This is a genomic window from Serratia sp. 4542, assembly GCF_016805595.1.
GTDB classification, from domain to species: Bacteria; Pseudomonadota; Gammaproteobacteria; order Enterobacterales; family Enterobacteriaceae; genus Serratia; species Serratia nevei.
The window spans coordinates 737,849-795,519 of the sequence record NZ_RXKV01000010.1 but is presented as its reverse complement, the minus strand read 5'-3'; the positions used below and the strand labels follow the sequence as shown (position 1 = coordinate 795,519).

52 protein-coding genes (1 of these 52 cut by a window edge) are annotated in these 57,671 nt (G+C 59.8%); 41 read left to right on the top strand and 11 right to left on the bottom strand.

Features of this window, described 5'->3' with window-relative positions; all coding sequences use genetic code 11:
- From EKL15_RS16020 to EKL15_RS15985, 8 genes are all read left to right on the top strand, one after another.
- Nucleotides 1-800 carry the 3' portion of an ABC transporter ATP-binding protein gene (locus EKL15_RS16020; RefSeq protein ID WP_060418741.1) on the top strand. It extends 313 nt beyond the left edge of the window, so the window shows 800 of its 1,113 coding nt (coding positions 314-1,113); its start codon lies beyond the left edge, outside the window; its stop codon occupies nt 798-800.
- Nucleotides 797-1,567 carry an ABC transporter ATP-binding protein gene (locus tag EKL15_RS16015; RefSeq protein ID WP_060418738.1) on the top strand — a complete coding sequence of 257 codons (771 nt, stop codon included), beginning with the start codon at nt 797-799 and terminating at the stop codon, nt 1,565-1,567. The genes EKL15_RS16020 and EKL15_RS16015 overlap by 4 nt, the downstream gene beginning before the upstream one ends.
- A complete protein-coding gene (locus tag EKL15_RS16010; RefSeq protein ID WP_100395745.1) occupies nt 1,560-2,273 on the top strand; it encodes an ABC transporter ATP-binding protein in 714 nt (237 codons plus the stop codon). Before EKL15_RS16015 ends, EKL15_RS16010 begins: the two co-directional genes overlap by 8 nt.
- 82 nt (nt 2,274-2,355) lie before the next feature.
- Nucleotides 2,356-3,459 (top strand): branched-chain amino acid ABC transporter substrate-binding protein, encoded by a 1,104-nt coding sequence (locus tag EKL15_RS16005; protein ID WP_369803927.1) that lies wholly within the window; start codon nt 2,356-2,358, stop codon nt 3,457-3,459.
- An 18-nt stretch (nt 3,460-3,477) separates the two neighbouring features.
- The gene (locus tag EKL15_RS16000) at nt 3,478-3,969 is read left to right on the top strand and encodes an L-2-amino-thiazoline-4-carboxylic acid hydrolase (protein ID WP_100395744.1); all 492 of its coding nucleotides are present in this window, start codon (nt 3,478-3,480) and stop codon (nt 3,967-3,969) included.
- On the top strand, nt 3,966-5,192 hold the full coding sequence (locus tag EKL15_RS15995; RefSeq protein ID WP_100395743.1) for a Zn-dependent hydrolase: 1,227 nt from the start codon (nt 3,966-3,968) through the stop codon (nt 5,190-5,192). Before EKL15_RS16000 ends, EKL15_RS15995 begins: the two co-directional genes overlap by 4 nt.
- Before the next feature lie 82 nt (nt 5,193-5,274).
- Nucleotides 5,275-5,622, top strand: coding sequence for a helix-turn-helix transcriptional regulator (locus EKL15_RS15990; protein ID WP_004938187.1), 348 nt, complete (start codon nt 5,275-5,277; stop codon nt 5,620-5,622).
- Nucleotides 5,623-5,625: 3 nt separating this feature from the next.
- On the top strand, nt 5,626-6,159 hold the full coding sequence (locus EKL15_RS15985) for an SRPBCC family protein (RefSeq protein WP_060418727.1): 534 nt from the start codon (nt 5,626-5,628) through the stop codon (nt 6,157-6,159).
- Here EKL15_RS15985 and EKL15_RS15980 read toward each other — a convergent pair whose 3' ends face one another.
- Nucleotides 6,160-7,188, bottom strand: a complete 1,029-nt coding sequence (locus tag EKL15_RS15980; protein ID WP_060439873.1) for a transporter — start codon at nt 7,186-7,188, stop codon at nt 6,160-6,162.
- Between the two features lie 257 nt (nt 7,189-7,445).
- Between EKL15_RS15980 and EKL15_RS15975 the strand changes: the two genes are divergently transcribed.
- Nucleotides 7,446-8,198, top strand: a complete 753-nt coding sequence (locus EKL15_RS15975; RefSeq protein WP_100395742.1) for a hypothetical protein — start codon at nt 7,446-7,448, stop codon at nt 8,196-8,198.
- A 65-nt stretch (nt 8,199-8,263) separates the two neighbouring features.
- On the opposite strand, the gene EKL15_RS15970 is transcribed toward EKL15_RS15975, so the two are convergent.
- Complete coding sequence (locus EKL15_RS15970) at nt 8,264-9,694, bottom strand: SH3 domain-containing protein (protein WP_203089879.1); 1,431 nt, start codon at nt 9,692-9,694, stop codon at nt 8,264-8,266.
- Between the two features lie 229 nt (nt 9,695-9,923).
- Here EKL15_RS15970 and nudI point away from each other — a divergent pair, with 229 nt between their 5' ends.
- From nudI to EKL15_RS15955, 3 genes are all read left to right on the top strand, one after another.
- The gene (gene nudI, locus EKL15_RS15965) at nt 9,924-10,349 is read left to right on the top strand and encodes a nucleoside triphosphatase NudI (protein ID WP_100395740.1); all 426 of its coding nucleotides are present in this window, start codon (nt 9,924-9,926) and stop codon (nt 10,347-10,349) included.
- A 93-nt stretch (nt 10,350-10,442) separates the two neighbouring features.
- The gene (gene pbpG / locus EKL15_RS15960; protein ID WP_100395739.1) at nt 10,443-11,279 is read left to right on the top strand and encodes a D-alanyl-D-alanine endopeptidase; all 837 of its coding nucleotides are present in this window, start codon (nt 10,443-10,445) and stop codon (nt 11,277-11,279) included.
- 138 nt (nt 11,280-11,417) lie between these two features.
- A complete protein-coding gene (locus EKL15_RS15955; RefSeq protein ID WP_060418708.1) occupies nt 11,418-12,404 on the top strand; it encodes an MsnO8 family LLM class oxidoreductase in 987 nt (328 codons plus the stop codon).
- Here the strand turns inward: EKL15_RS15955 and EKL15_RS15950 are convergent.
- The gene (locus EKL15_RS15950) at nt 12,401-13,705 is read right to left on the bottom strand and encodes an aminotransferase class I/II-fold pyridoxal phosphate-dependent enzyme (protein ID WP_100395738.1); all 1,305 of its coding nucleotides are present in this window, start codon (nt 13,703-13,705) and stop codon (nt 12,401-12,403) included. The genes EKL15_RS15955 and EKL15_RS15950 overlap by 4 nt on opposite strands.
- A 66-nt stretch (nt 13,706-13,771) precedes the next feature.
- Here EKL15_RS15950 and EKL15_RS15945 point away from each other — a divergent pair, with 66 nt between their 5' ends.
- The 12 genes from EKL15_RS15945 to EKL15_RS15890 all read left to right on the top strand — a co-directional run bounded on the left by EKL15_RS15945 (nt 13,772) and on the right by EKL15_RS15890 (nt 30,505).
- On the top strand, nt 13,772-14,026 hold the full coding sequence (locus tag EKL15_RS15945) for a hypothetical protein (RefSeq protein WP_004938217.1): 255 nt from the start codon (nt 13,772-13,774) through the stop codon (nt 14,024-14,026).
- Nucleotides 14,023-14,739: a glutamine amidotransferase gene (locus EKL15_RS15940; protein ID WP_100395737.1), complete on the top strand. Its 717-nt coding sequence runs from the start codon at nt 14,023-14,025 to the stop codon at nt 14,737-14,739. The genes EKL15_RS15945 and EKL15_RS15940 overlap by 4 nt, the downstream gene beginning before the upstream one ends.
- 3 nt (nt 14,740-14,742) lie before the next feature.
- Nucleotides 14,743-15,582 (top strand): pyridoxal kinase, encoded by an 840-nt coding sequence (gene pdxY / locus EKL15_RS15935; RefSeq protein ID WP_055315530.1) that lies wholly within the window; start codon nt 14,743-14,745, stop codon nt 15,580-15,582.
- Nucleotides 15,583-16,034: 452 nt separating this feature from the next.
- Nucleotides 16,035-16,559, top strand: a complete 525-nt coding sequence (locus EKL15_RS15930) for a hypothetical protein (RefSeq protein WP_100395736.1) — start codon at nt 16,035-16,037, stop codon at nt 16,557-16,559.
- A 79-nt stretch (nt 16,560-16,638) separates the two neighbouring features.
- Nucleotides 16,639-18,246, top strand: a complete 1,608-nt coding sequence (locus EKL15_RS15925; protein ID WP_100395735.1) for a hypothetical protein — start codon at nt 16,639-16,641, stop codon at nt 18,244-18,246.
- 4 nt (nt 18,247-18,250) lie between these two features.
- Nucleotides 18,251-20,005: a hypothetical protein gene (locus EKL15_RS15920; RefSeq protein ID WP_100395857.1), complete on the top strand. Its 1,755-nt coding sequence runs from the start codon at nt 18,251-18,253 to the stop codon at nt 20,003-20,005.
- Complete coding sequence (locus EKL15_RS15915) at nt 20,002-21,432, top strand: hypothetical protein (protein WP_100395734.1); 1,431 nt, start codon at nt 20,002-20,004, stop codon at nt 21,430-21,432. The genes EKL15_RS15920 and EKL15_RS15915 overlap by 4 nt, the downstream gene beginning before the upstream one ends.
- A gap of 21 nt (nt 21,433-21,453) precedes the next feature.
- Entirely contained in the window at nt 21,454-23,610 is a 2,157-nt protein-coding gene (locus tag EKL15_RS15910) for a hypothetical protein (RefSeq protein WP_060418685.1), read from the top strand.
- A gap of 128 nt (nt 23,611-23,738) precedes the next feature.
- Nucleotides 23,739-25,505, top strand: a complete 1,767-nt coding sequence (locus EKL15_RS15905) for a hypothetical protein (protein WP_283439582.1) — start codon at nt 23,739-23,741, stop codon at nt 25,503-25,505.
- A 13-nt stretch (nt 25,506-25,518) separates the two neighbouring features.
- Nucleotides 25,519-27,177: a hypothetical protein gene (locus EKL15_RS15900; protein WP_060418681.1), complete on the top strand. Its 1,659-nt coding sequence runs from the start codon at nt 25,519-25,521 to the stop codon at nt 27,175-27,177.
- Nucleotides 27,178-27,186: 9 nt separating this feature from the next.
- The gene (locus tag EKL15_RS15895) at nt 27,187-29,097 is read left to right on the top strand and encodes a hypothetical protein (RefSeq protein ID WP_197808404.1); all 1,911 of its coding nucleotides are present in this window, start codon (nt 27,187-27,189) and stop codon (nt 29,095-29,097) included.
- Complete coding sequence (locus EKL15_RS15890; RefSeq protein WP_141959338.1) at nt 29,078-30,505, top strand: hypothetical protein; 1,428 nt, start codon at nt 29,078-29,080, stop codon at nt 30,503-30,505. The genes EKL15_RS15895 and EKL15_RS15890 overlap by 20 nt, the downstream gene beginning before the upstream one ends.
- 60 nt (nt 30,506-30,565) lie before the next feature.
- Here EKL15_RS15890 and EKL15_RS15885 read toward each other — a convergent pair whose 3' ends face one another.
- The 4 genes from EKL15_RS15885 to EKL15_RS15870 form a co-directional block, all read right to left on the bottom strand.
- The gene (locus tag EKL15_RS15885; RefSeq protein ID WP_049199733.1) at nt 30,566-31,279 is read right to left on the bottom strand and encodes a flagellar brake protein; all 714 of its coding nucleotides are present in this window, start codon (nt 31,277-31,279) and stop codon (nt 30,566-30,568) included.
- 76 nt (nt 31,280-31,355) lie between these two features.
- Nucleotides 31,356-32,138, bottom strand: coding sequence for an N-formylglutamate amidohydrolase (locus EKL15_RS15880; RefSeq protein WP_197808403.1), 783 nt, complete (start codon nt 32,136-32,138; stop codon nt 31,356-31,358).
- Between the two features lie 101 nt (nt 32,139-32,239).
- Nucleotides 32,240-33,961, bottom strand: a complete 1,722-nt coding sequence (gene olsF, locus EKL15_RS15875; RefSeq protein WP_049199741.1) for an ornithine lipid synthase OlsF — start codon at nt 33,959-33,961, stop codon at nt 32,240-32,242.
- A gap of 155 nt (nt 33,962-34,116) precedes the next feature.
- Complete coding sequence (locus EKL15_RS15870) at nt 34,117-35,787, bottom strand: DUF4091 domain-containing protein (protein ID WP_203089878.1); 1,671 nt, start codon at nt 35,785-35,787, stop codon at nt 34,117-34,119.
- Between the two features lie 465 nt (nt 35,788-36,252).
- Here EKL15_RS15870 and EKL15_RS15865 point away from each other — a divergent pair, with 465 nt between their 5' ends.
- The 11 genes from EKL15_RS15865 to ogt all read left to right on the top strand — a co-directional run bounded on the left by EKL15_RS15865 (nt 36,253) and on the right by ogt (nt 47,241).
- Nucleotides 36,253-37,506 carry a sugar ABC transporter substrate-binding protein gene (locus tag EKL15_RS15865; protein WP_087762749.1) on the top strand — a complete coding sequence of 418 codons (1,254 nt, stop codon included), beginning with the start codon at nt 36,253-36,255 and terminating at the stop codon, nt 37,504-37,506.
- A 78-nt stretch (nt 37,507-37,584) separates the two neighbouring features.
- Entirely contained in the window at nt 37,585-38,526 is a 942-nt protein-coding gene (locus EKL15_RS15860) for a carbohydrate ABC transporter permease (RefSeq protein WP_047730640.1), read from the top strand.
- Between the two features lie 10 nt (nt 38,527-38,536).
- Complete coding sequence (locus tag EKL15_RS15855) at nt 38,537-39,355, top strand: carbohydrate ABC transporter permease (RefSeq protein WP_102984614.1); 819 nt, start codon at nt 38,537-38,539, stop codon at nt 39,353-39,355.
- A gap of 21 nt (nt 39,356-39,376) precedes the next feature.
- Nucleotides 39,377-40,489, top strand: a complete 1,113-nt coding sequence (locus tag EKL15_RS15850) for an ABC transporter ATP-binding protein (RefSeq protein ID WP_203089877.1) — start codon at nt 39,377-39,379, stop codon at nt 40,487-40,489.
- Nucleotides 40,490-40,508: 19 nt separating this feature from the next.
- A complete protein-coding gene (locus EKL15_RS15845) occupies nt 40,509-41,792 on the top strand; it encodes a Gfo/Idh/MocA family protein (protein ID WP_060439857.1) in 1,284 nt (427 codons plus the stop codon).
- Between the two features lie 17 nt (nt 41,793-41,809).
- Nucleotides 41,810-42,715, top strand: coding sequence for an ROK family protein (locus EKL15_RS15840; protein ID WP_087762746.1), 906 nt, complete (start codon nt 41,810-41,812; stop codon nt 42,713-42,715).
- A 332-nt stretch (nt 42,716-43,047) separates the two neighbouring features.
- Nucleotides 43,048-43,818 carry a transcriptional repressor AgaR gene (gene agaR / locus EKL15_RS15835; protein ID WP_087762745.1) on the top strand — a complete coding sequence of 257 codons (771 nt, stop codon included), beginning with the start codon at nt 43,048-43,050 and terminating at the stop codon, nt 43,816-43,818.
- A 25-nt stretch (nt 43,819-43,843) separates the two neighbouring features.
- Nucleotides 43,844-45,010, top strand: coding sequence for an SIS domain-containing protein (locus EKL15_RS15830; RefSeq protein WP_084827743.1), 1,167 nt, complete (start codon nt 43,844-43,846; stop codon nt 45,008-45,010).
- 9 nt (nt 45,011-45,019) lie between these two features.
- Nucleotides 45,020-45,874: a tagatose bisphosphate family class II aldolase gene (locus EKL15_RS15825; protein WP_049199756.1), complete on the top strand. Its 855-nt coding sequence runs from the start codon at nt 45,020-45,022 to the stop codon at nt 45,872-45,874.
- A 305-nt stretch (nt 45,875-46,179) separates the two neighbouring features.
- Entirely contained in the window at nt 46,180-46,491 is a 312-nt protein-coding gene (locus EKL15_RS15820; RefSeq protein WP_049198300.1) for a hypothetical protein, read from the top strand.
- Nucleotides 46,492-46,710: 219 nt separating this feature from the next.
- Entirely contained in the window at nt 46,711-47,241 is a 531-nt protein-coding gene (gene ogt, locus EKL15_RS15815; RefSeq protein WP_060418648.1) for a methylated-DNA--[protein]-cysteine S-methyltransferase, read from the top strand.
- On the opposite strand, the gene EKL15_RS15810 is transcribed toward ogt, so the two are convergent.
- Entirely contained in the window at nt 47,238-47,765 is a 528-nt protein-coding gene (locus tag EKL15_RS15810; RefSeq protein WP_164113063.1) for a glycine zipper family protein, read from the bottom strand. The genes ogt and EKL15_RS15810 overlap by 4 nt on opposite strands.
- A 16-nt stretch (nt 47,766-47,781) precedes the next feature.
- Complete coding sequence (locus EKL15_RS15805; RefSeq protein WP_060418645.1) at nt 47,782-48,117, bottom strand: hypothetical protein; 336 nt, start codon at nt 48,115-48,117, stop codon at nt 47,782-47,784.
- Nucleotides 48,118-48,510: 393 nt separating this feature from the next.
- Between EKL15_RS15805 and EKL15_RS15800 the strand changes: the two genes are divergently transcribed.
- Both EKL15_RS15800 and uspE read left to right on the top strand, forming a co-directional pair.
- On the top strand, nt 48,511-49,275 hold the full coding sequence (locus EKL15_RS15800) for an FNR family transcription factor (RefSeq protein ID WP_004938278.1): 765 nt from the start codon (nt 48,511-48,513) through the stop codon (nt 49,273-49,275).
- A gap of 126 nt (nt 49,276-49,401) precedes the next feature.
- Nucleotides 49,402-50,364 (top strand): universal stress protein UspE, encoded by a 963-nt coding sequence (uspE, locus tag EKL15_RS15795; protein ID WP_004938281.1) that lies wholly within the window; start codon nt 49,402-49,404, stop codon nt 50,362-50,364.
- A 57-nt stretch (nt 50,365-50,421) separates the two neighbouring features.
- Here uspE and pntB read toward each other — a convergent pair whose 3' ends face one another.
- Both pntB and pntA read right to left on the bottom strand, forming a co-directional pair.
- A complete protein-coding gene (gene pntB / locus EKL15_RS15790) occupies nt 50,422-51,816 on the bottom strand; it encodes a Re/Si-specific NAD(P)(+) transhydrogenase subunit beta (RefSeq protein WP_049198296.1) in 1,395 nt (464 codons plus the stop codon).
- 10 nt (nt 51,817-51,826) lie between these two features.
- Nucleotides 51,827-53,356, bottom strand: a complete 1,530-nt coding sequence (gene pntA / locus EKL15_RS15785) for a Re/Si-specific NAD(P)(+) transhydrogenase subunit alpha (protein WP_197780143.1) — start codon at nt 53,354-53,356, stop codon at nt 51,827-51,829.
- 537 nt (nt 53,357-53,893) lie between these two features.
- On the opposite strand from pntA, the gene ydgH reads away from it, so the two are divergent.
- The 4 genes from ydgH (at nt 53,894) to EKL15_RS15765 (ending at nt 57,618) form a co-directional block, all read left to right on the top strand.
- The gene (gene ydgH / locus EKL15_RS15780; RefSeq protein ID WP_049198294.1) at nt 53,894-54,844 is read left to right on the top strand and encodes a DUF1471 family protein YdgH; all 951 of its coding nucleotides are present in this window, start codon (nt 53,894-53,896) and stop codon (nt 54,842-54,844) included.
- A 244-nt stretch (nt 54,845-55,088) separates the two neighbouring features.
- Nucleotides 55,089-56,480: an amino acid permease gene (locus EKL15_RS15775; RefSeq protein WP_047730635.1), complete on the top strand. Its 1,392-nt coding sequence runs from the start codon at nt 55,089-55,091 to the stop codon at nt 56,478-56,480.
- Between the two features lie 223 nt (nt 56,481-56,703).
- Nucleotides 56,704-57,189, top strand: a complete 486-nt coding sequence (locus tag EKL15_RS15770) for a hypothetical protein (RefSeq protein WP_060439851.1) — start codon at nt 56,704-56,706, stop codon at nt 57,187-57,189.
- Nucleotides 57,190-57,222: 33 nt separating this feature from the next.
- The gene (locus EKL15_RS15765; protein WP_060418640.1) at nt 57,223-57,618 is read left to right on the top strand and encodes a pyridoxamine 5'-phosphate oxidase family protein; all 396 of its coding nucleotides are present in this window, start codon (nt 57,223-57,225) and stop codon (nt 57,616-57,618) included.
- Nucleotides 57,619-57,671: the final 53 nt, after the last annotated feature.

The following is a 57,671-nucleotide window of genomic DNA, read 5'->3' as shown; positions in this document are numbered from 1 at the left end:
ATGGGCTGCACCTGTCGATGCTGTGGCTGATCCCGCTGGCGGCGCTGCTGGCGGCGGCGTGCGGCATTCTGCTCGGCGCGCCGACGCTGCGGCTGCGCGGCGACTACCTGGCGATCGTCACGCTCGGTTTCGGCGAGATCGTGCGTATTTTGATGCGCAATCTCGACCGCCCGGTCAACCTCACCAACGGCCCCAAAGGCATTTCCGGCATCGACCCGGTCAGCCTGTTCGGCCTGAAGTTTTCCGGCATGCATGAGTGGTTCGGCGTGCGTTTCTCCGGCCTGTACCTCTATTACTACCTGTTCGCCGCGCTGCTGCTGGCGATCCTGTTTATCAGCCTGCGGCTGCAAAACTCGCGCATTGGCCGCGCGTGGACGGCGATCCGCGAAGACGAGGACGCCGCGCGGGCGATGGGCATCAACACCCGCAACTTCAAGCTGCTGGCCTTTGCCATCGGCGCCACCTTCGGCGGCGTGGCCGGCGCGCTGTTCGCCGCGTTTCAGGGCTTCGTGTCGCCGGAATCGTTCACCCTGCAAGAGTCGATCGCCGTACTGGCGATGGTGGTGCTCGGCGGCATGGGGCACATCCCCGGCGTGATCCTGGGCGCGCTGCTGCTGGCCGCTCTGCCGGAGCTGCTGCGCAGCAGCATGGGGCCGCTGCAGCAGGCGCTGTTCGGCCAGGTGCTGATCGACCCGGAAATTATCCGCCAACTGTTTTACGGCCTGGCGCTGATCCTGGTGATGCTGTATCGCCCGGCGGGCCTGTGGCCGGCCCGCCACCTAAGAGGGAATGCCGCATGACGCCTTTGCTCGCTTTACACCACGTCAGCAAACGCTTCGGCGGCCTGACGGCGATGGATGACGTCAGCATGAGCATCCGCCAGGGGGAAATCTATGGCCTGATCGGGCCAAACGGCGCCGGTAAAACCACCTGCTTCAATCTGATCACCGGCCTGTACCGTGCCGACGAGGGCGAATTTCGCCTGCAGGGCCAGCGCTATAAGCCCCAGGCGATCGATAAAGTGGCGCAGGCCGGCATCGCCCGCACCTTCCAGAACCTGCGGCTGTTCAACGAAATGAGCGTGCTGGAAAACGTGATGGTCGGCTGCCACGTACGCACCCGCAACGGCCTGTGGGCGGCGATCGCCCGCCACCGCCGTGCCAGGGAGGAAGAACAGGCGGTACGCGATAAATCCCATGCGCTGCTGGAGTATGTCGGCATTGGCCAATTTGCCCATTACCGCGCCGGGGATCTCGCCTACGGGCACCAGCGCCGTCTGGAGATCGCCCGCGCGCTGGCGACCGAGCCCCGGCTGCTGGCGCTGGACGAACCGGCGGCCGGCATGAACGCCGGAGAAAAAGTGGCGCTGCGCGAGCTGCTGCTGCGCATTCGCGACAGCGGCAAAACGCTGCTGTTGATCGAACACGACGTCAAGCTGGTGATGGGTTTGTGCGATCGCCTGACGGTGCTGGATTACGGCAAAGCGATTGCCGAAGGCGAACCGGCGCAGGTTCGGCGTGAACCGGCGGTCATTCAGGCCTATCTGGGAGGCGGCGCGCATGTCTGAAGCCCTGCTGAGCGTTAAACGACTCAACGTGTCTTACGGCGGCATTCACGCGGTCAAAGGCATCGACTTTATGGTCAACGCCGGCGAACAGGTCACGCTGATCGGCGCCAATGGCGCGGGCAAGACCTCTAGCCTGCGGGCGCTGACCGGGCTGCAGCCGTTCGAGGGCGACATCCTGTTCGACGGCCGTTCGATTCGCGGCGTGCCGCCGCACCGCTTGCTGCAACAGGGGCTGGTGATGGTGCCGGAAGGTCGTGGCATTTTCACCCGCCTGACGGTGCGAGAAAACCTGCAGCTGGGCGCCTATGCGCGCCGTGACAAAGCGGCGGTGCGGCACGATTTCGAACGGGTATGCGCCACCTTCCCACGCCTGAACGAGCGCCTGCATCAACCGGCCGGGCTGCTTTCGGGCGGCGAGCAGCAGATGGTGGCGATGGGCCGCGCGCTGCTCAGCCGCCCGCGCCTGTTGATATTGGACGAACCGTCGATGGGGCTGGCGCCGATTGTGGTGGAGGCCATTTTTTCGGTCATCAAACAGTTGGCTCGTGACGGCGTCACGCTATTGCTGGTCGAGCAAAACGCCCGCCTGGCGCTGGAGTCTACCGACCGCGCCTATGTGTTGGACAGCGGCAGCCTGAGCCACAGCGGCCGCTCCGCCGCGATGCTGGACGATGAAAAAATCAAACAGATCTATTTGGGTGAATAACCGTTGTTACCTTTAACCGCACCAGGAGTATGACATGCAGCAGAACTTTCGCATCAAGCCGTTGGCGCTGGCCGCCGTAACGATGATCCTGAGCCTTCCGGCGCTGGCGGACGACACCGTGTTGATCGGCCTGGCCGGGCCGCTGACCGGCCCTTCCGCGCGCATCGGCAAAGATCTCGAAAACGGCGCGCGCCTCGCGATCGCCGACGCCAACGCGCAAAAGCCGACGCTGAACGGCAAACCGGTCACCTTCAAATTGCTGTCCGAGGACGATCAGTCCGATCCGCGCACCGCCGTGGCCGTCGCGCAGCGTTTGGTCGACGAGGGCGTCGCCGGCGTGGTCGGCCACTGGAATACCGGCACCAGCATCCCGGCGGCGCGTATCTACCACGACGCCGGCATCGCCCAGGTGGCACCGGTCGCCACCGGCCACGGCTACACGCAACAAGGCTTTGACACCAGCTTCCGCGTGATGGGCCACGACGACGACGGCGGCAACTATGCCGGGCAGTATGCGGTGAAAACGCTGAAAGCCCAGCGCATCGCGGTGATCGACGATCGCACCGCCTTCGGCCAGGGCCTAGCGGACGAGTTCATCAAATCGCTGCAGGCCCAGGGCGTGCAGCCGGTCACCCGCGAGTACGTCGACGACAAGACCGTCGATTTCAGCGCCGTGCTGACCACCGTGCGCAGCAAAAACGCCGATCTGATCTTCTTCGGCGGCGTGGACTCCCAGGCTGCGCCGCTGGCGCGCAAACTGAAACAGCTGGGCATGAACGCGCAGCTGATGGGCGCCGGCGGCTTTGTCAGCCAGACCTTCCTGACGCTGGCGCAGCGGGAAGGCGAAGGCGTGGTGGCACTGGAGCCCGGGCTGCCGCTGGAACAGATGCCGGGCGGCAAGGCGTTTGAACAAGCCTACCGCGATCGTTACCACACCCACATCGAACTGCATGCGCCCTTCGCCTACGACGCCACCCGGGTGCTGATCGCCGCCATCGAGCAGGCCGGCTCGGCCAATCCGGCCGATTACCTGCCGAAACTGCGCGCCATACATTACCAGGGCGTGACCGGCGCCATTGCCTTCGATGCGCAGGGCAACCTGCAACAGCCGAGCTTCACCCTGTACCGGGTAGTGGACGGCAAATGGCAGCCGCAAACCGTGTTGGGCGGCGCCAAACCACAATAAATCAAGAGGAGCAAGGCGATGAGCTGTGCAAACAACGAATTGGGCATTTTCGCCCGCAGAAAGATCGAAGCGGAGATCATCAAACCGATCTACCAGATTCTGGTGCGTGAAATCGGCAAGGTGCGCGCTCAGGCGGTGATCGGCGAAGCCATCGAGAATGCCGCCATCGCGGCAGGCAAGCAGTTCGCCGCACAGGAGCCGAACGGCGCGGATCTGCGCAGCTTCGCCGCCTTGCAGTACCTGTGGGAAAAAGACGATGCGCTGCGCGTCGAGGTGATCAATCAGGACGAACAGCACTTCGACTATAACGTCACCCGCTGCCGCTATGCCGAGATGTATCACGAGATGGGGCTGGGGGAAATCGGCCACCTGCTCTCCTGCGCGCGCGACAGCCAGTTTATCGTCGGCTATGCCCCGGAGGTCGAGCTGCAGCGCAGCCAAACCATCATGTCCGGCGCCCCCTGCTGCGATTTCCGCTACACCGCCAAAACACCGGGAGAAGAACAATGACGTATCGGGTCAACGGCGAGCGCCTGTGGCAAAGCCTGCACGCGATGGCGCAGTTCGGCGCCATCGCCGACAACGGCGTCACCCGCCTGGCGCTCAGCGAAGAGGACCGGCAGGCGCGCGACCAGCTGCATCTCTGGGCGCTGGAGGCCGGTTGCAGCGTGCGCGTCGATCGAATGGGCAACATGTTCCTGCGCCGTGAAGGTTCGCGGCCCGAGCTGGCGCCGGTGGTCACCGGTTCTCACGGCGACTCGCAGCCCCAGGGTGGCCGTTTCGACGGCATCTACGGCGTGCTGGCCGGGTTGGAGGTTATTCGCAGCCTTAACGATCGGCAGATCGTCACCGAACGCGCGATTGAAGTGATCAACTGGACCAACGAAGAAGGCGCGCGCTTCGCGCCGGCGATGATCGCCTCCGGGGTGTTCGCCGGGGTATTCGATCTCGAGTACGGCCTGTCGCGCCGCGACGAGCATGGCATCAGCCTCGGCGAGGCGCTGGAACGCATCGGCTACGCCGGCGAACACCCGGTGGGCGGCATGCCGATCCACGCCGCCTTCGAGCTGCACATCGAACAGGGGCCGATTCTGGAAGCGGAACACCTCGACATCGGCGTCGTGACCGCCGCACAAGGGCAGCGCTGGTACGAACTGGAAGTCGTCGGCTTCAGCGCCCATGCCGGCACCACGCCGATGGATCGCCGCCGCGACGCCCTGCTGGGCTTCACCGAGCTGGTGACGGCGGTCAACGGTATCGGCTGGGATTTCGCACCCGATGCGCGCGCCACGGTGGGCATGGCGCAAATCACCCCCAATTCACGCAACGTGGTGCCGGGCCGGGTCTTTTTCAGCGTCGAATTCCGTCATCCAGAGGAGGCAACCCTGGAGCAGATGGAGCAGCGCCTGCTGGCGGCGGTAAACCACGTCAACGGCGGCGGCCTGACCGCTCGCGCCGAGCGCATCTTTCAGTATCCTCCAATCGCTTTCGATCGGGGCTGCATCGACAGCGTACGCCACGCCGCACAAGCCTTGGGCTATCGCCATCGCGACATGATTTCCGGCGCCGGCCACGATGCCTGTTACCTTAATCGCGTCGCGCCGACCGCCATGATTTTCATCCCCTGCGTGGATGGCATCAGCCACAACGAACGGGAAGATATCACTCCCGCCTGGGCCGCCAAAGGTGCCGACGTCTTGCTGAACGCGCTGCTGGCGCACGCCGACGCCTGAACCTCGCCCCGGTTTTTCGCCGGGGCAAAAAATATTCAACAAAACGGTTGAATATTAGCCTGCCTGTTCTATATTCAACCATATGGTTGAATTATCTTCCTCACAGCTGGACGCCATTTTTCATGCGCTGGCCGATCCGACCCGCCGCTCGATGTTACGCGCGCTGGCCGGCGGTGAACGCAGCATCGGCGAACTGGCCGCGCCGCTGCAAATGTCGTTCGCCGGCGCCTCCAAGCACGTGAAAGCACTGGAACATGCGGGCCTGGTGCAACGCACCGTGCAAGGAAGAAACCATATCTGCCGGCTTGAACCCGAGCCTATGGCGCAGGCCATGCACTGGCTGCAAACCTATGAACATTTCTGGACTGAACGGCTGGATGCGCTCGAACAGGCGCTGCTGCAGCCCGAACAGCTTCCTCCCAAGGAGTGAACCATGAATGATTACGGCATGATTATCGAACCCGGCACGCTGCGCATCCAGCGGCTGCTGCCCGGCCCCATCGAGCGGGTGTGGGCTTACCTGACCGAATCCGACAAGCGCGCCACCTGGCTGGCGGCCGGCGCCATGAAGTTGGAAAACGGCGCGCCGCTGGAGCTGGAGTTTCGCAACTCCGATTTGGCGGGCGAGCACGAACCACCGCCGGCCAAGTACAAACAGCACGGCGGCTGCGTCAGCAACCGCGGCCACATCACCTGCCTGTTTCCGCCGCGCCTGCTGAGCTTTACCTGGGCCGAACAGGATCAGGGCCGTCCTTCCGAGGTGACTTTCGAACTGACGGAACAGGGAAGCGCCGTGCTGCTGACGGTCACCCACCGGCGCTTGGCCAACCGCGACGAGATGCTCAGCGTCGCCGGCGGCTGGCACACCCATCTGGATATCCTGTTAGATCGCCTGCACGATCGGGCGCCGCAGCCGTTCTGGAGCACCCATGCCCGGCTGGAAGAAGAGTACCGCGCCCGCCTGTAATTACGTCTCGTCCCTGCGCCTGAACGCCAGATAACCGGCGATCAGCGTAAAACTGCCGACCAGCAACACCAGTAGGATAAAACCGTGGTGATTGCTGGCCAGCGGGATACCCCCCACGTTCATGCCGAAGAAACCGGCGACGATATTGATCGGCAATGCCAGCACGGTAATCACCGTCAGCGTGTAGAGCGTGCGGTTGTTCTGCTCCATCAGCTTGGCGCCCAGCTCCTCCTGCAGCAGCCGGATGCGTTCGGTCAGGCTGGCGAGATCGTTCAATACCACGGTGAACTCTTCGGTAAACTGCCGCAGATCCTGTACCACCTCGCGACTGAGCCAGGTCGGCGGCCGGTTCAACAGGCGAAACAGCGCGGCCGGCTCCGGCGCCAGCAGGCGCTGAAAGCGCAATAACATGCGACGCATGCGCCCCAGCTCGGCGCGGTTGCGTTTGACACGGCGGGTCAACAAGCGGTCCTCAATGGTATCGACATACTGGTTGGCCTGCCGCACCACCTGTTCCAGCACGTCTTCCTGCTCTTCCAGCAGGTGCGCCAGCAGCTCGGTGGACGAGGCCAGCTGCAGCGCCGTCAGGCGGCCGAGCAGCCGTTCAATGAGTCGCACCGGTTTATGACGCACGGTGACCACCAGCCCACGGCAGCAATAGAGCCACAGCGTCGCCGTCTCCGGGTTACTGTCCTCGGGGTGGAAAATCACGTCGTTGAGCACCGCGAACAGATCGTCGCCCTGGCGCTCGATGCGCGTGGTGTGGGAGCCGTGGCGAATCTCGTGAAAGAAAAAATCGGAAATGGCGAAATGATTTTTCAGCCACTTCTCCGCCGCCGCGTGGTTGAGATTGAGGTGCAGCCAGATAAAACCGTCGCCGGGGGGCAACGCCTGGTAGGCCTGGCAAACCTGCTGTGAGTTCAGGCGCATCGGCGGTTCACCGGAACGAAACGCATGGCCGTAGATCAGCCCGGTCACTTCATCATCGAAATCAAGCTTGTGCATCTTTTCCGCCAACCGTTGCACCATAACGCCTTATCCTGCCTTTCGCCGTTAACCCAGATCGTCCCCGCTGTTATAGCAATCTTTATCTATCGGCGTTAATGATTTTCAGCGTTCCCGATGATTAATATTTTCGTCATAAAAACGTCATCGCCATTCAACATCGTTTTCATCCCTTGCCCGCTCAGCGACCGCACAATGGCAACATGAATATAGAGACTGGTACCCTCCATCACGCAAGACATATTTATTTAAGGAACACGACCAATAAGGAGATAACGACAATGAATACGTTTATTACAGGCGGATGGAGCCAGTCTCTGACTGGCCAACCTCTCAAAGAGTTCGATGTCATGATGTATGGCATGGTCACCAACCTTGATGGATTGACCACGGGCACATCAGCGCATCCAGGATGGAGCCCGGAAAAGCAAAACAAACCCGATACTCTCCCCGGTTTTAAAGGAAAGACGCTCTGGGTTTATGGCGGCGGCGGATGCTCCCCACAGCAAAAGCCGGCAAATGAGGATGAAGTGTTGAGGATCGTCGAAGCCACGGTAGACCGGGGCTGGGACGGCGTCGATTTTGATGACGAATGCAATATGAACACCGAACGGGTCATCGAAGCCATGAAACGGCTAAAAGAGGCCCGAAAAGAGACCAGCCTGGGTTTTATTGCCGGCTATTCCTACAATCATCCCAATACGGAAAATGGTAAAAAGCTCAACGAGAAAGTCAGAAAAATCATCCTGTCAGGCCAGTGCGATCGCTTTATTCATTACTGCTATGCCGCAGCGATGTGGAGCGATGACGATATTCTCGCCAATGTCATCCCGGCATTAAAACAATCGTTGGCCAACGGCGCCGAGAATAAAAAATGCATTCTGGCCCTGACGACCCGGGGATTGACCGACTGGAATTTAAATTACTTTATCGATCAGGTTCTGGATTTTAATCTTGGCGGATTGTTTATTTGGAATTACGCCAACCTGACGGATGAACATAATAAAATCATCAAAAACCGGCTAGGCAATTAACACTCCCCGCTTGCCCTCGCCTATCAAGAGACCGTCAAGGCGGCCACTTGATAGGCATTCAGACGTTACTCAATAAAACCCAGTTTGAACTGCGCCTTGCCCGCCAGCGAGGTCAGCTCAGGATCCTCCGGGTAGGTAGCCAGAAGCGGGAAAAAGACTGCGCCGCCGATAATGCTGCGGCTTTTTGAATCTGCCGGGCGCAGGCCCCAGATATTTTGGTACGTCATCGGGACACTCCGGCCGTTAATCGCCGCATTGCCGATATACAGCATGATATGGCCCGGAATGTAGACCAGCGTGGTGAACGGCTTGCCATGCTCCTTGAGATAGCGCAGCCGCTCATCCGTGTTCGCCTGACTGAGATCGACCACTCGGCTTGCCGCCTCTATCTGCGCGGCGGAATTCCTGGGAAGAAACACCCCGAAAGGCATCAACAGGCTGCGCAGTTCGGAAGAGCAGTCATTATTGAAGTTATCATTCCCCCAGCCGTAGGGCCTGCCGCTCATCGAACGCATCAGCGTGGCAAGATGGTCTGGCGTCATTCGCCACGGCATGGCGGCAAACTCCCCCTCCTTTAAATCGATCCGGCGAATTTGCGCGCGACCATCCTCCCGGCGTACCGGCACGGCAACCTTAAAAACACCCTGCCGGTGACGGTAAAATGGCAGAACCGTGCCATGACGCGCCGTAAAATAAAACAGCTCCCCCTCTTGTACCGACACCGGCTGCTGAATGAATGCCCCCAAATTTTTCCCTGCCAGCGCCAGCCATTCGCTGACAAACCGCCGATCCGCCGCCGCGATATCTTCGCTATGCACCCAGCCGATCACCGTAGGCGATATGACGTATTTCCAGCGTTTATCGCGACTTTCCGTCACAACGTATACCGGTGTACCGGGGTGGATAGAAGAGTCCTGCAAATTATCAAAGGGATAACCTTGCCCTGCCAGACGCGGATCGTCATAAGCCGGATCGTCTGTCGGCAACATCCTGACCAGCGTTTCCCTAATCGCAATACCTCTGGCCGAAGAATGATAAGCCTTGTCAATGCCGACAGACGCATTATTCCTGACCTGCTGTTTCCAGCGCTCAGCGTGAGTCCTGAAGTTTTCCCCCCAGGAAACGCTGTCATTTCCAAGATATTTATCCATTGCGGCATCACGGTGGCTTTCCGCTTCACGGCTCAAGACGGAAGCGATGTAATGCGGATTCCAGGGGGACTCCTCATTCGGCCCCATGCCAAAATAGTGGGATTTGAGGGCAGAGAAATGACGTTGCTGCGCAGCGTCATCCAGCACGGCGACCTGCCGCTGCGGGCCGGGAGGCAGCCATTTATCGACAGACTGCGAATAATTGTCCAACGGAAAAAGCGACTTGGTTGGATCGATAGGGGCAGACGCCGTAGCGTCGTGAGGTGGCGGTCTGACCGACGCGCTGTGGCAGGCCGACAGCAACAGCAAGAGAGTCAGGCACAGCGGTTTTATTCCATTAAGCATGCGTTATCCACTCCGTGACAGGTTAAAAAGCCCTCTTTATCCTGAAGAGAAATCATACTAATTGATACTTATTAACATCGGCGATTGATTTCCCGTTGAAGAAGACAAAGCCGGTGGTATAGCAAGCGCCAATCGGATTTCCCGCCGCCGCGTAGAACGCGACCTGTCTCGCTGCCCCGCGCCGCCAAACCTGCTACCCTGCGGGTTTGTTTTTTGACAGGAGTCTTCCATGCGCCAACGCATCATTGTCTGCCCGCTGATTGAAAACGATAACGCCTTCCTGCTGTGCAAGATGGCCGCCCACAAGGGCGTATTCCCCGGCCAGTGGGCACTGTCCGGCGGCGGCGTCGAGCCGGGTGAGCAGATTGAACAGGCGCTGCGGCGCGAAGTGCGCGAAGAGCTGGGCGCCGCGCTGATCCTCGACAGCATCACGCCCTGGACCTTCCGCGACGACGTGCGCATCAAAACCTACGCCGACGGCAACCGCGAGCAAATCTATATGATTTACCTGATTTTCGACTGCCATGCCGCCAACCGCGACGTGACGATCAACGACGAGTTTGACGACTACGCCTGGGTGCCGCGCGAGCGCTTGGCGGAGTACGATCTGAACGAGGCCACCCGCTTCACGCTGCGGCAACGCGGGCTGCTGTAACAGTTTGAGCGAATATCACCCTATTTCCTTCACATTTGCCGGGCAGACTCTTTTGATATTTTTTAATCACTTAGGGTCATTATTGCCGTCGTTATGCTTTTATCTCTCGCTTTTCTCCGTCTGCCCGTCCGGCGCTTCGGCGCCGCCCTCCTGTTCAGCCTGCTGTTCGTTTTGGCGCCCGTGCATGCCGCCACGCCGCCGCTGGTACTGAATGCCAAGTCGGTGCTGGTCGTCAATCAACGCACCGGAAAGACGCTCTATCAAAAGCAGCCGAACCGCGTGCTGCCGATCGCCTCGCTCACCAAACTGATGACCGCCATGGTCGCTCTGGACAGCAAACGCCCGATGAGCAGCCCGCTCAAGGTCACCGCCGCCGATCGCGATCTGCTGAAGAAAACCCACTCGCGCCTGACCATCGGCTCGGTGCTCAGCCGCCGCGACATGCTGCACATCGCCCTGATGTCTTCGGAGAACCGCGCCGCTGCGGCGCTGAGCCGCAGCTATCCCGGCGGGCGCAAAGCCTTCGTGGCGAAAATGAACCAGAAAGCGCGCGCCATCGGCATGAAACGCGCCCGCTTCTACGATCCGACCGGGCTGACGCCGCGCAATGTAGCGACCGCCAACGATCTGCTGAAGATGGTCAATCACGCCTATCGCTATCAGTCGATTCGCCGCTTCAGCACCGACAAGCAGCAGATCGTGCGCCCTGGCCGCGGCCAACTGGTCTACCGCAGCTCCAACGGCCTGATCAATAACCCGGCCTGGCAGATTCAGCTGCAGAAAACCGGCTTTACCGACGAGGCCGGCCACTGCCTGGTGATGCGCACCACCATCAAAGGACAACCGGTGGTGATGATCCTGCTCGGCGCGCAGCCGCGCTACGGCCACTACCGTGACGCCATTCGTCTGAAGGCCTGGCTCGAGGGATAACAACGCGGCGCTTTACCGTTCTGCGCATATCCAAATCCGTTTTGGATCAATGGAATATCCTATCGCCAATCAGTATTAAGGCGCGCGCCGCCCGCATGGTATTTGTCAGGCATATCTGATGAGGAAAGGAGCGGGAAAATGGCTTATGCCTTGAGCATATTGGAAAAGAGTCCGATCGCCGACGGGGAAAGCGCCGCCCAGGCGCTGGCGCGCACGCTGCATCTGGCGCAGCAGGCGGAACGCTGGGGTTATCGGCGTTTCTGGCTGGCGGAGCACCACAACACGCCGCAGCTCGCCTGCCCGTCGCCGGAAGTGCTGATCGGCTACCTGCTCGGCCAGACGTCGCGCATTCGCATCGGCTCCGGCGGCGTAATGCTGCAACACTACAGCGCCTACAAGGTAGCCGAAAACTTCAACCTGCTGGCGGCGCTGGCACCGGGGCGCGTCGATCTCGGGGTGGGCAAAGCGCCCGGCGGGCTGCCGCTCGCCACCCAGGCGCTGCAGGCCGCTCATGACCGCCAAAACAAACCGGCTTTCCCGCAGCAGCTGTCGCAGCTGACCGCCTATCTGAACGACGACGCCGAGCCGGGACTGAGCGCCACACCGCTGCCGCCGCACGCCGCCCAGCGCTTTCTGCTCGGTGCCAGCAAAGAGAGCGCGACGCTGGCGGCCGAATCCGGCTGGGCCTTCGTGTTCGCCGCGCATCTGAACGGCAATCCGCAGGATATCCGCGAGGCGCTGGCGCACTACACCGCACTGAGCGGTGGCCGCAAGGCGCTGCTGGCGGTGGCGGCGATCGCGGCGCCAAACGCGGAACAGGCCGCGGCGCTGGCGGCGGATATTCAGCAATACCGCGTGCACGTCGCCGGTGAGCAGAGCGTGACCGTCGGCAGCCTGGCCCAGGCGGAGAGTTTCGTGCAGCAGGCCGGCGCCACCGACTACCGCATCGAACCCCGAGAAAGTCATATCCTGCTCGGCACTGCGCCGCAGGTGCATCAGCAACTGGCGCAGCTGCAGCAGCGCTACGGCGTGGACGAGTTCATCATCGACACGCCGATCGGCGAACCGAGCGCCCGGCTCACCTCACTGCAGTTGCTGGCGGAGGAGAGCCTGACACCGGCCTAGTTGATCGCCGCGCTGGCCCGCATGGCGTCGGCCAGATCCTGCGCCAGCGGCGCCAGCTGCGCCGGCACGACGTTGGCCAGGCTGACGCGGATCGCAGGGTCACCCTTCAGGCGGAAAGGTTCGCCGCCCTGCACCAGCCACCCCCGCTGGGCCATCAGCTGCGCGGCGGCGGTTTCCGACCGCACCGGCAACCACAGATGCAGCCCTTCACCCACCGCCAGCGCCGTGTGATTCAGCGCGTTGAGACGCCGCACCAGCTCATCTCTTCTGGCTTGATACGCCTGTTGCGCCCGCTGCAGCTGCCCCTCCTGCAAGGCCTGCCCCCACAGTCTGGCGGCAATCTGCTGCAAGATATGGCTGACCCAGCGTTCGCTGATGTACTGATCGGCGCGCATCGCCTGCAGCAACGTCGGGTTACCGCAGGCTAGCGCGATGCGCAGATCCGGGCTGAGAAACTTGCTCAGCGACAGCACGTACAGGCCGCGATCGCCGTCGAACGGCAGATGCAGCGGCTGCTGCGACAGCGGCCCCCAGAAATCGTCGACGATCGCCAGACACTGCGGATTTTCGCTGAGAAAACGCCGCCACTGCTGCGCGCGTTGCGCAGAGAGCGAGGCGCCGGTCGGATTGTGGGCGCGCGGCGTCAGGATCACCGCGCCCGCCGCTCCGCTTTCCGGCAACCGGCATCCCTGCTCATCCATCGCCAGCGGCAGCGGCCGCAAACGCAGGTGGCGCAGCAGCGTCAATAGCGGCGGCCAGCAGGGGTCTTCCACCCACACCGCCGCGCCCGGCTGCATATGGCAGCGCAGTGCCTTTTCCATCGCGTCCAGCGCGCCAGAGAATACCGCAGGCTCCCCCAGGCTAACGCCCTGGCGGCCGAGCCACTCGCGCCCCAGGCCGGTCAGCACCGGGAGATCGCCGCTGATGTCATAGCCGTTTTGTTGCGGGAATCCCTCCGCCGCGCCCAGTGCCAACGCCGGCAACAGGGCGGCATCCAGATTGCCGCTGGCCAGATCGCACATTCCCGCCGGCACCTGGCGCGGCGTATAGGCCGCACTCACCGCCGCCAGCGGCGGTTCCAGCACCACCGTTCCCGCCCGCCCACGCGTCGCCACCAGACCGGCATCGCGCAATCGGCCGTATGCGCTGGCGACGGTATTCGCATTGACCTCCAGCTCCGCCGCCAGCTGGCGTACCGGTGGCAGCAGCTCACCCGGCCGCAGCGTGCCGCCTTTGATGCGTGCGGCGATCTGCTCGGCAATCTGGACAGCGCCGCCGCCTTTTGCATACAATGAAGTCATACATAAATCCTTTTGTACTAGTTCAAACAAGATTAGCAGCTTCCGCGGCCAAAAGTAAGGGGTTCCATGGATAAACATTACGTGCTCGACATTCAGTATGCAGGAAAAGCCTTTGCCCGCCTGGAGATGTTCACCCCCTGGGCCGCCGATCAGCTGGAGCAGGCCTGCGCGCTGTTCCCGGCTGCGCAGGGTTATCAGGTGCAGCTCAGCCAGGTCAGCGAACGCCGTATCGTCTACCAGAGCGGCGCGCAAGGCATCACCGTGCTGGGCGAGTCGCTGGCGCTGACGCCGTTCACCCACGCTCACGAGGTTAAACAATGAAAAAAGCCGTCGCCATTCGACACGTCAATTTTGAAAACCTGGGCATCCTCGGTTCCCTGCTCTCGCTGCGTGGCTATCAGATCGACTATTACGATGCCGGCCGCGATGATATTCGTGCTATCAATAATGAAGAGACCGATCTGTTGGTGGTGCTCGGCGGGCCGATCAGCGCTGCCCAGCACTTTTCCGGCGCGCTGCGCTATGATTTTCTCGACCATGAATTGGCGCTGGTCAAACAGCGCCTGGCGCAGCGGCGGCCGACCCTCGGGGTGTGTCTCGGCGCTCAGGTGATCGCCCAGGCGCTGGGCGCCGACGTGATCTCGCTCGGCGTCAAAGAGATCGGCTTCGCCCCGCTGACCACGCTAGCGGCGGAAGACGACTCGCCGCTGGCGCCGCTGGCCGATACGCCGGTGCTGCATTGGCACGGCGATATGTTCACGATCCCGGAGGGCGCCCGCTGCCTGGCCGGCACGGCGGTTTGTCCGCATCAGGCCTTCGACTATCAGGGGTTTGCGCTCGGCCTGCAGTTCCATCTGGAGGCGGATCATCGCGATATCGAACGCTGGCTGATTGGCCATGCCTGCGAGCTGGAACTGGCCGGCGTCGCGCCCCAAAACCTGCGCGAACAGGCGGCGCGCCACGGCACACAGCTGGAACAGCGTGCGCGGCAGGTGTTCGCCCGCTGGCTGGATAATAACGAACCAAGGATGTAACTCATGCAACAGACTTCACCCTTACGGTCACCGTCCATCGACGTGATCAGCATTCAATCTCAGGTGGTCTACGGCAGCGTCGGCAACGGTATCGCCTACCGCGCCCTGCTGAAAAAGGGGCTGGAAGCGCTGCAGGTGCCCAGCGTGCTGTTCGGCTGCCCACCCTATTACGGCAAACCGCACGGTGGCGTCATCTCCGGCGAGTGGTTCGGCGGCTTTCTCGACGATCTGATCGCCCGCGGCGTGATGAAACGCACCCGGGCGGTGATCGTCGGGTATCTGGGCGACGTGATGCAATGCCATATTCTGGCCAACTGGCTGCAGCGGGTGCGCGCCCTCAATCCGCAGATAAAGATCTATATCGATCCGGTGATGGGCGATTACGGCGAAGGGATCTACGTGGATGAGCGCATCGTCAACTGCTATCGCTCGCCGTTCCTGCGGCTGGCCAACGGCCTGACGCCGAACGGTTTCGAACTGGAGCAGCTGTGCGGCCGCTCTTTGAGCAGCCGGGAGCAGACGCAACACGCCGCGCAGGCGCTGTTGAACGACACCACCGAATGGGTGCTGGTCACCAGCGCGCCGGGCGTGGCACAGCACGAAGACGAAGTGGGTTTAATGCTGGTCACCCGGCAGGAAGCGCAGTGCTTTACCCATCCGAAGGTCAAATCGGCGGTCAAAGGCACCGGCGATCTGTTCACCGCACTGCTGGTGAGCCATCTGCTGCACGGCGCCGCGCTCGACGCAGCAGTGGTTGCCGCCGGCGGCGAAGTGTGCGACGTGCTGGCCGAAGCGGCGCATTTCGGTTGGGAAGAGATCGGCAGCCTGCGGGCGTTAACCTAAACCCTGACCTGGGGCAGCCTGCTGCCCCGCCTCATCCGTCTTGATTGCTCACCGTGGCAATCATTCCGCTGCGAATTTTATTTATTACTCCGTCAATGATGCGCACAGTAATGATAAATTAATTCACTATATATAAAAGATTAAACAACTAATGATTAGAGCCATTTAAAATCATAACCACACTCAACACATTGATTTATTAAAATTAAAGCCAATAAGAAAATAAAAACCGCAAAAAACATTCTGTTTTTTTGATTTCTTAAACTATTCCTCCTCTTTTACAACGCCGTGATTTTATTGATTATCTGTTATGCAAGAATAAACACTTAATTTATTTTTATGTATGTATTGCTTTTTCAAGCGCCATTGCTATTGTTGAATGTGAGTAAAACGCGGCGACAAAGCGATTCACCACCTCCTTTTTATACCATCCTGCGTATAAGGATCTGACTATGCCTATTAAAAAGTATGTCATTCTTGATAGCGCGCCCAAAGCTGTCGGCAATTCCGATTTTATTCTATTAGGGTTAAAGAACGAAGGTTTTGCCAGAGGTTGCCCGATGTTATTTGGCGGCACCGCCGATGCTAAAGATGGCCCGGTCGATGGAAAAAACTTTGCGTTGAATGTAATAAAAAGAGAAACCTGGGAAGAAACCAATCAAAATATCGGCGTGGAACAGGTGGTAAGATATCAGGTTTACCCCAATGACATCAGCGTTTATACCAGTAAAGACTTCACTTTCACCGGGAAAGTGGCCATTGGCGGTGAGTTTGCCTGGATTCGGAAAGTGAGCAAAGGCAAAATAAAAGCCTATTTTAAAAACAAACCCGCTGCCACTAAAGACATGTTTGCTCAAGAGCTTTATGCAATGACGCTGGATGTCGATATTGAACCCACCGATGCGGAATTCGAACAGTATTTATCTTCAGATTGCCTGAGCGCCATTTACGCTTACTGTAAAGAAACCTGCAAATAACGCCTGTTAAAAACGATGGGCACGCCATGATGATGGCGTGCATCTCTGGCAATGCCATTAATTTATTGGTGCCGATATTATGCTCGCAAAAGATTATACGTCAGATGAGAAACGCATCGTAAAAAACGTTATCGACCGATACGAGAACAGCGGCGTATTTCTTATCGAGCCAGGCGATCCGGTTTTAACCGAATTTTATGATATTCAATTAAAACTGGCCGGCGTCACCGCCGCCGCCGCACCGCAATTCACCCAGCTCTGGCAGCAGACGAAACGCGTCAAACGGGTCGCAGGCCGGATGAGCGAGGCCAACACCAGCGGCGCTCAGCCGGTGTACAGCATCGTCAGGCTGGATTCCACCGACGGTAAACGTTATCAAACCGACGCCATCGGCTCTCTGCCGGTTCAGGCGACCAATGTGACGCAAACCCTCGGCCTGTTCGACGGCGGCGCCGATAACGTCGGCAAGGTGGAATACAAAAGCGACTACGTTTACACGGCGGACTGCACCATCGGTGCCAGCGGTGACTATCCGCAAAGCCAGACCGGCGGCAGCTTTCCGGTTACGGTGATCTATACCTTCGCGCAAACGGTCGGCCAGCAAACCGTTTACGGCGCCGAAATCGTCACGACGCAAAGCTACCCGAAAGAAATGATCAACGATTCCCCGAGGAATCTGTATAACCAGCGCATGATCAAGATTTGCCTGACGCGTGACGATGGCGACTGTGATTATCGCACCGGCTACGATCAGGACGGCACGGTTAAAGTGCCGATAAAAGGCAACATCACCTATTTTGGCAATATTGATCTCAGCAATGGCAAGCCGGTCAACGCCAGCAATACCATTTATCTTATCCGTACCCGCGCCGGCGGCGATCCGATCACCCCTTACGGCGGCTATAATATTTTTAATTCTGCCGCAACCCGAATCAGCGGAAATAACATCACCTGGGATCTTGACTGGCTGAAATTCAACCGCGTCGATTTTGAATCCGGTGAGATGGTTTATTACGTTTTTAAAATTACGCTTGATGTCGAAGGCCGCAGCATCGCCGCCTTTATTACTAACGCGCCCAAAGAAAGCGATCCGGATCGCCGCCTGCTCAATACCGTACAAATCAAACCGATGCAGATTATTTATGGCTGCCTGGCAGAGGATACGTTGATTTTAATGCAGGATGGGACAGAAAAGCCGATAAATGCCCTCACGGCAGATGAATTCGTTATTTGCGGCAATAACCACCCCAGACGCATTGAGAATATCACCACGGGGCAGGAGCAGCATTACATTGATATTACCGCCCGCGACCAGGCGGCACGTGAATATCGCATAAAAGCCAGCCTGGGGCACCCTTTCGTCACCGCAAACGGTATTTGTCTCGCCCGTGAATTGACCTCAGGCATGCGTCTTAAAACTCGGCACGGTGAGTGCGAAATTACCGCCCTCTCTCTCCAGTCCGGTGAGTTAACCGTTTGTAACCTGCAACTCAGCGCTGACTCTCCGCTGCAAAAAACGCAATGCGCCCTCAGTACTTTTTATGCTAACGGCGTGCTGGTCGGTGACGCGCTGGTTCAACACCTCTATGAAGACGAATATCACCAACGCCCTAAAAACGTGCTGAAAACGCTGCCTGCCGAGTGGCACCAGGATTACCACAATATGATCAATGCAGCGGAAGAATAATATCATGTATGAAGGCTACCCCGACTTCCAGCGCATTATTATCTGCGATGATCAACGTTTCGTCGCCGCGTATCGGCAAAACGACGCCTATTATTTATATCCGCAGGCGCTCAGCATTCTGGCGGCCGACCCGTTGGCTTTCTCGCTGGATATCGTGCGCAGCTACAGTACCGAAAGCCTCTACGGCTGGCTGAATTTCACCACGCAATTGCAGTTCGCCGGTGAACAAAGCCTGCAGGTATTCAAGCAACAGTATCCGGATTGTGCGGTGAAGGCGCTGCCGGTCTTGCCGGGCAGCCTGGGATTCGACGTGCCCATCGACTACCACAGCGAACTGTACGGCCGGCACTACGACACCACCTGGTATTCGGCACAGTGCAGTCAATTCATCATTCTGCTCAATGCGGCAAGCACTCAGTTGATCGAGCGCACCCTGCTCGATGAGACGATAGGCTTCAACGCGCGTCTGGACGGTTTCGTCGAAGGCGTATCGCCGCGTCTGGCCTACCGGGTGGAATTTGATGCCCGTGCGCTGATCCTGGCCCTGGCCGCCGGCGTGGAAGGTGCCCATGCCGTGGGCGATACCGGGATTGTCTTTCCCTACGACGGGCTAACCCTCTACCTCAGCCGCAACCTCACCCACTTGCCGCTCGACATCGACCCACCGCCACCGGTTAACGATCCGGCCGGGGATCTGTTGCTCAGCCAGGCTTTGCTCGACCGGCTATACAACCTGTACGGTGCGCCGTCTGCCGGCCCCGCCGCCGGCAATGTGGCGCAGATCCTTCTGACGCCGCCCCCGCATACCGGCCGGACCCGGTGCGATTTGGCCAATGTCGCGCTGACTCAGCGGCCACTTTGCTTCACGTTGGATCCGTTCGCCGCCGCGCAGCAGATCGCCAAAGTTTCGCCCGATACCATTATCCATCGTACCACCGCACCGCCGCTGCCGGCGGGAGAGCGAGAGATCAACGTCTTTTACGCCTACCCGCTGGGGCTGCAATCCGGCGTTACGATCGATATTCAGCTGACCGTACCGCCCGGCAATATCTACCCGATCGAGCAAACGCAAACGCTGGCGCTGCGCCCCGACCGCACCTGGTTAACCTTCAAGTTTCACAACAGCGCGCTGGATGCACAGCCGTTTTTCTACCAGATCCGCGTGAATTACCCGCAAGACGGCGTTTACCGCACGTTGCCCGGCGAACAACGTCGCTGCGACGAGGATAACCTGGTACTGGATTACGCCGCGCTGCCTTGCCGCTTCCTGACCCTTTATCTCGACCCAACGTTCGCCCAGCAAAGCCGACTTGGCGGCCCCTATTACTCCGCCGACTGGCGCCAAACGTGGGCGCTCAGCGCATCGGCGCCCTATTTCAGCGCACCGATCCTGGGCGACCCGACTTTTGCCGAGGCGACCGCCTATTCGCTTTCCGGCGACGGCGCCGTCCCGTTACCCGCCCCGATCGTGCAAAACGCCACCATCGGCGCCTACAGTTTTCCGCAGTTCGGCGCACAGCAGGCGACGATCACCGTTCGGCTGCCGCCGCAGTCGCTCAGCGCCGTACTGAGTTTTCAGCCGCAGGACAGCGAGCGCACCAGCGAGCGCACTTTTACGCATTCGCAGCCGAGCTTCGTCTACAAATGGAACGTCACCTCCATTTTCGCCGCCGGCTTCCGCTACAAGACTCCCACTGGCCCCTGGTCGCCTTATGTCACCGGCGACCAAACGATCGATATCAAGGGTGATACACCATGACCGACGAATTGGATCCGCAACGTACGTTGCAAAACTTCTTTCTTCTTGACCGCGCGCTGGCGTTTCACGACCAAACGCGCCCCAGCGGCTGTTACACCTACGGCAGCTATACGCCGCAGGTGGTGCAGGAAACGCCGGCCGGCAAGATCAGCTCGCTGCATTTGCTGACCAGCCCCGGCGGCGGCCTGGCGACCTTCATTGCACCGAAGCTGCCGGTCGACAGGGCTGCGATCGAGGACTATATCCGCCGCCATTTCGTCCCCGCTCCGGAAACCATCACCCTGGAGCAGGAGGAGATCCAGCAATCGCTGTGGCTGCACTTCGCGCAGCGGCCGGCTGCTGCCGCCTACAGCGTCGAATTTGAACAGTCCAAAATGGCGTTGACCCATGAGGAGTCTGGCCGGCTGGCGGGCGCGATCCAGGGAACAAAAGACCAGGTCTATTTTCTCACCCGCAGCCGATTCAGCGTCGACAGCCGCGTCAATGCCCGTTTGCAGGCCGATTGGGTCGCGTTTGTCACCCTGGCCTTCAACGAGCAGGCGCGGCAACCGGAAGCGATCGCCAGGCTGCTGAACCAACAAATCGACGCCGGCGTCGTCATTGTGCAAGCGCAGTTCGACAATGCGCCTTCAGAACAGACGCAAGCTCGCGTTCGCCAGGCGTTGGTAAACACCGCCTCACTGCTGATCGCCAACACGCTACGCAATATCTCGTCGCCAGAACAAATCCCCAACAAGCTGAATTACCAGATCGAATACGACGACACCGTGCCCCAGCGCTATCTGCTGGAGCAGCAACGCGACATTGCCGAACTGCTGAATCGGCTGCCGGCCGACGGCATCATCTCCTTTACCGCTACGCCCCTGCCGGAACCCAGCAGGCCGGATAAGCCGATCGAGCCTCAACGCTGCACCGTCAGCCTGGGATTTGATCCGAAAGGCTTCAATATCATGGCGATAGAGCTGCGCTGGGCAGATCAACAGACGCCGATGGCATGGCCCAGCTTCCCGCCAGTGACGCTGGAAACGACAGCGGCGGTGAGCGATATCGCACTCAAGGTGACCTTCGCCGATTACACCAGTTTCGAGAGCCGGCTGGCGTGGCAGAACGCCATCGCGCTGACGCCGCAGGATGTGGGTTTCTATAGCCTGCTGTTCGACGCCGAGTCTCTGAAGTCCGAATTCAAAACGATCTCCGGCAGCGCCAGCTATCTCCCGGCGGGCCAGGGCAAGAAACAAAACTTCACCTTCGCCTTTTCCGCCGCGCAGTGGCAGGCCACCTGGTGGATCAACGCCCATGCCGCCGGCCTCAACGGCCGGGTGGACTATCGCTGGCAAGGGAAAACGGCGGCGTTATTCCCCAAAAACTACGACTCCGGCCCCCTGCAGGCCACCACCGGCCCCATCAAACTGCAATACCACAAGTGACATAAACAAGAGGACCGCCCTATGTTAACCACCGCTTTGCAGCAATCGATAAAAATCGACGTCACCGAGTATTTGGGCGTCAAGGAATACGCGTATACCTGCTACGGCGACAGCGACAGCAAAGATATCTTCTATGTGGTGCCGGAGATCCCGGTGTTTGCCAAACGGGATACCAATACGCCGAGCTTCATGTTTTACAAATACCGCAGCGAAGATACGCAAGGCGGCTACGCGCAATTCACCGTGCAGCTGCCGCAGCCGAATGCGGAAATGAAAGACCGCATCCGCCTGCAGCTGTATAACGGCCTTGGCAGAAAAGACGGCCCGCTGGATAAAAAATCCAAGCTCATTGTCGACTACATCAAGGCAAAACAGGCCTATGAAGCGGACCCGGAAAACAACACCAAGAAGACCGCGATGGACCAGGCGCAGAAGAATACCGGCCTGAGCGATGAACAGCTCAACCGGTTTGTCGCGCTCTACGACGGCAACAAGGGCGACGATCAATTCCTCAGCGAACTGATGCCGGCGGACGCTGCAAAAATCGAACTGATGCAGCCGCGCTACACCTCGGCGCAGGCCATGCTGATCCTCGACGGCAACGATAAGTTCTATCGCCAGATCCCAACGCCGCTGTCCCCCTCCGGCCTCGGCGACAACAATACCGTGTTCAGCCTGTCGCTGACCGGGGAAGGCGCCACGCTGTTTGAACAGGTGCTGAAAGGCACCGATAAAAACGCCAGTGTCGGCGTGCGCTTCGACCTCTCCCTGGATGCCTCCATGTCGGCGGCCAAAGTGATCGTCACCTACAACAGCGAGCAGGCCAAGTCCGTAGCGCAAACCATCAACTACCACACCTGGTCGGCCGACGAGAAAAAGATCGAGCAGGAGTTTTACGCCAAGGAAGCGATCAAGGTGGACGTGCGGATCGGGTTGACGGCGCAAGAGATGGGCATGGAACCTGCCGCCTATGATAAATGGAAGGAAAGTCTGCGGAACTGGGGACAACAGCAGGTCGAGCAGATCCTGAGCAGCCAAACCGGCATCGACATGAGTCTCAATTTGCTGAATGACGCCGGCAGCTTCGAAAAATTCCAGTCCAAAATCTCGCAAACTCTGAGCTTCACCCGCGAATATGAAGAGAACGCCGTGGTGTCCTCCACCATTTACCCGCAAACTCAGCTGCCGTCGATACGCTCAATCGTCGGCGAAGCCGATTTGGATCAGTACTTCAAAGAGTACGATCTCCACGATCCGTTCTATCAGTACATCCAGCCGGAGTTCTTCGTCACCGAAGACATGGCCAAGTATGACATCGCCAATATCGTGGTCACCGCGATATACGACGACGATCTCAAGAGCACGCTGACCTTTACGCCGAAGGATCCGGGGCCGAAGAAAACCGACAAGTGGTTTATCAAACCCGAGCTCGGCCGCGCCTACCGTTATCATTACACCGTCAACTTCACCGGCATGCAGGCCAGGCCTTACCTGTCTGGGGACATCCAGGTCAAAGACGATCTGGTGGTCACCATCAACGCGGCGCAAAGCGGCATCGTCTACGCAGATATCTCCACCCTGCTCAACCCGCTGGGCTGGGAGGTCTTCAGCCAGGTCGTGGTCAAGACCCAGTACGAAGACAAAGAGCACAGCGTGCCGCTCAAGCAATACACCCAGGTGATCAGCGACAAGAACCCGCCGGTGCCGTTTATTTATCCGATCGGCACCAACGTGGAAAAGCCGCTTTATTATTCGGCCGACTACTATGCGCTGGACGGCGACAGCCTGACCTACCTCCCGCCGGGCGTGGAAAGCAACCCGCAGCTGCCCGGCTATGGCGAAACGCGCGGCAATCAGATCCTGATCGCCAACGCCCTGCCGAAGCAGCAGAAATACACCATCATCTTCAAACCGTCGCAAAAAGACGTTTCGCTGATCACCTTCGAGATGACGGTGAACTACCCGAAATGGGACTTCTCGCAAACGCAGCCCATTGCGTTAACCGAGTTCGACACCAAGTCACTCACGCAGTACCTGACATTCAACCTGATGCAGCAAGAGAAAGGCAACGAGCCGCAGATCAGCTACACCGCCACGGTCTATTACGGCGATAACCAGGAGAAAACCGTCACCAAGCCGATCACGGGCACCAGCACCATCGTGGTCGTGACCTTCTGACGGCCGGTCTCCGCCGGAGCAAGCACGCCTTGCTCCGGCTCCCTCTCCGATGACGTGAGGTTGCCGCTATGCGCGATCAGGTAATCATGCAAGACATCTGTTTTATTCGAGCGGACCCGGATCGGCCCGTGTATTACTACTGTGCCGCCGCGCCGAGCGTGCAGGTCACCGCAGGCAATCAACCCGATGTCCAACTGCAAATTTTCAGAAACCTCAACCAACCGGACGATCTTTACTACGCCACGCTGTCGTTGCAGACCCAGTTGGCCAGTTCGCCCGACGCGGCGCAACGCGCCGCCGACGCCAGCCCGGATATACCGCGCGATGCGATCTTATTGCCGCTACAGGCGATCGCCTGCAGCGCGACGCTGAATATCCCCGATCTTATCCCCGGGCAGACCAGCAAAACCTCGCTGAGCGACCAGCAATATTGCTACCTGTCCGCCAAACTGGACGACGACGACGATATCCTGCTGCTGGCAAGCCTGATGCGCACGCCGGCCTCGACGCCGATCGCCGTCAGTTACAAAATCGACTACCTGCAGCAACTGCCGCCGGCCACCTTCGAGCTGGAAGCCAACTGGGACCAGGTTTACCGTTACCTGCAGCGCTCGATAGGCTTTAACCTGCTGATCTTTAGCGTCGGTATCGAGCAGACATCCGCCCAGTTGATCAGCGAGAAAATCGTCACCGTCAAAGTCAGGGACACCGATCCCGACGGCCATATGGCGCAGGCGGCCGCCGAACTGACGCAGATCCTCACCAGCCAGTTCTTCACGCCGGTTATCGCCAACGAACCGCAGCAGACAAGCCCCAAAGCCGGCTTTTATCTACAACAGGTCTCGGTTGAAAACATCGATCAACGCCGCCTGAGCGGCAAGATCAGCGAAACCACCGTCGTGCAGCGTTCGCTCTATCCGCAGGCCCTGTTCGCCCAGTTGGTCAACGGCACGGACTATCAGGCCGATCGCGCGATCGTCAAACGCGATCTGCAGGATGACTTTTTCGCCTATCGCGAGGTGCGGGTCAGCCTGCTGTCGGATGCGCTTGACGCCAATATCCTGCTGGTGACGGCCCGGTTGCGCTATGGCTCAAACAGCCGACAGCTGAAATTTACCCGCGACGACTTCGGGCCCAAACCGTTTAAGGAACCCAGTCTGATCGACCCGAAAACGGGAAAAATGCTGTGGCCGGTCGAGTATGACTTCACCGTGTACTTCAACCAGTCGATAGGTGGCGTGACTTCGGTCAGCTCCGGCAGCCTGCAAACGGAGATGAGCGAGGTCTTTCTGGACGTCGAGTCGCTCTACGGCCGCTATGATTTCGCGATCGAAGCAGCGCAACAGTTTGACTGGCAGCGCTATCAATCCGTGCTGGTCACGCTGCGCTATCGCCACCGGCAACAGCCGAACAGCAGCGTGTCGCGCAGCTTCCAACTTGACCAGACCAGCCCGCGAGCCCACTACCCGGTCATGCTGCCGGAGCCGGACGAATACCAATTCGACGTCGACAAAACCTACAGCGCCGCCGTCAACTCACCGCATATCTCCGCCGAGCTGCAAGAACCGACCGGTCAGGACGTCTACCTGTTCTCGACCCTGTATCGCCAGCGCGTGCTGACGCTGTCGGCCGACATGGACTGGCGCCGGGTGGAAATGGTCATCGTTTCCGCCAGCTACGCCTGCACGCCGGCGGAAACGCTGCAGCAGGTGTTTCAATTTACCGAATCCGATGCCGCCCCGCGCTGTTTCAGCGCCGATCAGCTTGATCCGGAGCAGATGATCGTCTGTCTGGATATCTGGTTTACCTATCAACCCGGCGAAGGCGGCGATCGGCCCGAAAACGTGCAGTGCTCGACCGACGCCAACGCTCTCGATCTCGCCACCCTCAGTTAACTAAGGAAACGCCATGTTATTACTCAGAGCCAAAACCGCCACCATCAACAACATCACCTTCTTCGCCGACGATTCAGACGATAACCAGTTCTGGTATCTGCCCGGTGATATCCACATTGCGCAGAAGTCGGGCGAACCGGTGTTTTCGCTGATCAAATACACCGGCGACGCCAGCGATCCGCAAGGGGGATACATCAACTTCGAGGTCAATACGGCGATCGACGAAGCGGTGTTGAACCGTGCCTTCAACGACTATCTGCGCAAACTGAACGTTGATCCCAAGAATGCCCGCAAGGCCCAGGTGCCGTATGATAAAGGCACGGTGAACTTCTTCGTGCTCGACGCGGGTGCCACCAACGGTGAGCTGATCAGCGCCCCTTGCCCCAGCCTGTTCGGCAACAACAGCGCCATTTTCAGTGCCAAGCTGACGCCGTCCCAGGCGGTGATCCTCGAAGCCGCGTTCACCCAGGCCAAGGCGCCGGCCGCCGTCGCCTATAACCTCAGCTTCACCGGCATCACGCCGGCGCTGAAGGTCGAAGTGACCGCACAGTTCGAAAGCATCTACAAAGAATTCGATCTGAAATTCGGCGCCAACATTCCCATTCCGGTTGAGACGCCGGCCAGCTTCTGGCTGGGCTTCGACAGCGTCATCAAAAAACTGCAGCAGGATCAGAAACTGGTGATCAAGGTCACCGAAAGCATGCCGGGCGACGAAGAGGCCAAAGAGAAAGAGTGGGCACTGCAGTTCGTCAAGGAAGAGATCCTGAAAAGCTTTTTCAGCGCCACGCTCAAACCTAACGACGACAGCAACCCGCAGGCGAAATCCGCCAGCGACGCCATTCTGGATTCGCTGATCGCCAGCGACAAGAAAGAAGGCGAAGAAGCCGGCAAAGGCGGCCTGTTCCCCAGCGCTTCGCTGGAGATCAAGCTGGTGCGGATCGAGGAAACCAAAAGCCTGAACTTCAACTACACCTCGTCGAAAGCCCTCAGCCAGTCCGCCGTGCCGCAAAACTTCATCGGCAGCGATATCCTGCACGCCCAAAAAACCGCGCCCTACTTTATTCAGGTCAACGTCAACGATCCGTTCTTCCAACAGCTGGATTTGACCGTGCTCGGGCCGGACAGCTTCGAGGAGTACGGTATCAAGGCCGCCACCTTCAACATCCGTTACAACAACCAGGTTTATACCGGCGCGCCTTTCACCAACGATGACGGGACATGGACCAAACGCATTGCCCGCAGCAGCGATAAGAACGAGCTGTTCCATATCACCAGCGAATTCGCGTTCAAATCCGCAGCCTCCTCGGGCTGGGAAGGCAGCAGCAGCTATCAGCCGCAGTCCAAATCGGCCTCGACCCTGCTGAACATGGATCCCGGCTCGGTGCTGTCTTTCAACGAGATCAGTATCTTCCTCGACCGCAAATTCTCGTGGGAAAACTGTAACCAGGTCATGGTGGAGCTGAGCTATCAGGACGACAAAGGAAGCCGCAAGACCAAGAAATATACCTTTACGCAAGGCGCGCACGAGAGCCAAACGTTCAAATACCGCTGTCTGACGGAGAAGCCCTGGGCGGTCAATTACACACTGATCTACTTCCTGGTTGGCGGGGAAACCGTCGAACGCAGCGGCAGCGAAAACCCGCCGGCGATCGTCATCCCCAACCTGGTTTAGGTGAGCACCATGATCGATCGCAACGCAGTGTTACCCGCGGCATGGAACGCCCTGGTCAACGCCCTGTGCAAGGAAGCGCCCCATTTGCAAAACACGCTGGCCCCGGACGTCGCCCGCTTCAGCCGGACGAAGGCGACGCCCGGCGGTTTGTCCGCCGCGTTTACCACCAGCCTGCTCGGTTATAACGGCAGCCCGCTGGAGTTCACCGTGTCGTCGGCCAAACCGCAGGGGCTCGCCTGCACGCTGGATCCCTTTTTACCGCGCTATGCGCAGCGCCGCAGCGCCGGCGCCTTTGCCCGACACTGTGAGGCGATCACCGCGGCCCCGCTCGCCGATCCCGCCAACAGCCTGGAGGCGGTGCGACGTATGCAATGTGCAAGCGTTCAGCCGCTGCGCTTCGGCGCCTGGCTGGGGCGAAAATACGCCCCGGACGCCATCAAAACCAAGGTCTACGTTGAAACCCCCGCGGACATGGCGGCCGCACCCGATGGCTTGCAAGGGCCGCTCACCGCCGAGGCCCGCCGCGCGGCGGGATTGACGCTGCTGATGGTGGGGTATTATCCGGAATCTGCCGACTCTCCGCGCGAATATTACTACCAGTGGCACAGTGCGCGGATCACGCGTGACGATATCCTCGCCGTCATGCGGCTGTTCGAGGGAGAAAGCCGTTTTTCCGCCCTGATGCCGCTGCTGGACCGCGCGCTGCGGCAGCAGGACAGGCGGGACTTCCCCCCGACCACCTACGGATTCAGTCTGGGATACGCGCCGGACGGCAATCTGGAGAGTTTTACGCTGTTCGCCATGGCGGCAAGTTTTTTCGGCGACAACCGCCGCGTTTTCGACGGCATCACCGCGCTGCTGGCGCCCGATGGCCAAGCCATGCCGCTGCTTAACCGCGCGGTGAGCGAACAGGTTCCGTTGCAGTACAACGTCGTCGGTTTTTCCTGCGATCGCCAGGGCAATCACAGCGTCAGCTGCACGTTCAGCCCGCAAAACGCGCATTTCGAAATCCTGCCATGCAAAGCGCGCGAAACGGCACCGCTTGTGCCATTGCCGTTGGCGGAGCTGTTGGCGCAGCAGTGTGCCAGCGGCGCCTTTCCCTCTCATATCAGAACGCCGGATGGCCGCTGGCACAAGGATGAAAATGCTTTTGTCACCGCCCAGGTGCTGCGCACGCTGGATTATACCGCCCAGACCGCGCCCCATATCGAGCTGGCGCTCGACTTTTTGCTCGGTTGCGAGAGCCGCCCGCACCACTTCCATTTTTGGCCTGCCGGCAAGCACCCCGCCTGGATGGCGGGCCAGCGGATCGACGCTGACATCGACGATACCGCCATTATCACTGAGCTCTTGTATCGATTTCATCGGCGCTCGTTGGCGCAAGCCAGACAGACGCTGGCGCAGATGCAGGCTTATCAGGTACAGCGCGTCGAACGGCGGCTGCAGACGACGCCCTATCCCTGGGCCGAGTGTTACGCCTTTCACACCTGGATGAAAGACGACGGCGACATCACGCAACTGGACTGCTGCGTGAATACCAACGCGCTGATTTTAATCCATACGTTGACCGCCGCTCACGGCAGCCCGCCGCCGGCCTATCCGCGCATTATCCAAATGCTGAATCAGGCGGTGAGCTGGAGCGACGGCGATTACAACCGCCTCAACGCGTTAACGCCCTATTATGCCCACCCGCATGAGTGGCTGAGTACGCTGGAATACGCCAGGCGGCAAGGGGTGCCGCAGCTTGCACCGGCGATCGATGCGCTGGCCGCCTGGCGCTTGCCGGCGACCAACGACGAAAGCCCGCTCTATCGCCGTCACGACGGTCATTTTCTTTGGACTTCCGCCTGCCTGAACCAGTTCAGACATCTGGCACGCCTTTCTTCCCTGGAGGATCGCTATGAACATCTTTCTCAATGATCTGGTGACGCTGAACAAGGTCATTTTGGACAACGCGCGCGAACAGTTTCCCGACGCCGAAGCCCCCCGTCTGCGCTACCGCGCCGCGCCCGCGCCGGTGGCCGACGAACTGCAGGCCGATGTTTGTACCGAAGTCGTCTCGGGAGAGACGCGCTATCGCATCGCCACCAGCAGTGACGGTACGCGCTGGCATATGACGGTGGATTTCGCACTCAGCCGCGCCGTTCAGCAGGTGCCCTACGTGGTGCTGACCTTCAGTACTTTCGGCAAGGTTGAAGAAATGATCTTCGAACAGGTTTTGCTGGACGTCCCGCCGACCCGCTACCGCGCCCAGCTCGACCTGGACCGCCTGGAACAGCGTGACGCGCTGCTGCGAGCGCTGTCGGATTATGACTCGCAAACCACGCTAGTGGTCGCCATCGTCACCGATAACGGGCTCCTCAACACCATCACCTCGCCGAAAGTCTTCTACTTCGCCGAGAACTACTATCCCTATATCTATCAGGGCATCCTGCCGCCGCCACCGCGCCTGCAGCTGATCCTCACGCCGCTGGCCTTCGGGCATCTGTGGTACAACTACTATCAGGACTATGTACGAAAAAACTATCTTTATTACCTGCCGGATACTTTCCTGCTGGCGACCAACGCCGCCGACGACGACAAACCGATGCTGTCTATCTCGTTTTCTGCAGCGCCGCACGCAACCTCGCTCAACGATGTCGAGGTGACGTTCGACTATTTCCTGTCACCCAAGGTCAATCAGGCGCGCATCGGCGACGCCACCGCACAGTTCACGCAGATGCAACCGGACGGCAAGCTGGCACCGTTCGCCAACGCGGACACCCTGACGCTGCTGCTGGGGCTGCCGGACGGCAAAACGGAGGAAAAAAACGCGCTGATCAATCTGCAGAGCGGTATCGTGGATTCATTCACGCTGCCCGCCAGCCAATTTGGATTAATTTGGGATGCCTTCTTCGATCGGTCGCCGCAAAACCTGCTGCTCAAGGGGTATCTGGCCGTGCAATTCACCGGCTTCAACCCGGATAATCTGCCCGTAGCGCTGGCGCTGGACGCCAAATACCAGAACAGGCTGCCGGATTTCATCAAGCAATCCGCACCGGCGGACATCAATAAGACCGTGGAATTCCGCAGCGACGCCGGCGCCTACGATCCTGCCGGGCCGCGGCCGATCAAGCGCATGCTGGTCAGCATCGACAACCAGACCATTGAGCTGGACAAGGAGCACCCCGTTCAATCGGTTAACGTGAAGATTTCCGTGCTGGAACTGATCCTGCATCCGGACAAGAAGCTGGTGTATCACTACGATTTGCAGATTATCTACGTCGACGGCGGCAAAAAGTCCTCCTACGACAATACGTCCAGCTTCGAGATTATTTACGTCCCCTGAACGGGGAGAGAATGGCGGCGCGGCCGGGCGGCATCCAGCCCGACGCGCCGGAACAGAGGATCAGCGTTTTTTCTTTTTGTTGAAATCCAGCTCGAAGGCGAACACCGCGCTCTGGATTTTGCGCTCCATCGCCAGCCCCAGCTTGAGGAAGCGGCATGACAGGCGCGAGAAGTGTACCACCTGATCGTTGTCGTCAGTTTCCTGATCGTCGTTGACCACCACCAGCTCCATGTTGACCTTGAAGCTGCCGTAGCTGCCCAGATCCAGCAGCGCTTTCTTGAACTGCAAACCCGGCTGGAAGAATTCCGGCAGCGGGCCGTCGAAGCGCAAACCGACGCCGCCGGCGGACAGATCGTGGATCCGCAGTTCATAAGGCGTACCGTCCGGGTATTCGCCGGTGCAGAAGAATTGACGCCAGTGCGGCGTGGTGATGCGGAACTGGCGACGGCGCTGAATGTAAACCAGCTCCTGCGGCAGACGGGTCGAGCAGGCCTGGACGCCCTGATGTTCGGTCAGCTCCGCCTGGCCGACGGAAAACTCGATTTTGGCGTCGTTGCTTTCAATCACGATGGTGCAGGCGCCGTCGATGGCGCTCGCGGCTTCCTCACCGCTAAACACGATATTGTCCGGCCCGACGCTCAATAACAGACTTTGAAACCGGTGCTGCTGATTTTCTACGCGCAGCGGCGTGCGTTGTTTGCAAATTTCACGCAGAATCGCCAGAACTTCAAAACGCTCCCGTTTGATAAACAGTCCGTTATCGCTGTGCTCCACACGTCTCTCCTGACTTTTTTTCTAATGACGTCTTACGTATTCCTTACGGTTATCATCTCTGGGAATATTCCTAAAGTCAAATTTGCCAGCGTTGCCAGGCCTGCGGCAACAGGCGCGCGAAACGTTTCGCCCACGCCTGCTGCCCGCGTTCGTCGGCGATCAGATCCTGGCGAATTTCGATGCCGACATAAGGCAAACCGCGGCGTTCCGCATGAACCGGCAACGTATAGTCGGTGGCGTCCGTCATCGCATAAGGTTCGTTGATGCCCACCTGCAAATCCCCCTCTTCGCGCAGCAGCTCGGCCAGCAGATGGGCAAACTCCGGGTAGCGGTTAAACAACAGCCCCACCTGCCAGGGGCGCGATGCCCCTTTAAACACCGGCGTAAAGCTGTGCATGGCGATCACCGCCGTCGGCAGTTCACGCAGTTGACGTTGCCCCAAATGATCGTCGATGGCGTGGTGATACGGCAAAAACACCTCGCGCTCGCGCGCCAGCGCGTGTTCGGCGTCGATACCGATATTGCCTGGGATCGGCGTCAGCTCGGACAAGTGCGGGATCGAGCTGGCGATGCCGGGCGCCCGGTTGCAGTCGATCACCAACCGCGAATAGCGCTGATGGATCAGCGTTGCGTCAAGTTGGCGGCTCAGATGGCGCGACACGCTCAGCGCGCCGATATCCCAGCCGATGTGGCGTTCAATCTCCCCGGGCGGTAAGCCGAGATCGCCGAGGGCTTGCGGTATCGCCTTGCCGGCATGATCGCACAGCAGCAAAAATGGCGCTTTGCCATGCGGGATTTCAACGGCGGCGGCAGAGGGTTCATCGGCGGACAATAACGGCGGGATAAACGAGTGAGGCATGCAAGGCTCCGGCGGTGGAAAGCGAAACGTTTATCGTAGCGCTATCCCGTCGCCGGCCCCAAGGTCGTGCTTAGATCAAAAAGGCATGAGTCAGACTACAATCATGCCGTCTCGGCTGGCTGTGGCTGGTGCACCGCAATATAACGCTGATAGCGCGACGGCTTGAGCCGCGTGGTGTCCACCAGCACCAGCCCGTCGATGCAGTTGTTGAACGCCGGATCGGTGCCGAAGTCGATAAACTGCACGCCGCCCGGCTCGCACAGCTCGGTGTACTGTTTGTACAGCGTCGGGATCGAACAGCCGATATTGCTGAGCAGGCTCTTCAGCCGCACCAGATCTTCCTGGTAGTTATCCCCGGCAAACTGCGCCAGCACCTGCGGCAGCGACGCCGGATAAGGCCGGCGCGACTGCGCGAAGGCATGATCCGGCGAGAAGTAGAGCCGATAGAAGGCGATCAGCAGATCGCGCGCCGCCAGCGGCATGCCGCCGGAGATCGACACCGGGCCGAACAGATAACGGTACTGCGGGTATTTCGACAGGTAGGCGCCGATGCCCAGCCACAAATAGTCCAGCCCGCGTTTGCCCCAATAGGCGGGCTGAATGAAGCTGCGCCCCAGCTCGATGCCCTGCGCCAGGATCGGTTCCATATCGCGGTCGTAGTGGAACAGGCTATTGCTGTAGATGCTTTCCAGCCCTTTGCGTTCGATTTGTTCGGCGGTGGGGATAAAGCGATAGGCGCCGACGATCTCCAGCTCCTCCTCATCCCACAGCACCAGGTGATAATAGTCGTCGTCGTAGCTGTCCAGATCGCGGCGGCGGCCGGAGCCTTCCCCTACCGCACGGAAGGCGATCTCGCGCAGGCGCCCCAGCTCACGCAGGATCGGCGTGCGTGCTTCATCGTGGCGGCGGTAGAGGTAGATGGTTTTACCGTCCGGCGTCACCCCCAAGCGTTCGCAGTTCGCCAGCGCTTTTTTCAGCTCCAAACGCTCTTCCGGCAGCGCGATCGGCGATTCGCTGGCGAACAGCCCCGGCTTGCCCTGGCCCAGGCGATACACATGGCGGCGAAAACGCTCCGCCAGATCCTTGGCGCTGGTGTGACCGTCATGCCAGTTGGCGAACGGCACGCGGCCGCCGATGCGGATCTTGATGCGCCCGCCCCGCTGCTGGAACATTTCGCGCACCAGCAACAGCGTCGACAGCGGCCGGTAGACCAGCGAGGTAAAGTAGAACAGGTTGCTGTTGCGCGCGCTGATATGAATAGGCACGATCGGCGCGCGCGCCTTGGCGGCCAGGCGCAGAAAGCCGGTATGCCAGTGGCCGTCGCGGATGCCCTTCGGGCTCATACGCGACACTTCGCCTGCCGGGAACAGGATCAGCGCGCCCTGATTGTCCAGCTGCTGCTGCATGCCTTCAATCTGCTTGCGGCTGGTTTTATAAGCGACGTTATCCACCGGCACGAACAGGTTGCGCAGCGGTTCAATGTAGGTCAGCAGCTGGCTGGCCACCACTTTCACATCCGGGCGCACCGCCGCGACGGCGCGCAGCAGCACCAGGCCGTCGAGCGAGCCGATCGGGTGATTGGCCACGAGCACCACCGGCCCCTGGCTCGGAATGTTTTCCAGATCGCCGTCCACCAGCTCGCAGCTGAGGTTGAAGTAGTCCACCACCTGCTCGATCAGATCGAGCCCTTTCAGGTGGGGATAGTCGGCGGCGAACTGTTTGAATTCTTTTTCGAAGAGAAGGGTTCTTAGCAGGCTGCGCTGCCAGGCAGGGGTATTGCGGTGTGGAAATGCATCTTGCAACAGAGAATCCAGGCTGAACATCGCGTTATCTCCTGACGTAGTCGCTGCAAACTTAAGCCAGAGCCGTGACTCTGACGTGTCAGTTACATGACAATAAAATGAATCCATCGACTATCAGGTATAGCAAAGTAATGGCGATTTGGGAGCGAAAGACGCATTTTCGCCCCCATTTGACCTCACATCGGCGCCAGCAACGCTTCGATGCGGCGGTTCACCGCTTCTCGCAGGCGCAGCAGCGGCCCGGCCTGGTGCGGATAACGCTTGAAGGTGATGCGCATGCCCAGCTCGCGTTCGATCAGCGCCTCCACCGTCGCCCGGTCGGTCAGACTCTCCAGCAGCTGCAGCGCACGCATGTCCTGCAGCCCCTGGTGCAGCACCCGCAGGCGCAGCGACTCCACCGGCTGCAGATCCTCGCCCGGATAGACCACGAACGGATCGCCGGAGGGAAACGCATGGCCGCTGTCGGTCACCGCGTACGGATTGATGCGCTCGCGCGAATGGGCGCTGTTATAGAAGTTGAATCCCCAATGCAGGAAGCCGGCAATGCGGTACAGATACAGCTGCACGCCCAATATGCGGTTGCGCGCCGAAGGCTGGGCGAAGAACCGATTGGCGACCTCGGTTTTCTGCACGCAGCAGTAATAGGCCCACAGGCCGGGCACCCGGTGTTCGATAAAGGGATCGATATGATCGGTCGCGGCGACCGGGGTTTCCACCAGGCCTTGCTGATAGAAAGCGAAATCCGACAGCGCGTCGAAGGTGCGGAAGCCGTCCAGTAGCGGCCGCAGCGCGGCGGCGGCGCGCCGATAGGCCGCCAGGTTGTCCAGCGTCGGCTCATCGGAAACATGGAACCACACCTGCCGTTCCAGCCCCCGTTCGCGGAACCAGGCGGTCAATTCGGGCAGCAGCGCCTGCAGGAAACGCTGATACGGTTCGCCCTGCGCATCGGTGTGCCAGCCGAAAAGCGGTCGCGCCTCGCCCTGCTCCTCCACCACGATCTTCGGCGCATGCGCCGCGCCCCATTGGGTAAACAGCGGCGCGATTTCGAAGTGCTCGATGCCCTCTTCCTGCGCCAGCGCCACCCACTGCGCCAGGCGGCTGAAATCGAAGCCATACCCCTGCGCCGAACGCGTCACCCTCACCAGCTGCACCGTGGTGCGTTCGCCGCCGACGGCGGTATCCAGCGGCGGCGTAAACAGCGGCGTCAGCAGCATATTGACCCCGGCGCGCACCGCACAGCGCACAAAGTGGCGCACTGCGCGCCAGTAATCCGGGCTGAACACCGCCAGACGGTAGTAATCCGCCAGGCAGTCGGTGTGCAACCACTCGGTGTGCAACAGCGTTTGCGGCGGCAACGCCGCCGGCACCAGATGCAGCGTCAGCGTGGCCTCGGCCAGCGCCTCGCCGCTCTGGGCATCCAGCAGCCGCAGGGTCAACGGAAAGTCGCCGGCCAGTTTCGCGTCGGCCGGCGGCGTCAGGGTCAGCCACAGGCTGCCATAATAGCGGCAGGCGGCGAAAAAACGCCGTTGCGGCAGCGGCATCAGCGGATCGGGAAATAACCCCGGCTCGGTCGTCAGGTAATTCTCGTCGGTCTCGCGATAACAGGGAAAACCGCTCGGCACCGATTGCACCTGGCGCACACTGATATACTCCACCAGCGGCCCGTCGAGTTGATAACACAGCTCATGACGGGTTTCGTTGCCCGGCGTTTGCAAACAGTACACCGCCTGCCAGGAAAGCACCTCGTTATTTAACCCGCTCAGCCGTTCCTCCACTGAAATAGGTGGCACGCTGTGGCGATGAAATACTTTCTCCAGGCAATGAGTAAATACCAGAGACAGGCGCATGATGTTCGGCCCTCTTTATTTTTAATGAATAAACACGATGAGATTCAGGCTAGCGCCTTTTATCGCCACAGACAATAGCCGGTAATAAAAATCGTTCCCATACCCTTCTTTGACTGCCGCGACCCGATTTTTTTGTTTATTTGCATCACAAAAATGAAAGAAGCTGATGCTTGCACAATAAAAATGTTTTTAATCCCCATTATGGTGCAAGGGTTATCAGTTATTCCTATGCCGGCGAGGGCCGCTAAATGCCGCGACAGCAGGGAGAAAACCCATCAACAGGTTAACGAGATGTGAACAAACCCACCTTTCACTTGGCCGCGAAAGCCTTTCGATTTTAACAACAACGAAACATTCTCGCCCCATTTTTGGGCATCCGGGGGTGTATTGACACATTGAAAGTTAAGGGATAGAAAGAATTTACGTTGCGAAAAACGTTATTCGTCGCTCACCGAGGGGAAAGCAATGTCACCGATAAAAAATACCGGACGCCTGCTGGCGCACTCTATTCTTGCCAGCGCATTATTATTACCCACCCTGCTCCACGCCGCAGATAAAATAACATTACGCTATGCCGTTTGGGACAGAAACCAATTACCTGCCGAACAGGAGATCGCCAAACGCTTTGAACAGGCCAATCCGGATATAAAAATAGAAATAGAATTAACGCCCTCTGCGCAATATTTCGTTAAATTGGATTCTGCCGCCGCCGGCGGCGTGGCGCCGGATATATTCTGGATCAATATGCCTTATTTTGTGCAATACGCCAAAAACGGCATTATGGAACCGCTGGCGCCTTATATTAAGGACAGCGGCCTTCAGCTGGACGACGTGGTCGCCAGTTCGGTGAAAGCCTACCAGTACGACGGCCAACAGATGGCCATTCCGCGCGACGTCGACTCCATCGCCGTGTGGTACAACAAAAAACTGTTCGATCAGGCCGGCGTCAGCTACCCCACCAGCGACTGGAGCTGGGACGATCTGAAAAACAAAGCCACCGCCCTGAAAAGCGGGCTGAAAGGCGCCGCCTTCCCGCTGGTGATGGATCTCAGCATCGACGGCCAGGACAGCTATATGAACCTGCTGTTCCAAAACGGCAATCACATCGTACCGAAAGACGGCCAACCCACCGACATCGCCAACGACAAATCCATCTGGGTCTACCAGCAGCTGCAGGGCATGATGAAAGACGGCCTGATGCCGAGCGCCCAGCAAATGAGCGAAGTCAAAACCGAGAACATCTTCCAGTCCAACCGCGCCGCGATGGTCTATGCCGGTTCCTGGCTGGCGGCGCCGTTCGCCAACAACCCGCTGATCAACGATCACATCGGCGTGGTAATGATGCCGAAAATTGAACGCCAGTCCGGCGTAGCGCACAGCCTGGCCTTCGCCATGTCGGCCAAAAGCGCCCACAAACAGGCCGCCTGGAAATATATCGCCTTCATGAGCAGCGAAGCCTCGCAGGCGGAGCTGGCCAAGGTGGTGATCCCGGCCAACAAGACGGCGGCCAAGGTCTGGGCGCAGCAGATCCAGAAAGTCGACGTCTCGCCTTATATCCAGACCCTTGAAGTGACCCAGGCTTACCCCACCGCCGGCACCAATACGCCGAAATGGCAGAACATGTGGATCGCCAGCCTGAAGAAAATCTTTATGGGCGCGGACGCCAAGCAGGAAATGGACAAGTCGGTCAAGAAGATCGCGCGCGTCATGGAGCAGTAATCGCCCCGCCGCGGCGCGCTACCCCGAGTGTGCGCCGCGGTGGACCCACGCTGAAAGTGATAGGTGAGGAATGGCAACATGTCGCTGGCAGAAACGGCTACGGTCACCCTGAAATCATCCCGGCGCACCGCCCGCCCCGCGCTCAATCGGCTCGAACGCGCCGAACGCTTCTGGGGCTGGGTGATGATCCTGCCGCTGCTGTTGGGGGTCACGGTGTTTTACCTAATCCCCTTTTTGCAGAACATTTTTTACAGCTTTACCGATCTGAATCAGTTCATGCGCTGGAGCAGCATCAGCGTCGATAACTATCTCAACCTGTTCGAAGACGACGACTTCTACACCGCCGCCGCCAACACCCTGTTCTACGTGGTGGTGTGCGTACCGATCAGCCTGAGCCTGTCGCTGCTGTTGGCGATCGGCCTCAACCAGAACATCCGCGGCAAAGGCCTGCTGCGCACCCTGCTGTTCCTGCCGGCGGTCACCATGCCCGCGGCGGTGGCCATGGTGTGGCAATGGCTGTTCAACAAGGATTTCGGCCTGATCAACCAGGCGCTGGGCCTGCTGCACATTGCGCCGGTCGCCTGGCTGTCCGATCCGGACGTGGTGCGCATCAGCGTGTCCATCATCATCATCTGGTCGTCGCTGGCGCTGAAGATCATCATTTTGCTGGCCGGGCTGCAGAGTATTCCGCGCCAGCTGTACGAGGCGGCGGATATCGACGGCATCGGCACCCTGCGGCGCTTCTTCTGCATCACGCTGCCGATGATGGTGCCGACGCTGTTCTTCGTGTCGGTGATGAGCTTTATCGAGATCCTGCAAATCTTCGACGTGGTGTTCCTGATGTTCGACCGCGCGCTGGTGGAAAACGACGTGATGACCGTCACCAACCTGTTCTACAAGTACGCGTTTTACCTGCAGGAAAAAGGCTACGCCTCCGCCATCACCGTGGTGCTGTTCGCCGTCACGCTGGTGATCACCCTGATTCAAATGGCGATCGGCAAGCGCCTGAAAGTCAGCTGAGGAGCTGCACATGAACGCAAGCAAGAAAACGCTGGTGTACCTGTTTATGGGGCTGGCGGCGCTGGCCTCGGTCGTGCCCTTTATCTGGATGCTGGTGACCTCGCTGAAAACCCAGGCCGAGAGCATCCAGATCCCGCTGACGCTGCTGCCGGCGCACCCCAGCCTGCAGGCCTACGGCCGGGTGATGCACGAAATCCCGTTCGCCGATTTTTATCTCAACTCGCTGCTGGCGACCTTCTTCACCGTCACCCTGCAGATGGCGATCGCCACCCTGGCTGCCTATGGCTTCTCGCGCCTGCATTTTCGCGGCCGCGACGCGGTGTTCCTGGTGTGCGTGTCGATCCTGATGGTGCCCGGCCAGGCGTTTCTGATCCCGCAATTTCTGGTGGTACAGAAGCTGGGGCTGGTCAACAGCATCACCGGGCTGGTGCTGCCGGGCATTTTCAGCGTCTACGCCACCTTCCTGCTGCGCCAGTTCTTTCTGGCGGTGCCGAAGGAGATGGAAGAAGCGGCCTTGATCGACGGCTACAGCTACTTCGCCATCTTCTGGCGCATCATGCTGCCGCTGATCCGGCCGGGCATTATCGCCTGCGTCATCATCAACGGCCTGTGGAGCTGGAACAACCTGATGTGGCCGCTGATCGTCAATACCACTACCGAGAAGCTGACGCTGCCGGTTGGCCTCGCCTCGCTCTCCAGCCGCGCCGGGGTGGAATACCCGTTGCTGATGGCCGGGGCGCTGATGGCGGTGATCCCGATGCTGATGCTGTTCATTATTTTCCAACGCTATTTCATCCAGGGCATCGCCAGCGCCGGGGTGAAAGGCTAACGCGCAGACAAGGTAAATGACATGGCCGGAATTCAGTTAAACAGCGTTAAAAAAGTCTACCCCAACGGTTTCCACGCGCTGCACGGCGTCAATCTGGACATTGAGGACGGGGAATTTATGGTGTTCGTCGGCCCGTCCGGCTGCGCCAAATCCACCCTGCTGCGGATGATCGCCGGGCTGGAGAGCGTCAGCGAGGGGCAGATCCTGATCCACGATCGCTGCGTCAACGACAGCATGCCGAAGGATCGCGGCGTCGCCATGGTGTTCCAGAACTATGCGCTGTACCCGCATATGACGGTGTACAAGAACATGGCGTTCGGCCTGATCGGCAAAGAGAGCACGGCCGAGATCGACCGCCGGGTGCGCGACGCGGCGGAAAAGCTGGAGATCACCAACCTGCTGCAGCGCAAGCCGGGCCAGCTCTCGGGCGGCCAGTGCCAGCGGGTGGCGGTCGGCCGCGCCATCGTGCGCAAGCCCAAAGTGTTCCTGTTCGATGAGCCGCTGTCCAACCTCGACGCCAAGCTGCGGGTGTCGATGCGCGTGCAACTGATCGAACTGCACAATCAGCTGAAGCAGGAAGGCGCCGCCGCCACCATGGTGTACGTCACCCACGATCAGGTCGAAGCGATGACCATGGGCGATCGCATTTGCGTGATGAACCGCGGCGCCATCATGCAGGTGGATAAACCGATCAACCTGTACCACCACCCCGCCAACCGTTTCGTCGCCGAGTTTATCGGCAGCCCGTCGATGAACCTGCACGATCTGGCGATCGTGCGCGACGGCCAAACGGTGCGGCTGCGCATCGGCCTGCAGCACCCGCTCGAGCTGCCGCCGGCGCTGCAGCGACAGTTGACGGATTATCCGCATGCGCGGGTGTGCCTCGGTATCCGGCCGGAGTCCCTGCGGCTGTGCGCGCCCGGCAGCGCCAACTGCTTCCCGGCGCAGATCGTCACCATCGAGCGCATGGGCAACGAAGAGCTGCTGCACTGCGAGCTGGCCGACCTGCGCTTCGTGCTGCGCATGGCGTCGCTGCCGGACTGGGAGCCGCGCCTCGGCGAAAGCGTTCATCTGGCATTCGATCTGACGCGCGCGCATTTGTTCGACGAGCTCAGCGGCCAAAACCTCAAATAACAACAGCGGAGTATCAGCAATGTCGTCAACACAACCCAACAACGTTGCCCAGCGCCCGGTGCAGGTACTGGTGGTCGGCGCCGGCGCGCGCGGTGAAATCTACTCGCGCTATGCGCTGGCGCACCCCGATTTGATGCAGGTGGTGGCGGTGGCGGAACCGCGCGACGCCTACCGCGAGCAGTTCGTGGCGCAGCACGCCATCGCACCGGAAAACGTCTTCACCGACTGGCGCCAGGCCGCCGATGCCGGCAAGCTGGCCGACGCGGTGCTGATCTGCACTCAGGATCAGATGCACCTGGAACCGGCGCTGGCCTTCGCCCGCCAGGGCTACGCCATGCTGCTGGAAAAGCCGCTGTCGCCGGACGCCGACGAGTGCCGCGCCATCGTCGCCGAGGTGGTGCGCCAAAAGCTGATCTTCTCGGTCGGCCACGTGCTGCGCTACACCCGCTATACCCAAAAGCTCAAGCAGCTGCTGCGCGACGGCGCGATCGGCGACATCGTCAGCCTGCAACACCTGGAGCCGGTCGGCTACTGGCATCAGGCGCACTCCTTCGTGCGCGGCAACTGGCGCAACGATCGGCAGGCCGCCTTTATGCTGCTGCAGAAATCCTGCCACGACATCGATTGGATCCGCTACGTGATGGAGCAGCCCTGCGAACAGGTCAGCTCCTTCGGCAACCTGCGCCACTTCCGCCAGGACAACCAACCGGCCGGCGCGGCGGACAACTGCCTGGATTGCGCGGTGGAGGCGTCCTGCCCCTATTCCGCCAAACGCATCTATCTGGGCGACGACCACAAGGCCACGCCCGGCTTTCTGCGCGTGTTGACGCCAGAACCCGACCAGACAACGCTGCGGGCGGCGCTGCGCGACGGGCCCTATGGCCGCTGCGTTTACCGCTGCGACAATAACGTGGTCGATCATCAGGTGGTCAACATGCAGTTCGCCGGCGGCCGCACCGCGTCGTTCACCATGACGGCCTTTACCCGCCACGAAGATCGCCACACCCGCATCTTCGGCAGCCGCGGCTGCCTGGAGGGCGACGGCCGCCATATCCGCATCACCTCGTTCCTCGACGACGGCGAAACGCATTACGACACCGACGCCGGCCAGGATCTGCACGCCATGGCCGGCCACGGCGGCGGCGACTACTACCTGATGCAGCACTTTATCGCGGCCATTCGCACCAACGATCCGAGCCAGGTGTTGGCCGGCCCGGCGGAAGCGCTGGAGAGCCACCTGATGGTGTTCGCCGCCGAACGCGCGCGCCGCGAAGCGGCGGTGATCGCCCTGAACGGAGCCTGACCATGAGCACGAGAGAGATGCGTTACGGCTTCGACATCGGCGGCACCAAGATCGAAATGGCCGCTTACGATCGCCGGCTCAATCAGGTGCTGCTTCAGCGCGTGCGCACCCCAACCGGCGATTATGGCGAGTTCGTGGCCTGCATCGCCGGGCTGGTCGAGCAGGCGGACCGCGAGCTGCATACGCGCGGCAGCATCGGCATCGGCCTGCCGGGGATCACCGATCCCGTCAGCCGCCGCCAGCTGGCGGTCAACGTGCCCTGCCTGACCGGGCATTGCCTGGCGGATGATTTGACGCAGGCGCTGGCACGGCCGATCGCCATCGAGAACGACTGCCGCTGTTTCGCGCTGTCGGAAGCCAGCACGCCGCAAACCGCCCATTTGCCGCTGGTGTTCGGCGCCATCATCGGCACCGGCGCCGGCGGTGGCCTGGTAGTGAACCGGCAATTGCACAAGGGGCGCAACGGGCTGGCGGGCGAATGGGGCCATATGCCGATCTCCGCCCAGCTGGCGCAGCGTTACGATCTGCCGCTGTTCGGCTGCAACTGCGGGCTGACCGGCTGCTTTGAACGCTACGTCTCCGGCAGCGGGCTGCTGGCGCTGAGCCGCCACTTTGCCCATCCGGCCGCCGACGTGCCGGCGCTGGTCGCCAGCTATCGCGCGGGGGATACGCTCGCACAGTGGCTGATGACCGTCTACGTCGACATTCTGGCCAGCGCGCTGGCCGGTTTGCAGCTGCTGCTGGACGTCGATGCCTTCGTGCTGGGCGGTGGGTTGTCGAACGTCGGCGAGCTGTATCGGCTGCTGCCGGCGGCGATGCGGCACTGGCTGCTGCCGGGCGTGGAACCGGCAGCGGTATTCCCGCCGGTGCACGGTGACAGCAGCGGCGTGCGTGGCGCGGCGCTATTACAGGCGGCGGCATAAAAAAACAGTGAAAGCCCGGCGGCTGTCGAATGATCGCTGCGGCTTTCGCCGTCGCAGGGCCGAATAAAGCCATCGCGAGAATTGTCGACTGAAAAATAACGAATTTGCCGTTTTCACTTTGTGTTAATACCGCTTTCGGTTACCGCTAAACCGAAAGCAAAATTAAATATAACCAACTGATAGATATAGATATTTTAAAATTAATCGATTGCATTTCAGTGTTTCGTTTGCTGTAATTCGCCACGAACAACTGAAAGCGCTCCGGTCGGTATCGCTGCGGCTTATTAAGCCGCGGTCGGGCACGGCTACAGGTAAATCAGGAGTCTGCGTTAATGATCAATACCGCAAAACGCCGGGAATTAATTATCGACCAGCTGTGCCGCGAAGGCTCGGTGCGCGTGGAACAGCTCAGCCAGCAGTTTTCGGTGTCCAGCGTCACCATCCGCAGCGATCTGCGCCAGCTGGAAAAACACGGCTGCGCGGTGCGCGCTTACGGCGGCGCCATGTTGAACAAACAGTTCGCCTTCGATCGCCCGCTGCAGGACAAGGGCCGCATCAACCGCGACGTAAAACACGCCATCGCCTGCGCGGCGGCGGCGCTGATTGAAGACGGCGACGCCGTCATCCTCGACTCCGGCTCCACCACCAGCCAGATGGCGCCGCAGCTGGCGGGGAAAAAGGATCTGGTGGTGATGACCAACGCGCTGAACATCGCCTTCGAGCTGGCCAACAACGAGCAGATCGATCTGATGGTGGTCGGCGGCAGCGTGCGCCGCAAGGCCTGGTCGCTGTACGGCCCCGCCGCCGAACAGCAGCTGCGCCAGTACCGGTTCGACAAGCTGTTTCTCGGCGTCGACGGTTTCGATCTGGCGGGCGGTATCACCACGCCGGATCCGGGCGAAGCGCAGCTGAACCGCGTGATGTGCGAGGTGGCGCGCGAAGTGATCGCCATTGCCGACGCCAGCAAATTCGGCCGCACCAGCTTTTGCATGATCCGCGAAATCGGCCAGATCCACCGCCTGGTCACCGACGGCCGCATTCCGGAACACTATCTGCAGGCGCTGCACCATTTAGGGATCGACGTGATTATCGCCGACCGTTAACCGAGGCTTTTAAGGAGTTGTCATCATGAACGCGTATTTCTCTTACGAGGCGGATTGGCTGAAGCAGCGCAACGCCTGGCACACCGCCGCAGAGATTTGGCAGCAGCCGGATCTGTGGGCGGCGCTGCATCGGCAACTGCAGGAGCAACAGGCGCAGTGGCAGCCGTTCCTGGCGCCGCTGTTGGCCAATCCTCGGCTGCAAATCGTGCTGTGCGGCGCCGGCAGCTCGGCGTTCGCCGGACGCGCCCTGGCGCCCTGGCTGCGCGAACGAACCGGCCGCGACGTGGCGGCCTACGGCACCACCGATATCGTCGCCAACCCGCGGCAGTATCTCGATCCTGAGCGGCCGACGCTGCTGGTCTCCTTCGCCCGCTCGGGCAACAGCCCGGAAAGCGTGGCGACGGTGGAGCTGGCCGACCAACTGCTGCCGGAAAGCTACCACCTGATGCTGGTCTGCAACCCGGACAGCAAGCTGGCGCAGTATGCGCATCGGCGCGACAACGTCTGTTCGCTGGTGATGCCGCAAGGCTCCAACGATCAGAGCTTCGCCATGACCTCCAGCTTCAGCTGCATGATGCTGAGCGCCGCGCTGCTGCTCGGCCCGCTTTCGCTCGAGGCCGCCCAGGCGCCGCTGAACGCCATGGTGCAGCGCTGCCGCGCACTGCGCGAAACGCTGCAGCCACAGGTAAAGGCGCTGGCCGCCAGCGGTTTCCGCCGTTATATCACCCTCGGCGGCAGCTGCTTTACCGGCCTGGCGGAAGAGGCCTCGCTCAAGATGCTGGAGCTGACCGCCGGGCGCATCGTGACGCGCTACGACTCGCCGCTCGGCCTGCGCCACGGCCCGAAATTTATGGTCGACGGCCAAACATTGGTGGTGGTGATGTTCTCCCACGACGACTACGCCCGCCAGTATGACCGCGATCTGTGGAACGAGCTGCAGCGCGACGGGTTGGCGATGCAATTGGTCGGTTTGACCGGCCAGCCCCGGACACCGTCCGATGCCCTGCTGCCTATGCATCAGGCCACGGACGATATCTGGCTGTTGTTCCCGTATCTGCTGTTCACCCAGATGCTGGCCTTCGAGAGTTCGCTGGCGCTGGGGCTGACCCCAGACAACCCTTGCCCCACCGGCGAGGTTAACCGGGTGGTGAAAGGCGTGACGATTTACCGTTTCCCTTCCCCCGTGCAGTAAGGAGATCCCATGTATCTGATAGCCAACCGAGAAATGCTGCTCAAGGCGCAGCGCCAGGGTTACGCCGTCCCGGCGTTTAACGTTCACAATCTGGAAACCGTGCAGGTGGTGGCGGAAACCGCCGCCGAGCTGCGCTCGCCGGTGATCATGGCCGGCACGCCCGGCACCTTCAGCTACGCCGGCACCGACTACCTGATCGGCATTTGCCAATCGGCCGCGCACCGCTACGATTTGCCGCTGGCGCTGCATCTGGATCATCACGAAGAGCTGGACGACATCGAGCACAAGGTGAAAAGCGGCATCCGTTCGGTGATGATCGACGGTTCCCATCTGCCGTTCGAGCAGAACATCGCCAAAGTGGCTGCTGCGGTCACCTTGTGCCACCGCTATGGCGCCAGCGTGGAAGCGGAACTGGGCCGCCTGGGCGGGCAAGAAGACGATCTGATCGTCGATACGGCGGACAGTTTCTATACCGACCCGGTGGCGGCACGCGAGTTCGTCGCCGCCACCGGCATCGATTCGCTGGCGGTGGCGATCGGTTCCGCCCACGGCCTGTATCACGGCGAGCCGAAGCTGGACTTCGAGCGCCTGGCGCTGATCCGCGAACAGGTGGACGTGCCCCTGGTGCTGCACGGCGCCTCCGGCATTCCGGAGGCGATGGTCAAACGCGCGATCTCGCTCGGCGTCTGCAAGGTCAACGTCGCCACCGAACTGAAAATCGCCTTCGCCGATGCGGTGAAAAGCTACTTTTCACAGCACCCGGATGCCAACGACCCGCGCAAATATATCGTCCCCGGCAAGCTGGCGATGAAAGAAGTGGTGGCGGAAAAGATCCGCATCTGCGGCAGCAGCGGCATGCTGTAACCCCGCGCTCGCCCCCGGTTTCGTGGCTGCACCACGGGGGCGAAAACATCCCGCCATTTCCCGCTTTCCTGAGAGAACGATCACAGCCTTTTACCCTGCCCGCGCCGGAAACCATTAACCGGTCTTCACTATGATCCAAATCATGGTTTTACTCACCCTACCTCCCTATTATCAAATTCATTGGATGCAGGCAGTAGGATTTTTGCTCATTCGTTTTTATTTCGCCAGGCGAAATAGCTTATTTGATGAAAACAAGCGTGCTTGTTTTTTAATTGGCAGCATTTTTACTCTGAGAGGAACAGCGTATGAACCATTACTTAGCCGTATTAAGCGCATTGGTCATTCTGCCCTTCGCTCTGCAAGCAAAACCGCTTTCCGGCAGCCCGGTCGCCTCCGGCGTCGTGCGCTTCACCGGCGCCATTACCACCCCGGCCTGCACCATCACACATCAGGATGAACAGCTTATCTCCAACTGCTTCGGTAAAGTGACGGAATATCAGAACGGGTATATTTCCTCTTCGTTAAAAGAAATGCCAAAAGAATTAGTCTCTGCCGTCACCAGCGAAATGGTGAATAACGATCCCCATTTAAAGCGCGTGACCATCAGCTATAAGTAACGCCAACGCGTTAATGTCTGATGAAATAATAAACAAGACACGACTTGTCTTGATGACTTATAAATTTATTTTATAAATTTAACGTACAATGACTCGCCGGCTTACCCTGAGCCGGCTATTTGGGCAACCCTGCGGTTGCCCATCAGCATGTCCGAAATCCGCCATCGCTTCCCCCGCTTTCATGCGATAATCGCCATACCAACCCGAGGAGTGATCCAGATGCAGACTTTTTTGATTGATCGTACCGCCACGCCGGTGGGAGAACTGGTGCTGATTGCCGATGAACAGGGGCGCCTGCGGGCGATTGACTGGACCGATCACGAAGCGCGCCTGATGAAGCTGCTGAATACCCACTACCGCGCCGATCGCTTCACCCTGCGCGAGCAGCGCGATCCCAGCGGGCTGACCGACGCGATGCAACGCTATTTCGCCGGGGAACTGGGCATTATCGATCGGCTGCCGGTGATGACCGCCGGCACCGAGTTCCAACGCACCGTGTGGCAACAGCTGCGCCAAATCCCGTGCGGCGAGATCCTGACCTACGGCCAGCTGGCGCAACGTATCGGCCGCCCGACCGCCTCACGCGCGGTCGGCATGGCCAACGGTTCGAATCCGATCAGCATCGTGGTGCCCTGCCACCGGGTGATCGGTTCGCAGGGCGCGCTGACCGGCTATGCCGGCGGCGTGCAGCGCAAGCAGTGGCTGCTGCAGCACGAAGGTTACCTGCCGCAGGATCTGCTCTCGCGCTAGCGCGGCACATAGTCCGGCGGGACGCCCTCCGCCGGGGCGGCGGGATAGTAGTCCGGCGGCACCGGCGATGAGGTGGCCTCACCATAACCGTAGGCCACCGGCACCTTGTTACCTTTGGCGTACATGCACTGCGTATACACGGTATCATAGCGGTCTTGCAGGTCATCGCTGCTGCGCCAGGCCGAGTTATTGGCCATCGCGCTGCCGACCAGCAACCCGCCGCCCGCGCCGATCAGCGCGCCGGGGCCGGCATGACCGGATGCGGCGCCAATCAACGCCCCTGCCGCCGCGCCGACGGCCGTTCCCGCCACCGCCGTTCCCGTCGCCGAATTGGCCGCCGTTTGCGCGCCGCCGCCAAGGCTGTTTTGCGCATAGCCGCGGCACATGGCCTCATCGCGATTGAATTGTTCGTAACTTTTCCCCGTGCCGGGCAGCGCGGTGACCCCGGGCCCGGAAGGCGCAGAGACGCAGCCGGCCAACAGCCCGGCCAGCGCCACTATCGGGAAAGCAAAAGAGTGTCTCATCACGCACCGCCTTTAATCACCGGGAGAACGGACCGTCTGGCACCACCTTCATCCAACCGTCAGGACAACGCGGCACCTGGGGGTAATAGCCCGCCGGGCGGCGGCAGTAGTAGGCATAGCTCGGCGGCTTTTCGATATAGGTCTGCGGCGGCGGCGGCGTGACATACACCACCGGCGGCGGCGGGTAATAGAGCGGCGGCGGCCCCCAGGGCACGCCGATCACCACGCGCGGCCCGCCGTAATAATAGCCGTGCCGGTAGTAGCCGTGGCCGTAATAGCCGTGGGCGAAGGCGGCGGCGCTGGCCGTCATCAACACCGCGGCGGCCGCCATCAACAGTATGCGCTTTTTCATCATCCACTCCCGAACAGGATCGTTCACCTGCCTTTCTGACCTTCAGCTTAACGCCGATGCGGCGCGGCTTTGCGGTGAGGATTCGGATGAATGCGACAAGCTTTCGCCAGTAAATGTGTCAAAGGATGATTGATTCACGCCGCTAAAACCTGTCAATGCGAGCCGCGCAGACCACCCGCGCCGATTGCCCTGCCTTATGCCGCCGGAATGGCGACCGCACGTTGCGCATAAGTGCCAAATAAATCTAGCGACTTCAGCGCGATACAGAATAATCGGCGGCATGTGTGCGCAAAATTCGCACACAATACCCCTATTCATGCTAATGCCACCCTTATCAGCTGCAGCAAAAGATGTTAAAATTGACTCATATCAATTATTGAATGAGCGTAATCTATGATCCCGGAAAAACGCGTGATTCGTCGTATCCAGTCTGGTGGTTGTGCGATCCATTGCCAGGACTGCAGCATCAGCCAGCTGTGCATTCCTTTCACCCTTAATGCCCACGAGCTGGACCAGCTCGACAACATTATCGAGAGGAAAAAGCCCATCCAGAAAGGCCAGACCCTGTTCAAGGCCGGCGACGAGCTGAAATCGCTGTACGCGATCCGTTCCGGGACCATCAAAAGCTACACCATCACCGAGCAAGGCGACGAGCAGATCACCGGTTTCCACCTGGCGGGTGACCTGGTGGGCTTCGACGCCATCGGCGGTCTGAAGCACCCAAGCTTCGCTCAGGCGCTGGAAACCTCGATGGTGTGCGAGATCCCATTCGAAACCCTCGACGATCTGTCCGGCAAAATGCCTAATCTGCGTCAGCAGATCATGCGACTGATGAGCGGCGAGATCAAAGGCGACCAGGACATGATCCTGCTGCTGTCGAAGAAAAATGCCGAAGAGCGCCTGGCGGCGTTCGTTTACAACCTGTCGCGCCGCTTCGCGGAGCGTGGCTTCTCGCCGCGCGAGTTCCGGTTGACCATGACCCGCGGCGACATCGGCAACTACCTCGGCCTGACGGTGGAAACCATCAGCCGCCTGCTGGGCCGCTTCCAGAAAAGCGAAATCCTCAGCGTGAAAGGCAAATACATCACCATCGAAAACGCCGACGCCCTGTCGGTGCTGGCCGGTACGCCACGCATCAACGTGACCGTCAACGCCTGATTCCCCTGCCGGATCAACATTTCACCGAAATTGTTGATCCGGCACGCTTCTGTTGTTGTTCTGTTTTTCAATGTTGGGTTACTCTGTAAATTAACAGACTGTTGATTTCAGCTGTAAGGAGGCCCTATGGCGAAGTATCAGAATCTTCTGGTGGCTATTGACCCCAATCAGGACGACCAGCCGGCATTGCGCCGCGCCGTGTACCTGGTAAAACGGAACGGCGGGCGCATCAAAGCCTTCCTGCCCATTTATGACTTCTCTTACGAAATGACGACCCTGCTCTCCCCGGACGAAAGAACGGCGATGCGGCAAGGTGTGATCAGCCAACGCGCCGCCTGGATCAACGAGCAGTGCCGCTTCTATCTCAACGACGGCGTGCCGATCGAAATCAAAGTGGTCTGGCATAACCGCCCCTTCGAAGCCATCATTCAGGAAGTGCTTTCCGGCCAACATGATCTGCTGCTGAAAATGGCGCACCAGCACGACCGGCTGGAGTCGGTGATCTTCACCCCCACCGACTGGCACCTGCTGCGCAAATGCCCTTGCCCGGTGTGGATGGTAAAAGACCAACCCTGGCCAGAAGGCGGCAAAGCGCTGGTGGCGGTCAACCTGGCCAGCGAAGAACCCTATCACGACCCGCTCAATATCAAACTGGTGCAAGAAACCGTCGAACTGGCGCAGAACGTCAACCAGACCGAGGTTCACCTGGTCGGCGCCTATCCCGTTACCCCGATCAACATCGCCATCGAGTTGCCCGACTTCGATCCGAGCGTCTACAACGACGCCATCCGCGGCCAGCATCTGATCGCCATGAAGGCGCTGCGGCAGAAATTCTGCATTAAGGAAGAGTTCACCCACGTGGAAAAAGGCCTGCCGGAAGAGGTGATCCCCGATCTGGCCGAACACCTGCAGGCCGGCGTGGTGGTTCTGGGCACCCTGGGCCGCACCGGCATTTCAGCGGCCTTTATCGGCAACACCGCGGAACATGTGATCGACCATCTGAAATGCGATCTGCTGGTGATTAAGCCGGAGAACTTCAACTGCCCGATCGAGGCGGATGAAGACGATGAGCACGACGACGAAGATTAGCCTTCACGCATAAAAAAATGGGCCGCTAATAAGCGGCCCGTTTTTTTGGTTGCTCAACTACTTCTGCAATGCCCGCAGAATCGCTTCCACGCTGTCTTTGGCGTCGCCGAACAGCATCTGGGTGTTCTCCTTGAAGAACAGCGGGTTCTGCACGCCGGCGTAGCCGGTGTTCATCGAGCGTTTAAACGCGATCACGTTCTGCGCTTTCCACACTTCCAATACCGGCATGCCGGCGATCGGGCTGCGCGGATCTTCCAATGCCGCCGGGTTCACCGTGTCGTTGGCGCCAATTACCAGCACGGTGTCGGTATCCGGGAAATCTTCGTTGATTTCATCCATCTCCAGCACCACGTCGTACGGCACCTTCGCCTCCGCCAGCAGCACGTTCATGTGGCCCGGCAAACGCCCCGCGACCGGGTGAATGCCGAAGCGCACCTTCACGCCGCGCGCCCGCAGTTTCTCGGTGATTTCTGCCACCGGATATTGCGCCTGCGCCACCGCCATGCCGTAACCCGGCGTGATGATCACCGAGGTGGAGTTCTTCAACTGCTCGGCCACCTCTTCCGCCGTGGTTTCACGGTATTCGCCCATCTCTTCGGCATCGCCGGTAGACGAACCGTCACTGCCGAAACCGCCGGCGATCACGCTGATAAACGAGCGGTTCATTGCCTTACACATAATGTAAGACAGGATCGCACCCGAAGAGCCCACCAGCGCGCCGGTGACGATCAGCAGATCGTTGCTCAGCATGAAGCCCGCCGCGGCCGCCGCCCACCCCGAGTAGGAGTTGAGCATCGACACCACCACCGGCATGTCGGCGCCGCCGATCGAGGCCACCAGATGCCAGCCGAACGCCAGTGCGATCGCCGTCATCAGCAGCAGCGTCACCACCTGCCAGCCCACGCTGTCGGTACGCACGAACGCCACCAGCAGCAGGAACGAGATCACCAACGCCGCTAGATTCAGCTTGTGGCGGTTCGGCAGCATCAGCGGTTTGGAAGAGATGATGCCGCGCAGCTTGCCGAAGGCGACGATCGAACCGGTGAAGGTTACCGCGCCGATAAAGATACCGAGGAACACTTCGGTCAGATGGATATTCGCCATCACCGGCTCCATCGGCGCGCCGTGATCCAGGTAGCTGTTGAAACCGACCAGCACCGCTGCCAGGCCAACGAAGCTATGCAGCACCGCCACCAGCTCCGGCATTTCGGTCATCTCGACCTTCTTGGCCAGATAGACGCCGATCGAGCCGCCGATGATCATGGCGATAATGATCCAGCCGACGTTGCCGGAATCCGGCCCCAGAATGGTGGCGATCAGCGCGATCGCCATACCGGCGACGCCGAACAGGTTGCCCTGCTTCGACGTTTCATGGCGCGACAGGCCCGCCAGGCTGAAAATAAACAAAATAGCGGCAACAATGTATGCAGCTGTAACCAATCCTCCAGACATTTGTTACCCCTTAGTTCTTGCGGAACATCTTCAGCATGCGCTGAGTGACGGTGAACCCACCGAAAATATTGATGCTGGCGATCAGCACGGCGATAAAGGAGAGGAAACTCACCCAGCCGCCATGGCCGATCTGCAACAGCGCACCGACCACGATAATCCCTGAGATCGCGTTGGTGACCGACATCAACGGGGTATGCAGCGCATGGCTGACATTCCAGACCACGTAGTAACCGACCACGCAGGCCAGCGCGAACACGGTAAAGTGCGACAGGAACTCTTTCGGCGCCGCATCCGCCAGCCAGCCGAACAGCAGGATCGCCAGGGCAATCAGGCCGTACTTCAGCCACGGCGAGGTCGGTTTGGCTTCGGGTTTGGCCACCGGTGCGGCGGCGGGCGCCGCTTTCGGCTGGGCGGAGACCTGAATCGGCGGCGCAGGCCAGGTGACTTCACCGCTGCGCACCACGGTAACGCCGCGGATCACCGTATCGTCGAAATCGATGTCGATCTCACCGTTTTTCTCTTTCGACAACAGCTTCAGCAGGTTGACCAGGTTGGTGCCGTAAAGCTGCGAAGATTGCGTCGGCAAGCGGCTCGGCAGGTCGGTATAGCCGATGATTTTCACGCCGTTGTCGGTCACGGTAATGGTGTCGGCCACCGTCAGTTCGCAGTTGCCGCCGGTTTGCGCCGCCAGATCGACGATCACGCTGCCCGGTTTCATCGACGCCACCATCTCTTTGGTGATCAGCTTCGGCGCCGGTTTGCCCGGGATCAACGCGGTAGTGACGATGATATCGACCTCCGCGGCCTGAGCGGCGAACAGCGCCATCTCGGCCTTGATAAAGGCTTCGGACATCACTTTGGCGTAGCCGTCGCCGCTGCCCGCTTCCTCTTCAAAATCCAGCTCGAGGAATTCCGCGCCCATGCTCTGCACCTGCTCTTTCACTTCCGGGCGGGTGTCGAAGGCGCGCACGATGGCGCCGAGGCTGCCCGCGGCGCCGATCGCCGCCAGGCCGGCCACGCCGGCACCGATGATCATCACCTTGGCCGGCGGCACTTTGCCGGCGGCGGTGATCTGGCCGGTGAAGAAGCGGCCGAACTCATGCGCCGCTTCGACGATCGCGCGGTAGCCGGCGATGTTGGCCATCGAGCTCAGCGCATCCATCGACTGGGCGCGCGAGATGCGCGGTACCGAGTCCATCGCCAGCGCGGTGACGTTGCGCGCCGCCAGCTTGGCCATCAATTCGGGGTTTTGCGCCGGCCAGATAAAGCTGACCAGCGTGCTGCCTTCGCGCATCAAGGCGATCTCGTCGTCTTTCGGCGCGTTGACTTTCAGGATCAGATCCGACTGCCACACTTCGCTTTCGTCGACCAGCGCCGCACCGGCGGCTTCGTAGGCGACGTCCTCAAAACTGGCCAGTTTGCCCGCCCCGCGTTCAATCGCGACGGTAAAACCCAGCTTCAGCAGTTGTTCCACCGTTTTCGGCGTGGCTGCGACCCGGGCTTCATTGGCCAACCGCTCTCTTGGTACACCAATACGCATAATGTTCCCTTCTCACCTGTCTTGGATGATGTTTATTATTTTCCTGCCCATAGCATGACGCCAGCGGCGAGCGAGGCGTTAACTTGCCCGCACTGATTTCAGACGCCAACTATAACCTACTGAAAATAAGGTCGATGATCCATAATTGCTTACGCATTCAGCTCTGTTTTTACATAAAAACGCCGCGCGTGATATGACAAATCGCAATTTACCGTGAAAAAACCCATACAGAACAGCGCATTCTGCGTGACAAGAGGTTTACGCTCGGCGTAACGATTTATGGCCATGCGCGGCGAAAAAGCATAAAAGTTATCATTTTGTGAATAATTAACATTAATGACACCAGAGCCTTTATTATGGAAACTTATGACGATGGCGCCATCCGTGCGGCCCGCGTCAACGTCGGCGATTTGTCGCACGGGATAACATAAAATGCTGAGACAGTTTTCAGAATTACATGTAATAATCGACGGCTGAATTACACTTAAACAGTTCAGTACGTTATAAACGTTAATGCGCTAGGCGAAAGGATTTTTTATGAAGCTGAAGACCACGATCATCGCGTCAGCCTTGTTATCACTCACCGCGCTGTCTGCTCATGCGGCGCAAGAGTTAACTCCTGAGAAAGCAGCGGCGCTGAAGCCGTTTGATCGCATCACGATTACCGGCCGCTTCAATGCCATCAATGAAGCCGTCGACGCCGTATCCCGCCGTGCAGACAAACTGGGTGCAGATTCCTTCTATATCCAGGACAGCAACAACAGCAACAACGGCGGCAACTGGCGCGTCACCGCAGACCTTTATCATAAAGATGCGCCAGAAGTGAGCAAAACACCAAAATACCGCGTATTTAACGGCGTGAACGAACTGCCTAAAGATGAAGCCTATCTGCTGGAGCCTTACGATACCGTGAGCGTCAGCGGTTTCTACCGCAGCCAGCCGGACATCAACGACGCCATCTCCAAAGAAGCGAAGAAAAAAGGCGCTGCATCCTTCTTCATCGTGCGCCAGGTTGACGCCAACTCCGGCGGTAACCAGTTCGTCACCGCCTACATCTATAAGGCCGATGCGCCAAAACGCCGCGTGCAGAGCCCGGACGCCATTCCGGCCGATTCTGACGCCGGCCGCGCCGCGCTGGCCGCCGGTGGCGCCGCTGCCGCGAAAGTCGAAATTCCTGGCGTCGCGTCTTCCGGTTCGCCAAGCCGCGACGTGGGCCGTTTCTTCGAAACCCAGTCCTCTACCGGCCAGCGCTATACCGTCACGCTGCCTAACGGCACCAAGATCCAGGAAGTGAACAACGTGACCGCCGCGCAGATGGTGCCGTTCGATTCCGTCACCTTCACCGGCCACTTCAACAGCATGACCGATGTCTCCACCGAAGTGGCGAAACGCGCGGCCGAGAAAGGCGCCAAGTACTACCACGTCACCCGTCAGTGGCAGAACAAGAGCGGCGGCAACCTGACCGTCAGCGCCGATCTGTTCAAATAAAACCCGGTTTTCGGTTTACCATCGGGCAGCCCTTGAGCTGCCCGTTTTTATTGCCGCTTTTTTCATCGCACGTTGAATAGTTTTTTGTAAATTCCGCATATTCAATCATTGCATCTCTAATCATCCCTCCGTAAAATTTGCGCCAATTTTTAGGGCTATTGTCTATTCGCGCAGTGGTTGTTAATACATTGTTGCCGCCAAGCAGTTCCCTTCCAGTTGTTTATTCTGCGTTCAGGATCCGTCATTGGAAAAAAAACTCGGTCTTACCGCGCTAACCGCTTTGGTGCTCAGCTCGATGCTGGGCGCCGGCGTGTTCAGTCTGCCGCAAAACATGGCGCAGGTCGCCAGCCCCGCCGCGCTGCTGCTGGGCTGGGGGATCACCGGCGTCGGCATTCTGTTTTTGGCCTTCGCCATGCTGCTGCTTACGCGTTTGCGTCCGGATCTGGACGGCGGCATCTTCACCTACGCCAAGGAAGGGTTCGGCGAGCTGGTGGGCTTCTGCTCCGCCTGGGGTTACTGGCTGTGCGCCGTGATCGCCAACGTCTCGTATCTGGTGATCGTGTTCGCGGCGCTGAGTATCTTCACCGATCGCGGCGGCAGCGTCATTCTCGGTGACGGCAATACCTGGCAGGCGCTGATCGCCGAATCCGCCCTGCTGTGGATCGTGCATGCGCTGGTGCTGCGCGGCGTGCAAACCGCGGCCAGCATCAATCTGGCGGCCACCCTGGCCAAGCTGCTGCCGCTGGGGATGTTCGCCGTTCTGGCGGCGATCGCCTTTAAAATGGACGTGTTCACGCTGGATTTCAAAGGCATCGCCCTCGGCAAGCCGGTGTGGGAACAGGTCAAGGACACCATGCTGATCACTCTGTGGGTGTTTATCGGCGTGGAAGGCGCCGTGGTGGTTTCCGCCCGCGCCCGCAATAAGAAAGACGTGGGCCGCGCCACCATGCTGGCGGTGCTGTCGGCGCTGGCGGTGTATCTGATGGTCACGTTGCTGTCGCTGGGCGTGGTGCCGCGCAGCGAACTGGCCGAAATGCGCAACCCGTCGATGGCGGTGCTGATGGTGGAACTGATCGGCCCGTGGGGAGACGTGCTTATCGCCGCCGGCCTGATCATTTCCGTGTGCGGCGCCTACCTGAGCTGGACCATCATGGCGGCCGAAGTGCCGCTGCTGGCCGCGCAGCATGGCGCGTTTCCGCGCGTGTTCGGCAAACAGAACCGCCATCACGCCCCGTCCTCTTCGCTGTGGCTGACCAACATTGCAGTGCAGCTGGCGCTGGTGCTGATCTGGCTGACCGGCAGCAACTACAACTCGCTGTTGACCATTGCTTCAGAAATGATCCTGGTGCCTTACTTCCTGGTCGGCGCGTTTCTGTTCAAGGTGGCTTACCGCCGCCGCGACAAGCGCCTGATCTTCGCCGCGACCGGCGCCTGCGTCTATGGCCTGTGGCTGCTGTACGCGTCCGGGCTGATGCACCTGCTGATGTCGGTGCTGCTGTATGCGCCAGGGCTGTTGGTGTTCATGTATGCCCGCCGCGGCCACCGGGATATCAATCTGCTGAATCGCCTGGAAAAGAGCAGCATCTTCTTGCTGCTGGTGGCCACGCTGCCTGCCGGCTGGTTTATGTTGCACTAACATCGTCTGCCAATGCGGCTGCCCTGCAGCCGCATTTCGTTTCGCCGCTTCCCTCTTTTTTACCTCTCTCCCCGTTGTTGATCGGTCAATTGCCACGCTTGCGATCTTAAATGCAATTAATTATCATTATCATTTATAGCATCACCGGCAGGACACAGGTGAGGCCCCCGATGGCAAACATCAGGAGGTCTTGTTAAGACAGGCTGAAAATGGAAGGCATTTCATGGCTGAAAAACTGCTGCACGCACTCCCCCTGTTTGCCGCCTGGGAAGCGCTGATCGCCGAAGGCAACACGGCGTTCAATCAGCAACGCGATCGCCTGGCAATGACGCACTATCAACAGGCGCTGGAAGTCGCTCAGGCGATCCTCGCCGAGAAACCCTGGTTAAATGCGGACTATACCGCCAGATTTGAAGCGCTGAATATTTTCGAGTCAGCCCTTGCCGCGCTGATCGTCACGTTCAACAACATGACCCATCTGCGCCTGCGGCAAAAGCCCCTGCGCGGCGTTGAGCCGCACGTGCATCAGGCCCGGCTCGCCATCGAGCAGGTGATGGACGATACCTCGCTGTGCGAACAGATGCAGCAGGTCGCCGAACGGCACCTGCTGCGTTTCCGAATAGAGACGCTGCAGGTGCTGCGCGAACACCGGCTGCCGGAAACCAGCGTCTGCGCACCCACGGTAAACCATTCCGCCACCGTGCATTAACAACGACACCACGACCTGAGGGGTAATCTGCCAATGAATGAATTGAATGACGACATGAAGAAAATGCTGGCCAAACAGCTGCCTGTACAGGCAACCAGCAGCCCGAACGGCGTGCCCGATATCGGCCCCAAACGCTCTTTGCGCCTCTATGATGACCGTACGCTGATTTACAACGAAAATACCGGTGGCCAGACGCTGCAAAATATCAGGGAGGGATCGAAAATGGCCGTCGTGGTCATCGACCGCGAGGCGCTGGACGGTTACCGCTTCGTCGGCACCCCGGAACTGTTCCTGGCGGGCAAGCCGTTTGACGACGCGTTGGCATTTGCAGAAAAGAATGGAATGAAGCCGCCGAAATACGCGGTGCTCATTCATATAGACAGTATTTATACCCTGCGCTCCGGCCCCAATGCCGGGACCCGGCTTTAAAGGCAGGCCGCTACGCAGCGCGGAATTTCACGTTCATGGTTAGGCCATCGCGG

What these genes read in the sequence shown, in the direction of transcription:
- EKL15_RS16000 (WP_100395744.1), top strand. Translation starts at nt 3,478, where the DNA reads ATGAGCTGTGCAAACAACGAATTGGGCATTTTCGCCCGCAGAAAGATC.
- EKL15_RS15825 (WP_049199756.1), top strand. Translation starts at nt 45,020, where the DNA reads ATGTATCTGATAGCCAACCGAGAAATGCTGCTCAAGGCGCAGCGCCAG.
- EKL15_RS15945 (WP_004938217.1), top strand. Translation starts at nt 13,772, where the DNA reads ATGGATAAACATTACGTGCTCGACATTCAGTATGCAGGAAAAGCCTTT.
- EKL15_RS15890 (WP_141959338.1), top strand. Translation starts at nt 29,078, where the DNA reads ATGAACATCTTTCTCAATGATCTGGTGACGCTGAACAAGGTCATTTTG.
- EKL15_RS15970 (WP_203089879.1), bottom strand. Translation starts at nt 9,694, where the DNA reads ATGCTTAATGGAATAAAACCGCTGTGCCTGACTCTCTTGCTGTTGCTG.
- EKL15_RS15820 (WP_049198300.1), top strand. Translation starts at nt 46,180, where the DNA reads ATGAACCATTACTTAGCCGTATTAAGCGCATTGGTCATTCTGCCCTTC.
- agaR (WP_087762745.1), top strand. Translation starts at nt 43,048, where the DNA reads ATGATCAATACCGCAAAACGCCGGGAATTAATTATCGACCAGCTGTGC.
- EKL15_RS15910 (WP_060418685.1), top strand. Translation starts at nt 21,454, where the DNA reads ATGTTAACCACCGCTTTGCAGCAATCGATAAAAATCGACGTCACCGAG.
- ogt (WP_060418648.1), top strand. Translation starts at nt 46,711, where the DNA reads ATGCAGACTTTTTTGATTGATCGTACCGCCACGCCGGTGGGAGAACTG.
- EKL15_RS15805 (WP_060418645.1), bottom strand. Translation starts at nt 48,117, where the DNA reads ATGAAAAAGCGCATACTGTTGATGGCGGCCGCCGCGGTGTTGATGACG.
- EKL15_RS16005 (WP_369803927.1), top strand. Translation starts at nt 2,356, where the DNA reads ATGATCCTGAGCCTTCCGGCGCTGGCGGACGACACCGTGTTGATCGGC.
- EKL15_RS15925 (WP_100395735.1), top strand. Translation starts at nt 16,639, where the DNA reads ATGCTCGCAAAAGATTATACGTCAGATGAGAAACGCATCGTAAAAAAC.
- EKL15_RS15955 (WP_060418708.1), top strand. Translation starts at nt 11,418, where the DNA reads ATGGCTTATGCCTTGAGCATATTGGAAAAGAGTCCGATCGCCGACGGG.
- EKL15_RS15900 (WP_060418681.1), top strand. Translation starts at nt 25,519, where the DNA reads ATGTTATTACTCAGAGCCAAAACCGCCACCATCAACAACATCACCTTC.
- ydgH (WP_049198294.1), top strand. Translation starts at nt 53,894, where the DNA reads ATGAAGCTGAAGACCACGATCATCGCGTCAGCCTTGTTATCACTCACC.
- pdxY (WP_055315530.1), top strand. Translation starts at nt 14,743, where the DNA reads ATGCAACAGACTTCACCCTTACGGTCACCGTCCATCGACGTGATCAGC.
- nudI (WP_100395740.1), top strand. Translation starts at nt 9,924, where the DNA reads ATGCGCCAACGCATCATTGTCTGCCCGCTGATTGAAAACGATAACGCC.
- EKL15_RS15800 (WP_004938278.1), top strand. Translation starts at nt 48,511, where the DNA reads ATGATCCCGGAAAAACGCGTGATTCGTCGTATCCAGTCTGGTGGTTGT.
- EKL15_RS15980 (WP_060439873.1), bottom strand. Translation starts at nt 7,188, where the DNA reads ATGGTGCAACGGTTGGCGGAAAAGATGCACAAGCTTGATTTCGATGAT.
- EKL15_RS15870 (WP_203089878.1), bottom strand. Translation starts at nt 35,787, where the DNA reads ATGCGCCTGTCTCTGGTATTTACTCATTGCCTGGAGAAAGTATTTCAT.
- EKL15_RS16015 (WP_060418738.1), top strand. Translation starts at nt 797, where the DNA reads ATGACGCCTTTGCTCGCTTTACACCACGTCAGCAAACGCTTCGGCGGC.
- EKL15_RS15765 (WP_060418640.1), top strand. Translation starts at nt 57,223, where the DNA reads ATGAATGAATTGAATGACGACATGAAGAAAATGCTGGCCAAACAGCTG.
- pbpG (WP_100395739.1), top strand. Translation starts at nt 10,443, where the DNA reads ATGCTTTTATCTCTCGCTTTTCTCCGTCTGCCCGTCCGGCGCTTCGGC.
- EKL15_RS15830 (WP_084827743.1), top strand. Translation starts at nt 43,844, where the DNA reads ATGAACGCGTATTTCTCTTACGAGGCGGATTGGCTGAAGCAGCGCAAC.
- EKL15_RS15880 (WP_197808403.1), bottom strand. Translation starts at nt 32,138, where the DNA reads ATGCCTCACTCGTTTATCCCGCCGTTATTGTCCGCCGATGAACCCTCT.
- pntA (WP_197780143.1), bottom strand. Translation starts at nt 53,356, where the DNA reads ATGCGTATTGGTGTACCAAGAGAGCGGTTGGCCAATGAAGCCCGGGTC.
- EKL15_RS15940 (WP_100395737.1), top strand. Translation starts at nt 14,023, where the DNA reads ATGAAAAAAGCCGTCGCCATTCGACACGTCAATTTTGAAAACCTGGGC.
- EKL15_RS15840 (WP_087762746.1), top strand. Translation starts at nt 41,810, where the DNA reads ATGCGTTACGGCTTCGACATCGGCGGCACCAAGATCGAAATGGCCGCT.
- EKL15_RS15995 (WP_100395743.1), top strand. Translation starts at nt 3,966, where the DNA reads ATGACGTATCGGGTCAACGGCGAGCGCCTGTGGCAAAGCCTGCACGCG.
- EKL15_RS15985 (WP_060418727.1), top strand. Translation starts at nt 5,626, where the DNA reads ATGAATGATTACGGCATGATTATCGAACCCGGCACGCTGCGCATCCAG.
- EKL15_RS15850 (WP_203089877.1), top strand. Translation starts at nt 39,377, where the DNA reads ATGGCCGGAATTCAGTTAAACAGCGTTAAAAAAGTCTACCCCAACGGT.
- EKL15_RS15770 (WP_060439851.1), top strand. Translation starts at nt 56,704, where the DNA reads ATGGCTGAAAAACTGCTGCACGCACTCCCCCTGTTTGCCGCCTGGGAA.
- EKL15_RS15860 (WP_047730640.1), top strand. Translation starts at nt 37,585, where the DNA reads ATGTCGCTGGCAGAAACGGCTACGGTCACCCTGAAATCATCCCGGCGC.
- EKL15_RS15915 (WP_100395734.1), top strand. Translation starts at nt 20,002, where the DNA reads ATGACCGACGAATTGGATCCGCAACGTACGTTGCAAAACTTCTTTCTT.
- olsF (WP_049199741.1), bottom strand. Translation starts at nt 33,961, where the DNA reads ATGTTCAGCCTGGATTCTCTGTTGCAAGATGCATTTCCACACCGCAAT.
- EKL15_RS15895 (WP_197808404.1), top strand. Translation starts at nt 27,187, where the DNA reads ATGATCGATCGCAACGCAGTGTTACCCGCGGCATGGAACGCCCTGGTC.
- EKL15_RS15975 (WP_100395742.1), top strand. Translation starts at nt 7,446, where the DNA reads ATGAATACGTTTATTACAGGCGGATGGAGCCAGTCTCTGACTGGCCAA.
- EKL15_RS15810 (WP_164113063.1), bottom strand. Translation starts at nt 47,765, where the DNA reads ATGAGACACTCTTTTGCTTTCCCGATAGTGGCGCTGGCCGGGCTGTTG.
- EKL15_RS15990 (WP_004938187.1), top strand. Translation starts at nt 5,275, where the DNA reads ATGGTTGAATTATCTTCCTCACAGCTGGACGCCATTTTTCATGCGCTG.
- EKL15_RS15930 (WP_100395736.1), top strand. Translation starts at nt 16,035, where the DNA reads ATGCCTATTAAAAAGTATGTCATTCTTGATAGCGCGCCCAAAGCTGTC.
- EKL15_RS15855 (WP_102984614.1), top strand. Translation starts at nt 38,537, where the DNA reads ATGAACGCAAGCAAGAAAACGCTGGTGTACCTGTTTATGGGGCTGGCG.
- EKL15_RS15865 (WP_087762749.1), top strand. Translation starts at nt 36,253, where the DNA reads ATGTCACCGATAAAAAATACCGGACGCCTGCTGGCGCACTCTATTCTT.
- EKL15_RS15845 (WP_060439857.1), top strand. Translation starts at nt 40,509, where the DNA reads ATGTCGTCAACACAACCCAACAACGTTGCCCAGCGCCCGGTGCAGGTA.
- EKL15_RS15950 (WP_100395738.1), bottom strand. Translation starts at nt 13,705, where the DNA reads ATGACTTCATTGTATGCAAAAGGCGGCGGCGCTGTCCAGATTGCCGAG.
- pntB (WP_049198296.1), bottom strand. Translation starts at nt 51,816, where the DNA reads ATGTCTGGAGGATTGGTTACAGCTGCATACATTGTTGCCGCTATTTTG.
- EKL15_RS15920 (WP_100395857.1), top strand. Translation starts at nt 18,251, where the DNA reads ATGTATGAAGGCTACCCCGACTTCCAGCGCATTATTATCTGCGATGAT.
- uspE (WP_004938281.1), top strand. Translation starts at nt 49,402, where the DNA reads ATGGCGAAGTATCAGAATCTTCTGGTGGCTATTGACCCCAATCAGGAC.
- EKL15_RS16010 (WP_100395745.1), top strand. Translation starts at nt 1,560, where the DNA reads ATGTCTGAAGCCCTGCTGAGCGTTAAACGACTCAACGTGTCTTACGGC.